This is a genomic window from Kaistella soli (assembly GCF_019038595.1).
GTDB lineage: Bacteria > Bacteroidota > Bacteroidia > Flavobacteriales > Weeksellaceae > Kaistella > Kaistella soli.
Map to the genome: position 1 here is coordinate 57,672 of NZ_JAHOPF010000003.1, position 57,671 is coordinate 115,342.

Annotated in this window: 41 protein-coding genes and 6 tRNA genes (2 of these 47 cut by a window edge); 42 read left to right on the plus strand and 5 right to left on the minus strand. The window is 39.4% G+C overall.

The window, feature by feature from the left end:
• Positions 1 to 653: the 5' portion of a hypothetical protein gene (locus KSK37_RS06140; RefSeq protein ID WP_217200164.1), read on the minus strand. 208 nt of this gene lie to the left of the window's left edge; the window shows 653 of its 861 coding nt (coding positions 1-653); its start codon is at positions 651 to 653; its stop codon lies off the left edge, out of view.
• A gap of 1,139 nt (positions 654 to 1,792) precedes the next feature.
• Here KSK37_RS06140 and ruvA point away from each other — a divergent pair.
• The 13 genes from ruvA to KSK37_RS06205 all read left to right on the plus strand — a co-directional run bounded on the left by ruvA (position 1,793) and on the right by KSK37_RS06205 (position 23,921).
• Positions 1,793 to 2,377, plus strand: a complete 585-nt coding sequence (ruvA, locus tag KSK37_RS06145; protein WP_088359904.1) for a Holliday junction branch migration protein RuvA — start codon at positions 1,793 to 1,795, stop codon at positions 2,375 to 2,377.
• A 3-nt stretch (positions 2,378 to 2,380) separates the two neighbouring features.
• Positions 2,381 to 9,448 (plus strand): T9SS outer membrane translocon Sov/SprA, encoded by a 7,068-nt coding sequence (gene sov / locus KSK37_RS06150; RefSeq protein ID WP_217200166.1) that lies wholly within the window; start codon positions 2,381 to 2,383, stop codon positions 9,446 to 9,448.
• 154 nt (positions 9,449 to 9,602) lie between these two features.
• Entirely contained in the window at positions 9,603 to 10,268 is a 666-nt protein-coding gene (folE, locus tag KSK37_RS06155; RefSeq protein WP_217200168.1) for a GTP cyclohydrolase I FolE, read from the plus strand.
• A gap of 58 nt (positions 10,269 to 10,326) precedes the next feature.
• Positions 10,327 to 11,796, plus strand: coding sequence for a cysteine--tRNA ligase (gene cysS / locus KSK37_RS06160; protein WP_217200170.1), 1,470 nt, complete (start codon positions 10,327 to 10,329; stop codon positions 11,794 to 11,796).
• Between the two features lie 151 nt (positions 11,797 to 11,947).
• On the plus strand, positions 11,948 to 13,111 hold the full coding sequence (locus KSK37_RS06165) for a T9SS type A sorting domain-containing protein (RefSeq protein WP_217200171.1): 1,164 nt from the start codon (positions 11,948 to 11,950) through the stop codon (positions 13,109 to 13,111).
• Positions 13,112 to 13,350: 239 nt separating this feature from the next.
• Positions 13,351 to 16,008 carry a 4-alpha-glucanotransferase gene (locus KSK37_RS06170; RefSeq protein WP_217200174.1) on the plus strand — a complete coding sequence of 886 codons (2,658 nt, stop codon included), beginning with the start codon at positions 13,351 to 13,353 and terminating at the stop codon, positions 16,006 to 16,008.
• 285 nt (positions 16,009 to 16,293) lie between these two features.
• On the plus strand, positions 16,294 to 17,244 hold the full coding sequence (locus KSK37_RS06175; RefSeq protein WP_217200176.1) for a hypothetical protein: 951 nt from the start codon (positions 16,294 to 16,296) through the stop codon (positions 17,242 to 17,244).
• A gap of 123 nt (positions 17,245 to 17,367) precedes the next feature.
• Complete coding sequence (locus tag KSK37_RS06180; RefSeq protein ID WP_088359544.1) at positions 17,368 to 17,880, plus strand: hypothetical protein; 513 nt, start codon at positions 17,368 to 17,370, stop codon at positions 17,878 to 17,880.
• Positions 17,881 to 17,995: 115 nt separating this feature from the next.
• A complete protein-coding gene (locus KSK37_RS06185) occupies positions 17,996 to 18,976 on the plus strand; it encodes a glycosyltransferase family protein (protein WP_217200177.1) in 981 nt (326 codons plus the stop codon).
• A gap of 93 nt (positions 18,977 to 19,069) precedes the next feature.
• Positions 19,070 to 19,489 carry a hypothetical protein gene (locus KSK37_RS06190; RefSeq protein ID WP_088359546.1) on the plus strand — a complete coding sequence of 140 codons (420 nt, stop codon included), beginning with the start codon at positions 19,070 to 19,072 and terminating at the stop codon, positions 19,487 to 19,489.
• Between the two features lie 98 nt (positions 19,490 to 19,587).
• Positions 19,588 to 20,097 carry a ferritin gene (locus tag KSK37_RS06195; protein WP_217200179.1) on the plus strand — a complete coding sequence of 170 codons (510 nt, stop codon included), beginning with the start codon at positions 19,588 to 19,590 and terminating at the stop codon, positions 20,095 to 20,097.
• Between the two features lie 12 nt (positions 20,098 to 20,109).
• Positions 20,110 to 21,996 (plus strand): DUF3857 domain-containing protein, encoded by a 1,887-nt coding sequence (locus KSK37_RS06200; RefSeq protein ID WP_217200181.1) that lies wholly within the window; start codon positions 20,110 to 20,112, stop codon positions 21,994 to 21,996.
• The gene (locus tag KSK37_RS06205) at positions 21,996 to 23,921 is read left to right on the plus strand and encodes a DUF3857 domain-containing protein (protein WP_217200183.1); all 1,926 of its coding nucleotides are present in this window, start codon (positions 21,996 to 21,998) and stop codon (positions 23,919 to 23,921) included. The genes KSK37_RS06200 and KSK37_RS06205 overlap by 1 nt, the downstream gene beginning before the upstream one ends.
• A gap of 58 nt (positions 23,922 to 23,979) precedes the next feature.
• Here the strand turns inward: KSK37_RS06205 and KSK37_RS06210 are convergent, their stop codons facing one another.
• A complete protein-coding gene (locus KSK37_RS06210; RefSeq protein ID WP_217200185.1) occupies positions 23,980 to 27,132 on the minus strand; it encodes a UvrD-helicase domain-containing protein in 3,153 nt (1,050 codons plus the stop codon).
• A gap of 89 nt (positions 27,133 to 27,221) precedes the next feature.
• Here KSK37_RS06210 and rpsU point away from each other — a divergent pair, with 89 nt between their 5' ends.
• From rpsU to KSK37_RS06315, 21 genes are all read left to right on the plus strand, one after another.
• Positions 27,222 to 27,419: a 30S ribosomal protein S21 gene (rpsU, locus tag KSK37_RS06215; protein ID WP_088359551.1), complete on the plus strand. Its 198-nt coding sequence runs from the start codon at positions 27,222 to 27,224 to the stop codon at positions 27,417 to 27,419.
• 77 nt (positions 27,420 to 27,496) lie between these two features.
• Positions 27,497 to 28,387 carry a tyrosine-type recombinase/integrase gene (locus KSK37_RS06220; protein WP_217200703.1) on the plus strand — a complete coding sequence of 297 codons (891 nt, stop codon included), beginning with the start codon at positions 27,497 to 27,499 and terminating at the stop codon, positions 28,385 to 28,387.
• Positions 28,384 to 28,674, plus strand: a complete 291-nt coding sequence (locus tag KSK37_RS06225; RefSeq protein ID WP_088359553.1) for an HPF/RaiA family ribosome-associated protein — start codon at positions 28,384 to 28,386, stop codon at positions 28,672 to 28,674. Before KSK37_RS06220 ends, KSK37_RS06225 begins: the two co-directional genes overlap by 4 nt.
• Before the next feature lie 101 nt (positions 28,675 to 28,775).
• Positions 28,776 to 28,849: transfer RNA gene (locus KSK37_RS06230), tRNA-Thr, on the plus strand.
• A gap of 19 nt (positions 28,850 to 28,868) precedes the next feature.
• Positions 28,869 to 28,951, plus strand: a tRNA-Tyr gene (locus KSK37_RS06235).
• An 84-nt stretch (positions 28,952 to 29,035) separates the two neighbouring features.
• Positions 29,036 to 29,108 (plus strand) — tRNA-Gly (locus KSK37_RS06240).
• Positions 29,109 to 29,159: 51 nt separating this feature from the next.
• Positions 29,160 to 29,231, plus strand: a tRNA-Thr gene (locus KSK37_RS06245).
• 367 nt (positions 29,232 to 29,598) lie between these two features.
• Positions 29,599 to 30,786 carry an elongation factor Tu gene (tuf, locus tag KSK37_RS06250; protein WP_217200187.1) on the plus strand — a complete coding sequence of 396 codons (1,188 nt, stop codon included), beginning with the start codon at positions 29,599 to 29,601 and terminating at the stop codon, positions 30,784 to 30,786.
• A 55-nt stretch (positions 30,787 to 30,841) separates the two neighbouring features.
• A tRNA-Trp gene (locus KSK37_RS06255) sits at positions 30,842 to 30,912 on the plus strand.
• A 13-nt stretch (positions 30,913 to 30,925) separates the two neighbouring features.
• Positions 30,926 to 31,129, plus strand: coding sequence for a preprotein translocase subunit SecE (gene secE, locus KSK37_RS06260; RefSeq protein WP_088359555.1), 204 nt, complete (start codon positions 30,926 to 30,928; stop codon positions 31,127 to 31,129).
• A gap of 14 nt (positions 31,130 to 31,143) precedes the next feature.
• Positions 31,144 to 31,686 (plus strand): transcription termination/antitermination protein NusG, encoded by a 543-nt coding sequence (gene nusG / locus KSK37_RS06265; protein WP_088359556.1) that lies wholly within the window; start codon positions 31,144 to 31,146, stop codon positions 31,684 to 31,686.
• 344 nt (positions 31,687 to 32,030) lie between these two features.
• On the plus strand, positions 32,031 to 32,474 hold the full coding sequence (gene rplK / locus KSK37_RS06270) for a 50S ribosomal protein L11 (protein WP_088359557.1): 444 nt from the start codon (positions 32,031 to 32,033) through the stop codon (positions 32,472 to 32,474).
• 11 nt (positions 32,475 to 32,485) lie between these two features.
• On the plus strand, positions 32,486 to 33,178 hold the full coding sequence (gene rplA / locus KSK37_RS06275; RefSeq protein WP_088359558.1) for a 50S ribosomal protein L1: 693 nt from the start codon (positions 32,486 to 32,488) through the stop codon (positions 33,176 to 33,178).
• A gap of 13 nt (positions 33,179 to 33,191) precedes the next feature.
• Positions 33,192 to 33,797 (plus strand): 50S ribosomal protein L10, encoded by a 606-nt coding sequence (gene rplJ, locus KSK37_RS06280; protein ID WP_217200190.1) that lies wholly within the window; start codon positions 33,192 to 33,194, stop codon positions 33,795 to 33,797.
• Positions 33,798 to 33,851: 54 nt separating this feature from the next.
• Positions 33,852 to 34,217 (plus strand): 50S ribosomal protein L7/L12, encoded by a 366-nt coding sequence (gene rplL, locus KSK37_RS06285; protein WP_088359560.1) that lies wholly within the window; start codon positions 33,852 to 33,854, stop codon positions 34,215 to 34,217.
• 231 nt (positions 34,218 to 34,448) lie between these two features.
• Positions 34,449 to 35,069 (plus strand): hypothetical protein, encoded by a 621-nt coding sequence (locus KSK37_RS06290; RefSeq protein WP_217200192.1) that lies wholly within the window; start codon positions 34,449 to 34,451, stop codon positions 35,067 to 35,069.
• A gap of 239 nt (positions 35,070 to 35,308) precedes the next feature.
• On the plus strand, positions 35,309 to 37,633 hold the full coding sequence (locus KSK37_RS06295) for a hypothetical protein (protein WP_217200194.1): 2,325 nt from the start codon (positions 35,309 to 35,311) through the stop codon (positions 37,631 to 37,633).
• An 80-nt stretch (positions 37,634 to 37,713) separates the two neighbouring features.
• On the plus strand, positions 37,714 to 38,253 hold the full coding sequence (locus tag KSK37_RS06300; protein WP_217200196.1) for a hypothetical protein: 540 nt from the start codon (positions 37,714 to 37,716) through the stop codon (positions 38,251 to 38,253).
• A 631-nt stretch (positions 38,254 to 38,884) separates the two neighbouring features.
• The gene (gene rpoB / locus KSK37_RS06305; RefSeq protein ID WP_217200198.1) at positions 38,885 to 42,712 is read left to right on the plus strand and encodes a DNA-directed RNA polymerase subunit beta; all 3,828 of its coding nucleotides are present in this window, start codon (positions 38,885 to 38,887) and stop codon (positions 42,710 to 42,712) included.
• Between the two features lie 69 nt (positions 42,713 to 42,781).
• The gene (gene rpoC, locus KSK37_RS06310; RefSeq protein WP_088359565.1) at positions 42,782 to 47,047 is read left to right on the plus strand and encodes a DNA-directed RNA polymerase subunit beta'; all 4,266 of its coding nucleotides are present in this window, start codon (positions 42,782 to 42,784) and stop codon (positions 47,045 to 47,047) included.
• A gap of 93 nt (positions 47,048 to 47,140) precedes the next feature.
• On the plus strand, positions 47,141 to 47,452 hold the full coding sequence (locus KSK37_RS06315) for a DUF3467 domain-containing protein (protein ID WP_088359566.1): 312 nt from the start codon (positions 47,141 to 47,143) through the stop codon (positions 47,450 to 47,452).
• Positions 47,453 to 47,953: 501 nt separating this feature from the next.
• Here KSK37_RS06315 and KSK37_RS06320 read toward each other — a convergent pair.
• The gene (locus KSK37_RS06320; RefSeq protein ID WP_217200200.1) at positions 47,954 to 48,454 is read right to left on the minus strand and encodes a hypothetical protein; all 501 of its coding nucleotides are present in this window, start codon (positions 48,452 to 48,454) and stop codon (positions 47,954 to 47,956) included.
• Between the two features lie 259 nt (positions 48,455 to 48,713).
• Between KSK37_RS06320 and KSK37_RS06325 the strand changes: the two genes are divergently transcribed.
• A complete protein-coding gene (locus KSK37_RS06325) occupies positions 48,714 to 49,115 on the plus strand; it encodes an EbsA family protein (protein ID WP_144264865.1) in 402 nt (133 codons plus the stop codon).
• Positions 49,116 to 49,200: 85 nt separating this feature from the next.
• On the opposite strand, the gene ribB is transcribed toward KSK37_RS06325, so the two are convergent.
• Together ribB and KSK37_RS06335 are read right to left on the minus strand one after the other, a co-directional pair.
• On the minus strand, positions 49,201 to 50,322 hold the full coding sequence (gene ribB / locus KSK37_RS06330) for a 3,4-dihydroxy-2-butanone-4-phosphate synthase (protein ID WP_088359569.1): 1,122 nt from the start codon (positions 50,320 to 50,322) through the stop codon (positions 49,201 to 49,203).
• 199 nt (positions 50,323 to 50,521) lie between these two features.
• Complete coding sequence (locus KSK37_RS06335; protein WP_217200202.1) at positions 50,522 to 51,520, minus strand: LLM class flavin-dependent oxidoreductase; 999 nt, start codon at positions 51,518 to 51,520, stop codon at positions 50,522 to 50,524.
• 149 nt (positions 51,521 to 51,669) lie between these two features.
• Here KSK37_RS06335 and KSK37_RS06340 point away from each other — a divergent pair, with 149 nt between their 5' ends.
• From KSK37_RS06340 to KSK37_RS06370, 7 genes are all read left to right on the plus strand, one after another.
• Positions 51,670 to 53,046, plus strand: a complete 1,377-nt coding sequence (locus KSK37_RS06340; protein ID WP_217200204.1) for a DUF4403 family protein — start codon at positions 51,670 to 51,672, stop codon at positions 53,044 to 53,046.
• A 62-nt stretch (positions 53,047 to 53,108) separates the two neighbouring features.
• Positions 53,109 to 53,179, plus strand: a tRNA-Cys gene (locus KSK37_RS06345).
• A gap of 139 nt (positions 53,180 to 53,318) precedes the next feature.
• Positions 53,319 to 53,921, plus strand: a complete 603-nt coding sequence (locus KSK37_RS06350; protein ID WP_217200206.1) for a YMGG-like glycine zipper-containing protein — start codon at positions 53,319 to 53,321, stop codon at positions 53,919 to 53,921.
• Positions 53,922 to 53,975: 54 nt separating this feature from the next.
• A complete protein-coding gene (locus KSK37_RS06355; RefSeq protein ID WP_217200207.1) occupies positions 53,976 to 55,610 on the plus strand; it encodes an LIC_10190 family membrane protein in 1,635 nt (544 codons plus the stop codon).
• Between the two features lie 60 nt (positions 55,611 to 55,670).
• Positions 55,671 to 56,732: a chorismate synthase gene (gene aroC, locus KSK37_RS06360; protein ID WP_217200209.1), complete on the plus strand. Its 1,062-nt coding sequence runs from the start codon at positions 55,671 to 55,673 to the stop codon at positions 56,730 to 56,732.
• A 35-nt stretch (positions 56,733 to 56,767) separates the two neighbouring features.
• Positions 56,768 to 57,328: a thioredoxin family protein gene (locus tag KSK37_RS06365; protein WP_217200211.1), complete on the plus strand. Its 561-nt coding sequence runs from the start codon at positions 56,768 to 56,770 to the stop codon at positions 57,326 to 57,328.
• 1 nt (position 57,329) lies between these two features.
• Positions 57,330 to 57,671: the 5' portion of a TlpA family protein disulfide reductase gene (locus tag KSK37_RS06370; protein ID WP_088359576.1), read on the plus strand. Its footprint extends 210 nt past the window's final position; only the first 342 of its 552 coding nucleotides appear in the window; its start codon is at positions 57,330 to 57,332; its stop codon lies beyond the right edge, outside the window.

The following is a 57,671-nucleotide window of genomic DNA, read 5'->3' on the forward strand; positions in this document are numbered from 1 at the left end:
CCGCTTCCTGAACGTGAACCGCCACGGCCTGAAGTGTACTGATTTCCGAAGAAAGGATGTCCTTCCCGTGCACCTCTTCTGTCGCCTCCGCCACCGGAACCGCCACGGCTACCGCTGCTTGATGAACCGCCTCTTGAAGATCCGCCCTGTGAACCTCCCGAAGAATTTCCCCGGCCTCCTCTTGAAGATCCGCTGCCTGAGCCTGAAGATCTTGAAGAACTGCCCTGGTTTCCTCCTCTGGAAGAACCACCTCTTGAACCTCCCTGAGAACCGCCTCTTGAGCCGCCTCTTGAAGAACCTCCTCTGGAACCTGATGAGCTGAATCTGCCCTGGCTGTCCCGTCTTTGGTTACCGTTATTTCCTCTTCCGTCTTCATCATCGTCATCGTCATCGTCATCGTCCTCTTCATCATCATAATCCTCATCATCGTCGTCGTCATAGTCTTCGTAGAATTCCTCATAACTGTCCTCGTAGTCATCGTCATAGTCTTCGTCGGCCTGTGCATCCGCATAACCGTCTTCGTAACCGTCTTCGTACGCCTGCTGGAAGATTTCTTCTAAGTCAAAATCTTCTTCCTGGTTTCTGCCTCTTGAGTTTCCTCTGCCGGAGGAAGAATTCGATCTTCCTGATCCGGAATTTTGTCTTGTAGCCATAATAATAATGTTTTTTGGTTATATATTATGTTAACTAAAATTATACCTAAAAATGTTATAAAGGGTTAATAATCCGTTAATTAACTGTTAAATTATGATAAATTTGCGGAAGGGATTTTTAACTTTTTGAAGGTCTTTATTATCAAACTTTTGCGAAGTGGTTTGCGCACACAAATCCTCTTCTACTGGCTATACCGCTGCCTATTATGGTGGTGAAAAAACAGGTAAAATTTCATCACGGGAGTGAAAATGTAACTGAATTGAAAATTTCGTTGTTGTTCTTGGCAAACAGATTTAAATTACAGCAAATCTATTTTACACTGCGGATATGGAACCGTAGTTTTTGTAGCTGTTTTGATTGAACCAACCATTCGAAAAAATGAAAACGCAGGACTTGTATTGACTCGCTGGAGGTATGATGAACTGATGTTTTAATTTACACATATAATAAGGGACAAGTGTAAAAATCATCTTCGAAACTTTTATACTGCAAAAAAGAGTAGGCAAAAAAGAGTTTATAGCTTTTTTCGGGTTAAGTTTGTCGCCTTACGCTCCGCCGCTGTGCTAAACATAATAAAGTATTGGCTGCTGAATTTCCCCGTCATTGTAAATAGCAGCATGTTTTTTCAGCAAAAATCACGGTGGTGTAACCTCCTCATCAAAAATTCCTCAGAACGGATTCTCACGATGATCTCAGGACCTGCTATTTTTTAAATAAGCTGCTGTTATTCCTGGTTTATCGTCCTTCCATTGCCAATTCTGATCACCCCCGACTTTTTATTCTTTTTATCTTTCATCTTTATAACAAGGCTGAAAAACTTGTTGCTACAGGTATTAGAATAGAAGTTGCGCCTTTATAATATAGTATGGATATAGTATGCTTATAGCATGGTTATAGTATGCGCTATAAAGAAACATTCATATTCCTGATTGCACATAAGGGAGGTATTATTATGAGAAAGTCTAAGTAGGATCCTGCTCATCTTTTAGATGCGTGCTAAAATATTTTTCGTTGCGTTTTAACCGATTTTAGGTAAAATACCCTAATAAATGCTTATTTAATTAGAAAAGAGAAAACCATAAGGATTAAAATTTTAAAAATCCTATATTTGGCTTCTTTAAAAAAAATATTAGCACAGATGATTTATTCGTTAAAAGGAACGGTTCAGGAACTTAATCCCACTTCAGTCATCATTGACGTCAACGGTGTTGGATACTATGTCGGGATCAGCCTTCAGACCTCAGAAAAACTTGTTTTGGGCAAGCCAACTTTTCTGAATATTCAGCAGATTATCCGCGAAGACGCGCATCTGCTTTTCGGCTTTAACACAATTTTAGAAAAAGAACTCTTCAATCTGTTAATAAGTGTTAACGGTGTAGGGCCGGTTTCAGCCCTCATTATGCTGTCTTCTTTAAGCCTTGAGGAGATCGCTACTGCCATTCTTTCCGACAACAGTATGCTGCTGCAAAAGGTGAAGGGAATCGGAGCCAAAACCGCCGAGCGTATCATTGTCGATTTGCGCGATAAAGTCCAAAAATTCAAGGGATCTGCCGAAAATATTTCTACATTTGTAGATAATAAAGTAAAAGAAGAAGCGTTATCTGCATTAGAGGTTTTGGGTATTGCCAAAAAGATGAGCGAGAAAATTGCAGACCGTGTTCTTAAGCAGAATCCGGAGTTTTCTGTAGAAGATTTAGTGAAACAAATTTTAAAAAATATTTAACATTTGGAGAAGAACAGTTTTTTTAAGCATCAGTTTTTATTTGTAATATTCCTTTGTTTTTCATTTGCGAGTGTCAGTGCGCAGGTGAAACCTTCCGACAGCTCCTCTGTACGACAGGATTATCCGTTACCAGACCCGATCCGTTACGACGCATTTTATGATGTGGCAAGCGGCATGTATTTTCTGTATCCGAAGATCGGAAATATGGTGGTAGGAAATCCCGTATCGATGACTTCCGCGGAATATCATCAGTACATGCTCAATAATCAGCTGAGCGAATATTACCGCGAAAAATCATCAACCAATAATCTGGGTTACCGGAAAGACCAAACCGATGCGGTGAAAAAAGGCTTGCTTCCCAGCGTAAACATTAAGAATAAATTATTCGAATCCATTTTTGGCGGCAATAAAATTGAAATTATTCCGCAGGGATTCGCCTCTTTCGATATCGGCGGCCTCTACCAGAAAATCGACAATCCTTTAATTTTACCTCAGAACAGAACCAGTTTCGCCATTGATATCCAGCAGAGAATTCAGTTGGGATTATTGGGTAAAGTGGGTGAAAATCTGCAGCTTAAAGCCAATTATGACACGCAAAGCGGTTTCGCTTTCGAGAACCGGATGAATCTTGTCTGGCAGGCGAAAGGAACCTGGAAAGATTTACAGAGCAAGGGTTTAAATGATAAAACAACCGGCGGCGAAGATAAAATCATCAAAAGAGTAGAGTTCGGTAACGTGAATATGCCGCTTTCAACAAGTTTAATAAGAGGTTCAGAATCTTTATTCGGTCTAAAAACTGAATTCCAGCTTGGAAAAACCACCGGAACTTTGGTTTTCTCGCAGCAGCAGGGTGAAGCCAGAAATATCATCGCTCAGGGCGGCGGCGTGATGAATACCTTCAAACTGAACGCTATAGATTACGAAGATAACCAACACTACTATTTAGGACATTATTTCTTAAACTCTTACGACAATGCTTTGCTGAATTATCCTCAGATTAATTCAAGAATCAGCATTACGAGAATTGAAGCCTGGGTTTTGGATCAGGGTTCAGGCAATCTTCAGGACCAGAAAGGAATCCTGGGAATCCGTGATTTGGGAGAAGGCGTTTCGGGATATCCGGATAATTCCCAGAACGGGCTTTATCAGGGAATTGTAAATCTTGGGGCCGGAATCCGCGATGTCAATACCGCCTACAATGCAATCAACGGGCAGTCCTTTCCGAACGCGAGCGGTTCGCCGGAAAACTATACCGATGGTGAACAGTTTATCTTCAACCGAAAAGCAAGAAAACTGAACCAGAACGAATTTACTTTCCATCCGCAACTCGGTTATTTGTCACTGAATCAAAGACTTAATGATAATCAGCTGCTGACCGTAGCGTATACCTATACCCTGAACGGCGACAATAAAGTATATAAAGTAGGGGAGTTTTCTGAAGAAAGCCCGGTTTTGATTACCAAACTGTTAAAATCAAATACAAAAACCACAACCACGACACCGATGTGGGATTTGATGATGAAGAATATCTATTCATTAAACTCCAATCAGATCAATCAGGATGGATTTCTATTGAATGTATATTTAAGAGATGCCCAAAACGGAAAAGTGAATTATTTACCGGGAACACCTGTTCAGGATACCAATTTACTGAAACTGTTCAACTGGGACAGGCTGAACATGAATAACGATTTACAGCAGAACGGAGGTGTTACAGGAGACGGTATATTCGATTTTGTGCCCGGAATTACGGTAGACCCGGAAAACGGAAAAATTATTTTTACCAAAGCGAAACCTTTCGGTGCTTATCTCCAGAATGTTTTGGGAAGCAGCGATCCGAAGTTTGTTTTCAATGATTTATACGACAAGTTCAAAAATGTAGCTTCGGAAAACCGTTTGGCATTGGCATATACCCTCGAAGGCCGATTTAAAGGTTCACAGGGAACCGGTATTTCCTTGGGAGCTATCAATGTTCCGCAAGGTTCAGTGAAAGTGACGGCAAACGGTGTTCAGCTTCAGGAAGGGATTGATTATACAGTGGATTATATGCTCGGTACGGTGAATATCATTAATGAAACCGTGAAACAGTCTGGTCAGGCAATTAATATTTCCCTTGAAAATCAACTTACGTTTAATACTCAGAGAAAAAGATTTTTAGGATTAAATTTAGAAAGAAAGTTCAATGAACATCTTAGGATTGGCGGAACGGTAGTGAATTATGCGGAGACTCCTTTGACCCAGAAAGTAAATTTTGGCCAGGAAGCGGTAAATAATACCATGGCCGGTTTCAATATTTTATATAATAACGAACTGCCTTTCCTTACCAGGCTTACCGATAAAATTCCTTTAGTGAATACCGAAGCGCCTTCGAATTTAAGTTTTGCTGCAGAAGGAGCTTATTTAATTCCCGGACAGAACAAAGGAATCGGCGACCAGTCTTATATTGATGATTTTGAGCAAACAACTTCAAAAATCTCTCTGAAAGAGCCTGCGATGTGGAGTCTGGCTTCGAAACCGGAACACAACCCGGAACCATTTTTCGCCAACGCCAGCCTTAACGATAACATCGCTCACGGAAACGGTAGAGGTTTGCTGACGTGGTATAATATTGACCCGAGATTTTACGGAATCGGCGGTAAGGCACCAAGCGGAATCAATGCACAGGCAGTTTCCAATCATGCTTCGAGACGGGTTCAAACTCAGGAACTGTATAACTCACGCGATTTTGTTGCCGGTGAACAGCTTTATACCAATACTTTTGACATTACCTATTTCCCGAACGAAAGAGGTCCTTATAACGTGAACCCAAGTACCGAATCCACCCAGGAAAGATGGGCAGGTCTTATGCGGCCGATTTCGGTTTCCAATTTTGTTAATTCCAATATTGAATATGTGGAGTTCTGGATGATGGATCCTTATGCGGACGGCAATACTTTAGGAGCCAATCCTAAATTATTGCTGCATTTGGGAAATGTTTCAGAAGATGTGCTGAAAGACGGAAAGCTGCAGTATGAGAACGGATTGCCAACGCCAAATGTTCCGGCCAATACTTCCACGACCAACTGGGGAAGCCAGCCGAATCAGTTTCCTATTTTATATGCTTTCTCCACAGAAAATGAAGAAAGAACAGCGCAGGATTTAGGATATGACGGTTTGGATGCTCAGGGTGAAGCCGCGAAATTCGGCACCAATTTCATCAATCCGGTAACCCAGGTTCCGGATCCGGCTTCCGATGATTTCGTGTTTTATCTGTCTGATAAATTTCAGGGAACTCAGGCTTCATCGCTTTTAGAAAGATATAAATATTTCCGCGGTCCTGAAGGCAATTCACAGAGCAATACTCTGGAAGTCGCTACCCAAACTCCGGATGCAGAAGATGTAAACCGAGATTACAACCTCGATCAGAACGAAAACTATAACCAGTACAACATCAGCCTTGATAAAGCAAGTCTTACTTTGGGACAGAATTTTATCGTTGATGAGAAAGAAGTGGAAGCCAAATTCCAGAACGGGCAAACCGGTACCAATAAATGGTATTTATTCCGTGTTCCGGTATCTCAGTTTGCGACAGATGCTGGTGCTCATGACCCGTCGGTTCTGAATAATGTGAGATTTGCAAGAATGCTTTTAACCGGTTTCGATCAAACAGCAACGATCCGTTTCGGAACGTTGGATCTGGTAAGAAGCGACTGGAGAAAATATTCCAAAGATATTGCGACCAACACTGCGGATACTGAAGGGGTAAATCCTGTAGACAATAAAAACCTGGATGTTGGAAGCGTAAATCTTGAAGAAAACGGACTTAACCAGCCGCCTTACGTTCTTCCTCCGGGAATCGACCGTCAGGTACTGAGCGGAAATGCCGGTGCACAGAGACAGAATGAAGCTTCACTGTATATAAAAACTGCGCCTATTGAGCCTAAAACATCAAGAGGGGTTTTCAAAAATGTAGCTTTGGATATGCGCCGTTACAATAACTTAGAGCTTTTTGTACATGCTGAAGATGTGAGAGCCGGAGCGCAAAGCAACGGTCTTGACCCCAATGCCAAATTCTTTATCCGTTTCGGAAGTGATGCGTCTGATAACTATTATGAATACGAAACTTCTTTAACATATACACCGAGAAACGCTACTTCTCCACTCGAGATATGGCCTTCCGCCAATACGGTGAATCTTGCTGTTCAGAGCTTTATCGATGCGAAATTAAGAAGAGACCAGAATTCATCGGTAGCTATTGATCAGAGAACTGAAGATTTCGAATACGGTGCAATAGACCCCAATAAAAAAATCTTTATCAAAGGACGCCCAAGTTTAGGAAACGTAACGACCATTATGCTTGGAGTTCGGAATAAAGATGAAGCAACTTCCAAAGACCTGGTACTTTGGGTAAACGAAATCCGTCTTTCGGGAATCGAAAACAAAGGCGGTTATGCAGGAAATGCAAGCGTTAATTTCAACCTTGGGGATTTTGCAATGGTGAATGCCAACGCTTCTTACTCCACCATCGGATTTGGCGGCATTACAGAAAAACCTTCGGAAAGAGCTCAGTCTACGCTGTCTGCCTATAATGTAAATACCACCGTGAATGTTGATAAATTCTTGCCTGAAAAAGTGGGAATGAAGATTCCGGTGAATTACTCTTATACGCAAACCATTGAAGATCCAAAGTATAATCCGCTGGATAATGATGTGACTTTCGAGGAAGCTCCTAACAGGGAAGAATTGAAAAAAGTTGCGAGAACCTACACGCAGCAGAGAAGCATCGGTGTGGTGAACATGCGCAAAGACCGAATGAATCCCAACAAAAAACCGAAATTTTATGATGTGGAAAATCTTTCGGTGACAGCGGTTTATAACGATGATTACTACCGTGACGTATATACGAAGAAAAATTACCGTCAGTATTTGAGAGGATATGTTGATTATAATTATTCGTTTAAACCATGGGTTTTAAGGCCGTTCAATAAAATTGTCAGCGATACGGCAAAATCGTATAAATATTTGCGATTCATTAAAGAGGTAAATTTCAATCCGATCCCGACAAGACTTTCTTTCAGGACAGAAATCGACAGAAATTACAACGAACTTGAGTTCAGAAATATTGAGGCTATTCTCAACGGAAACTCGGCTCAGAACTTCGATGTTATTAAAAACAGAAACTTCTATTTCGGCTGGCAGTACGGTTTAGGATTTAATTTCACTAAATCTCTGAAGCTGGAAATTAATTCAGCCATGAGAACGCTGAATGATAATCTGAATGTGTATGACATGAACAATAAGTCGATTTTCGAAAATCCTCTGCGTGCCGGACGACCGGTTTTATACAACCACAGAGTTCAGCTGAATTACAGATTCCCGTTTGAATATCTGCCTTATCTGGATTTCATTAATGCAGAGCTCGGTTACGGATTTACCTATAACTGGAATGCGAGAAGTACCGTGATGACCGGTTTCGTAAACCCTGAAACTCAAAGACAGGAAAGTTTGGGAAGTATCGGGCAGAACACGAATAATATCGTCGCCACTTCAACGGTAGATGTTCCGAAATTCTTCAGTAAGTTTAAATATTTCCAGACCATCAATACCAAAATGCAGAAGCGTAAACAGGAAATTGATTCCCTGAATAATGCGTACAATTTGGTTTGGCAGAAGAAAAATTCTAAGAAAACCTTCAAGAGTTATAAATTTAAAAACAAACTGAATCCGCTGCAAAGTGTGGCTTACGCTTTAACGTCAGTTAAACAGCTTGATATTTCTTATAACGAAAACAACGGAACGGTGCTTCCGGGCTTGCTTTCTGCACCGAACTGGTACGGTTACGGCCAGACTTTAGGCGGACCGACTTACGGTTTCCTTTTAGGTTCCCAGGCAGATATCCGAAGAACGATTATTGAAAACGGCTGGATATCGAATTCAAATTACATGAACGATCCGTACACCCAGATGAAGAACCAGAATTTCCTTGCCAATGTGCAGGTGATGCCGGTGAACGATTTCCGGATTGATTTGAATGTTTTGAAGAATTATAACAGCAATTTCATTCAGGGAGGGTATAATGTGGATGCAGATTCTGATCCGGCAAACGGCTTCCAGTTCTCTTTCGGAACAGATATGATTACCTACAGCAAAACAGCCTGGACTTTCGGAACTGCTTTCGTGGACGGTAAAAACATTTACGATACGATGTATGAAAATGCAAAACAGATCTATCTGCAGTCCGGCGGAGTTTACAACGAAGCAGATTTTGCCAGAGGAAAAGGGTTGGGCGACGCTTATGTTTTAATCCCTGCGTTTCAGGCTGCAGTAGAAGGTAAAACAGTAAACGGAAGACTTTCGGATCCTAAAAAATCCGGTTTCCCGCTCCCGAACTGGAGAGTGACTTATTCCGGGCTTAAAAATATTCCTTTGGTGAACAGTCAGTTTTCTAAATTTGATATTCTTCACGGTTACAGTTCCACTTATACCGCTTCGGGAATTCAGTCAAGTGTAGATTATTATAATATGCAGAACAATGCCACCGCGCCGCGTGTGGATGCTTTTGGAAACGAATTTAATCCTTATACTTTCTCGCAAGTCGGTTATGTGGAAACTTTTGCACCGCTTTTAGGAGCCGATGTTACCATGAGAAACAATATGCAGTTCCGGGCGCAGTACAACCGCGACAGAATGTTTATGCTCGGTTTGGTAAATCACACTTTGACGGAAGATGCCGGTAAAGAATATATTTTCGGTTTCGGTTACATCTTAAAGGATTTAAAAATGAAAATGAATTTCAAAGGAAAAGAAAGAACCATTAAAAGTGACCTTAATATCCGCGGCGATTTCTCTTTGAGAGACAGCCAAACCAGAATCACGAATATTTTACAGAACGATTCACAGGTAACAGGCGGCCAGAGAATGATGAGCATCAAACTTTCTGCTGATTATAATATGTCGCAGAATTTCAGCCTAAGATTCTTCTACGATCAGCTGCTGACGAAATATAAAATTTCCACTGCCTTCCCGCTTTCAACAGTGAGGGCAGGATTGACGGCAACGTTTACCTTCGCAGGAAGCGGCGGCGGTTTCTAAAAAATAAACTTTAAACTCAGGATTCCGATCCTGAGTTTTTTTTTGAATTATAATAAGGGTGAAATTTCATTGATCTCAATCCAAACCGAACTTTTATGCCTTTTGTAGTTTTAAAAAAATTAAATCCCTAATTTTGTCTTTTCATTATTAAAATATGAACCAAGATATCGAAAACGACGACGACCTGTTCACCGGAAAAGATCACACCCCTTTAAGAACTGATGCTTTCGAAAAATCCCCCGAGGAAAAAATAGAAATCATCCAGCACCATTTTCATCAGATTATGGAAACTTTGGGTTTGGATATGACTGATGATTCTTTAAAAGATTCTCCGAAACGGGTTGCGAAAATGTATGTAAACGAAATTTTCGGCGGATTGCTGCCTGAAAATAAACCAGGAATTTCAACATTCTCCAATAAATATAAATACCGCCAGATGTTGGTCGAAAAAGACATTACGGTATATTCTTTCTGCGAGCATCATTTTCTGCCGATCATTGGAAAAGCACATGTTGCTTATATCTCGAACGGTGAAGTGATCGGGCTGTCAAAAATCAACAGAATTGTAGATCATTACGCAAAACGTCCGCAGGTTCAGGAAAGATTAACCATGCAGATTGTTGAAGCCATAAAAACTGCTCTCGGAACAAAAGATGTGGCCTGTATCATTGATGCAAAACATTTGTGCGTCAACTGCCGCGGAATTAAAGATACGGCAAGTTCAACCATTACCGCAGAATTAAGCGGAATTTTCAGAACGAACCCGATTACCCGTCAGGAATTCCTGCATTATGTCGGAAGCCATGCAAAATTCGATTAATCCAGAAATGATTTAAAATTGTTTTCGGATCAACTTCAAAACATTCAAACTATAATTAATGGAACTTAAAATATACAACTCTCTTTCCGGTGAAAAGGAAATCTTCAGACCAATCCACGAAAACAACGTCGGAATGTACGTTTGTGGACCCACTGTTTACAGCAATGTCCATCTCGGAAATGTAAGGACTTTTATGTCTTTTGATTTTATTTACCGTTCTTTAACGCATCTTGGCTACAAAGTGCGTTACGTAAGAAATATTACCGATGCAGGACATTTAACCGATGATGGTGATGTGGATAATGACAGATTCGTAAAACAGTCGCGTCTTGAAAAACTGGAGCCCATGGAAATCGTACAGAAATATACAGTAGATTTTCACAAAGTTCTGGAAAATTTCAATTTGCTTCCTCCGACCATTGAGCCGACTGCAACTGGCCATATTCTGGAACAGATCGAGCTTACACAAAAACTTTTAGATAAAGGCTTTGCTTATGAAAGCAACGGTTCCGTGTATTTCGATGTGCTGGAATATAACAGCCGCGGTTTGAATTACGGTGAACTTTCACGACGGAATATTGAAGAACTTTTTGCCAATACCCGTGATCTGGACGGGCAGAACGAGAAGAAAAACCCTCAGGATTTTGCGCTTTGGAAAGCAGCTTCACCTGCACACATCATGCGATGGAATTCCCCTTGGGGAGAAGGTTTTCCGGGATGGCATCTGGAATGTACGGCAATGTCTACAAAATATTTAGGAGAAAAATTTGATATTCACGGTGGCGGAATGGATCTTAAATTCCCTCATCACGAATGTGAAGTCGCTCAGGGGAAAGCATGCAACGGAACCGAGCCTGTAAATTACTGGCTTCATGCCAACATGCTCACCATGAACGGGCAGCGGATGAGCAAATCTACCGGGAATTACATTCTTCCTATGGAACTCGTTTCCGGGAATAATGATTTTTTTGAAAAAGCTTTTCACCCTGCGATTGTACGTTTCAACTTTTTGCAGGCGCATTACAGAAGTGTCCTCGATATTTCGAATGAAGCGATGGTGGCCAGTGAAAAAGGTTTCCAGAGACTGATGGAAGCGATGAAAATTTTAAATCAGGTTTCTGCGGCGGACAATCAACAGGGTTCTACCCTCAATATGAAAGAATGGAAAGAGAAATGTTATAACGCTTTAACAGATGATTTCAATTCACCGATTTTAATTTCGCATCTTTTTGAAGCGGTAAATTTTATCTTCAAGTTAAAAGATGAAAAGGAAAAGTTGAGTCCGGAAGATTTGGAAGAACTGAAAAAACTGATGAACGTTTTTGTTTACGAAGTTTTAGGTTTGCAGAATATTGAAGAGAACAACAATGAAAAACTTGACCAGACTCTGCGGGTTTTAATAGAGCTGAGAAATCAGGCCAGAAAATCAAAAAACTTCGAACTGTCAGATCAGATCCGCGACCGTTTACTGGCTGAAGGTATTGAACTGAAAGATGGCCGTGACGGAACGTCCTATTCCTTAATTTAAAGACAATAATAAATAATACAAGCTTGACCCCTTCAATAAATGTTGAAGGGGTTTTTTGTGAAAAATTTCAATAAAATATACTTTGTTTTAAAATAATAAAAACAATTTCTTAACTTAGTTTACTCAAAAACACAATTTTAACACGATTATCATGAAAAAAAAACTATTCTCTTTAGTGATGTTGTCCGTGGTGGTTTTCACTTCTGCACAACAGGATTTTTACGCACTTACCGGTAAAAATGGGCCCAATATTGTTTTCAGCGATTTCAGGGTTTTGGATGTCGAGAGAGGTATTTCGGGAGAACTTATTTTCGGAACCGAATCTACGCCCAAAGTTTTTTCACAGATCTTCAACAGAACTGTAACGGAGGAAAAAACAGGTTTTAATCATTCTCAAACTGCTGCCATGGCTTCTCTGGCCTATGATGAACTCAATGGAAAACTGATTTATATTCCCATGTTTTCGTCCAATGTTTATGTTTTGGATCAAAAATCCAGAGACATTACTTTAATAGAGAGCAACGTTATCAACAGCAAATCCTGCGATATCGGATCTCAAATCACCCGAATGACTACAGGTTACGACGGAAATGTATATGCGATGAGCAACTCGGGTTCCCAGTTTTTAAAAATATCCGGACAGGGTGGAAAATATACAGTCACCGATTTGGGTTCTGTAAAAAATGATTCCTCCAACGGAGAAAATTCTTTACTTGCGATGAATAAGGGTTTTGGCGGAGATATGGTGGCTGATGCCGACAATAATTTCTACATTTTTTCGGCTTCGGGAAATGTTTTCAAAATATCACCTCAGTTTTTAAATGCTAAATTTATAGGGAAGATTTCAGGGCTGCCAGAGAATTATTCTTTAAACGGTGCGGCCGTTAATTCAAAAGGAAATGTTGTAGTTGCCAGCGCCAAGGGTGAAGGCTTATACGAACTTAATCTTGGCGATTTACAGGCAAAACCATTGGCCGGTAATCTGAATACCCATATCTACGATTTGGCGAGCAAATATTTTCTGAATGATAAACTGAACGCTGTCAGTAATGGTTTGGCAGATATTTATCCAACCAAAGTGGAAGAAGACTTTATTCATGTGAGGGTTGATGATCAAAAGATCACCGGAAATGTTGCTGTAGAAATATATGATTTTGCAGGAATTAAAGTGCTGCAGAAAACGCTTCAGTCTATCGGGAAAAACAGTATTCAGAAAATAGAGTTAAATAACTTAAAATCAGGAATTTATATTGTCTCTCTTTTAGACAGTGACAAAAAGATTATTCTTAATAAAAAAATTGCTGTAAACAGATAAATTTTGGGGATTTTTGAACGTCTAAACCTTTTCGGATTGAAATTCGGGAAGGTTTTTTTATGATTTTTCGCATGGTTGATTATTTGTTCTGTAATTGATTGTAAATCAGTATTTAATCTTGTTTTCAGTTTCTGATATTTATGCAACAAAATATAACAGATCTGCATATTTTTCATAAATTGCGTACTGAAACCGCAATCTGTGCGTTCAGTTTCACCAAAGAAAACAAACATTGATCAATGAAACTTTATTTTAATATTAATTTCAGAACCAACATGGGTGAAAAAATCCAGGTTGTAGTGATGGAAGAAGGAAGTGTAAACCGGATTCACGGACTGAATTATTCCGATAACGGAAACTGGACCGCTGAAGTGGATTATTTCTCTAAATCAATATCTTATAAATATCAGTTGGTAAATGATTACGGAGGTATTTTAGAAGAAGAATTTTCGCTTCACCACTTGAATTTTCCTCATCATTATTCGGAATTTTCGATTTATGACGTGTGGAACTCGAAAAATTTCCCTGAAAATTATCTGAATAATAAAATTCTTAAAAATAAATTAAGCGGATTCAAACCCGAAAAAGCAGCTGTGCTGAAAAGACACACGCATCTTTTCCGGTTAGAAGCACCGATTTATCAGAAAAACTGGCAGGTTGTACTTCTAGGAAACAGCGATGCGCTTGGCAATTGGGAATATTTCAAAGCGGTACCAATGCTGCAGACTGATTTTGGTATTTGGGAAATTGCTGTTGAGCTTCCCGAAAATCAGATGATCCAGTACAAATACGGTTTGCTGGATACTGAAAAGGGCGAAGTTTTCGACCTGGAATACGGAGCCAACAGATGGGCTGTCCCGAATGCAGAACCAAATATCCTGCAGATTAAAGCGGATCATTATTTCAGATTCAAAGCTTTCGAAATGTATCATGCTGCGGGAGTTGCAGTTCCGGTTTTCGCTTTAAGAACAGAAAACGGTTTTGGCGTCGGGGAATTCCCTGATCTTAAAAACTTAGCAGACTGGGCGAAGGAAACCCAGCTTTCGATTTTGCAGATTCTACCTATTAATGATACTACTGCCAACTACACTTGGACCGATTCTTATCCTTATGCTGCGATTTCGGTTTATGCACTGCATCCTCAGTATCTTTCGATAGAAAATCTTGTATTCCCTTTGCCTGACGATCTCGTAACGGAATTCGCTGAGAAAAAAGCTGAATTGAATGCTTTAAATCTGATAGATTATGAGCAGATGATTTCCGGAAAATGGAAATATGTCAAAGCTGTTTTCGCAGAACATAAAGAAGAGATCCTCAAGGACCGGAATTTTAAAAAGTTCATTAAAGAAAATGAAGAATGGCTTCTTCCTTACTCTGCGTTCTGTGTTCAGAGAGATAAATATGGTACGCCCAATTTCAACGACTGGAAAACGCACAGGAAATATATTGCAGGAAAAATTGCACCGTTTTTCAGTTCAGACAGTAAGGATTTCGAGACGGCGATGCTGCATGCATGGGTTCAGTTTCAGCTTCATCTGCAGCTGAAAGATGCAATAGATTATACCCATAGTTTGGGAATTTCGGTAAAAGGAGATTTGCCCATCGGCATTTACAGATACTCTGTAGAAGCCTGGACGGAACCAGAACTTTTCGGAATGGATTTCCAGGCAGGTGCACCGCCGGATCAGTTTACCGAACTGGGACAAAACTGGGAATTTCCGACCTACAACTGGGAAGCGATGAAGGAAGACGGTTACCGCTGGTGGAAAAACCGTTTCAAAGCATTGGAACAGTATTTTGATGCAATGCGGATTGATCATATTCTCGGGTTTTTCAGGATATGGAGAATGCCAATGACGGCTACCCAAGGTATTTTGGGATATTTTTATCCTGCCGTTCCTGTTACAAGTGAAGAATTTAGTTCCAGAAATATTCCGTTTGAGGAGAACAGATATTGCAGGCCGTTTATTAATGATCAGATCTTGTGGGATGTGTTTGGTGATGAAAGAGATACCATCCACACCCAGTTTATGAATAATCATTTCGACGGAACCTATTCTTTAAGGGAAGAGTTTGACACTCAGAGAAAACTGACGGATTATTTCAAACAGAATCCTCATCCGTGGGCCGAAGATTTATTGATTTCGTTATGTGCAAACGTGCTGTTCCTGCCGGAAGTGGCTGAAAATGGGGAAGTGGTTTATCATCCGAGATTCAATATTGATAAGACACCGTCTTTCCAAAATCTTTCGGACTGGGAGAAAAAGGCGGTTTATGATTTATACCTTGATTATTTTTTCAAACGTCAGGACGCCCTTTGGTATGAGAAAGCCATGGAAAAACTGCCGATGATTCTTAACGCCACCGATATGCTGATTTGTGGTGAAGATTTAGGGTTGGTTCCGGACTGTGTTCCCGTGGTAATGGATCAGCTGGCGATCACCGCGCTGAAAGTACAGCGGATGCCTTCGGAAAATATTTTATGGTACAATCCGAAAGATGCAGGATATATGAATGTTGTTACGGCAAGTTCACATGACAGTTCCACGCTGCGTCAGTGGTGGCACGAAGACCGGGACTTAACGCAGCAATATTATAACCAGCAGCTTGGACAGCAGGGAAATGCACCGGAAAATCTGGAGCCGCAGCTGGCAGAAATCATCATGAAACAGCATCTTTATAACGATTCGATGTTGGCGATCTTTCCGATTCAGGAATTTTTAGCGACTGACAATGAATTGTGCAACCCGAATATGGACGACGAAAGAATTAATAATCCCGCCGTTTTTCCGCATTACTGGAGATACCGGATGCATCTCAACGTAGAAAGTCTTTTAAATAAGGATGCATTTAATCAGAAAATTTCCAACTGGGTTTCGGATTCAAACCGTGCTTAATGATTTTTAGATTAAATTTTTCAAATTAATTTCAGTGGATTTGAAATTTTTTTAACTCTGAAATCACAAAACAGCTGGTTTTTTATCCATTGATCATCAGTTGTTTAAGAATATTTTGAAGGAAGTTGAAACTTAGGTTTTAACTTCCTTTTTCAATTGTAATCAAATACACAGTGAATTCATGTAATTCCTTTGCAGAAAGGAGTTTCCGATGTTTTGAGACTTAAGTTCTGGCACGCTTTTCTAATCACTATTACATGAACAGCTAAATAATTTTTAAATAAAATGAAAAAAATACTTTTTGGACTTTCGGTGTTTTTTACAACGTTGATTTCCGCCCAGAATTATCCGGATTATTATCCGACCAACAGTAATAATAACGGTTATTACGGAGATTATGATGATGAATATTATTTTCCGGACGATTATTATTATGAATATCCTTCTGATTATTACAGGAACGATCTTTATCAAAACTATTATAACGATTATCAGAGGAGTATTTATGATGTAAACTGGAACCGTTTCATCTCAGTGTATCGTCTTGCGCCTTGGCAGGTACAGCAGATTATGATGCTTAACGACCGTTTTCCGTCATACGCTGCATGGAATTCTTACTACCGGTATAACCCTGACAGATGGTATTACGACAGATTTTACGCATTGGAAAGAATCCTTGGACCAAGAGTTTTCGTAATCTTCCAGAATAATTATTACAGCGGATACAGCCCGGTTGTTTACTGGCAGAATTACCGGAGACAGCACTATGTAACCAATGTGTATATTGTTCCTAAATACAGAAACATCAATGTTAACCGGTACAAAATCAACAGGACGCAGTATCACCAGAACAATCCGAGACAGAATTTCGGTTTCACAGATACCCCAAGAACCGGTAACGGAAACTGGAATAACAGCACAAGAGAAAATGGCTTCCGCAAAGACGGCTCATTGCAGAATAGCAACGGAAACAGCGGTTTCCGAAACGGAACAGATGCTCCCTCAGCTAACACTGCACCGCGCACCCAAAACGGGGGAACAAGAAGCGGAGTAAAAACCGAGACGTCAGCCCCAAACAGCAGCGGAGGTTTTAGAGATAGCGGTTCAGGATTCAGAAACACCGAACCTCAGAAAAGAACAGAAAATAATAACGGAGGGTTTAGAAAACAGTCTCCCGCAACCACAACACCGAGTTCTTCCACAAGAAGTTCGGGACAGAGGTTTACCACTCGATAATTTATAGTTTTTAATGTTAATAGTGAGAAGAGCAGTTTCGAAAGAGGCTGCTCTTTTTAGGTGCGGTTTATTTTTGGCATAATAATGGAAAAGGTAATCCCAGAAACTTAAAATTTTATTACAATGAAAAAATTAATCACAATACTTAGTTTAGGCTTTTTTGCCTTTGGTTATTCACAGTCTGATTATTATAACGATTATCAGAGAAGTATTACAGATTTCAACTGGCAGACTGTTGCGGCAAATTTACTGCTGAGCAGTCAGCAGAAAGCGGATTTGTTTTCACTCAATAATCAGTATCCTGATTATAATTCATGGAACAGAGCCTACGCCAATAATCCCGACCGTTGGAGAACTGACCGGTACTCCTCAATAGAAAGGATTATGGGTAAAGAGAAATACGCCAAATTCAAAAATAAATACTACAAAGGACAGAACCCGGTAGCTGTATATAACAGAAATAAAAATAACCACAAGAAAAATCAGGTTACGAAATATAGAGATATGCAGTCCAAAAAAGGGTATACCAATAGAAAATCGATGGAGGAGTATGAAAAAAGAAAAAACTCAGGTGATGGAAGCCATCTTTACATGAAGGGGAAAGGTCATAACAATGGAAAAGGGAAAAATAAATAATTTACTGATTTCTGCGATATAGAGGGAGAGCATTTGCTCTCCCTTTTTATTTTACATTTATGTTAATTTTTTAAATCTAAATAAAAAGGCATATTATATATGCTAATTTAGACTGATGAAAATTTTATATGCACTGCAGGGAACCGGAAACGGTCATGTAAGCCGCGCGAGGGAAATTATTCCGCATTTGAAAAAACATGGGCAAGTGGATGTTTTGATCAGTGGAACACAGGCAGAAGTTGGTCTTGAGGAGGATATAAAATACAGGTTTAACGGTTTGGGATTTGTTTTCGGAAGCAAAGGAGGCGTTGATTTCAGGGAAACCTCGAACCGTTTTCACATGAAAGAATTTTTTAGCGATGTTAAAAATCTTCCTGTAAAAAACTATGATTTAATTATCAATGATTTCGAACCGGTTTGCGCATGGAGCTGTAAACTGCACGGAAAACCTTCCGTCGGGATGAGTCATCAGGCCGCTTATTACTCCGTTAAAACGCCGCAGCTATCTGGATTTCATTGGGGAAAATTCATTATGAATAACTATGCGCCTGCAAAGCACAACGTCGGTTTTCATTTTGAAAAATATGATGATTTTATTCACACGCCGGTCATCAGAACCGAAATCCGGAATCTTAAGACCCAAAAACTAGGTCATTATACGGTTTATCTTCCCGCTTACTCCGACGATTTTATACTCAGCAAAGTGAAAGAAATTCCCAATTCGCAGTGGCAGATTTTCTCGAAACATTCAGCGCGTCATTACCGGAAGTTTAATGCCGAAGTTTTTCCTATCAACAATGAACTCTTCCAAAGGTCATTGGCAGATTGTGAAGGATTACTTACCGGAGGAGGATTTGAAGGTCCTGCTGAAGCGCTGTTTCTTGGCAAAAAACTTTTAGCGGTTCCGATGCATCACCAGTATGAACAGCAATGTAATGCTTTAGGTTTAGAGAATATGGGGGTGCCTGTGATTTGGAAAGAAAATGAATTCGATAAAAAATTAAAAGCCTGGTCGGAATCTGATCTTAGGATCACTATAAATTTCCCTGATGAAACTGAAGAGATTGTAAAAAATACTGTGGAAAAATACCACTAATCTGTTTTTAACACAAAATTATGATTGTTTAATTTAACATGTTTTAGATTTATTTATCAAAACATCAAATAACAACATCCAAATATTTTAAACATGAAAAAAATTGTTTTAAGTGCAGCGTTCGCAATAATGGGAACCTTCGCAATGGCTCAGCAGACGCCAATGATGCAACACAAAGATCCTGCCCAAATGGAACAGAAAAGAGCGGAAAAACTGAAAATGATGAAAACTGAACTGAACCTTACCGATGCACAGGTTGCAAAGATAAAGGCTTTACAGGATAAGAAAATGGAGGAGATGAAACAGAATGCACCGCAGAGACAGGCAGAAAGAAAAGCGAAAATGGAAGCGATGAAAGCCAAAAGAGAGCAGTGGAAAGCGGAAATGAAAGAGATTTTAACCCCTGCCCAGTATGCGAAATGGGAAGCAAAACAGAAGGAAAAAATGCAGGACAAACGTCAGAACATGCAACATAGACAAATGAAGAAAATGCCTGCAAAGGCTAGTTCATAATTTTAGTTTTTTTTAAGGAGAGCGGAAAAATTTATTTTTCCGCTTTTTTTGTGCACCATAAAGGAATTAATTATATTTGGTAAAAAGACAACTCTATTATGATTAGTACAAAAATTGGCCAGTTAATTAACGAGCAAATTACGAAAGAACAATATGCAGCGCAGTATTACCTCTCCATGTCCGCATGGTTTTCTGCAAAAGATTTGGATGGAATTGCAAATTATTTTCGGGTTCAAAGCAAAGAAGAACTGATGCATGCCGATAAAATGTTTGATTATCTCAATGATGTAGGAGCAGAAATAATCATTGGCGAAATTGCAAAACCGCCGCACGAGTTCGCTGATGCGAAAGATATTTTCGAAAAAGCTCTGGCACACGAAAAAATTGTTACTCAAAGTATCTTCAATATCCTGAAAAATGCAAACGATGAAGGCGATTTTGCTACCGTTTCTTTTCTGCAATGGTTCGTTACCGAACAGGTGGAAGAGGAAGCCAATGCTTCGCAGCTCGTTACCAAAATAAAAATGGTATGTGACAATCCTTCTGCCCTGTACCTTTTTGATCAGGAACTCAGCCAGCGTGTTTTTAATCCTGTTCCGGCAAAATAATTTAAACATTGAATGATGAAAAAATTATATAAGCTGTGTTTCACTGTTTTATCGGTTTTTGCTTTTGCCCAGGATTACAGTGTGTCTTCCATTCCCGAGAATCTTTTGGCGAATGCCAATGCGGTAATCAGAGAAAGCAGTGAAGACTGCATTCTGAAATCGGTAAATGATATGCAGATAAAGGAAACCAATGTGGTGACTGTTCTGAATACTGCCGGAAACGAATTTTCAACGGTGTACATACCGTATAATCCGACCAGAAAAGTGAGCAGTATAAAAGTTGAGCTGTATGACAGTGCCGGGAAGCTTTTTAAAACATTTTCGAAAAAAGATTTCTCCGATTATACCAATAATCCAAGTGCTGCACTGTACGTTGACGACAGGATACTGGTTCTCAGACCGATCTCTACCAAGTATCCCTATACCGTAAAAACAACTTACGAAACCAATACTTCCGATACAGCTTTCCTTAATTTCAGACCCATTTGGACCTACCATTTAGCGGTGCAGAAAACATCATTTTCGATGCTGAATAATTCCGGAATTAAAATCAGAACAAAAATTACGGATAAACCCTTGGGAAAACTGAATGTATCTGAAGAGGGAAATCTCTCCAAATATTCTTACGAAAATATTCCGGCAATAACGGAAGAAATTTTGTCACCGAGTATTGATTATCTCGTTCCGAAAGTAGAATTTTCCCCGGAAAAGTTTTCACTTGCCGGCAGACAGGGTGATATGACAGACTGGAACAGCTTTGGGAAATGGTATTATACAGAACTTCTGAGTCCTGTATCCAATATCACTCCTGAAATCGCTGCCGAAGTTGCTGCACTCAAATTATCTGGAACAACTTCTGAAAAGGTAAAAACCCTGTATCAGTATATGCAGAATAAAACCCGGTATGTGCTGATTGCGATGGGAATCGGTGGGTGGCAGCCAATGCCGGCTTCCGAGGTAAGTAAGAAAGGTTATGGCGACTGCAAGGCGTTAACCAATTATATGCGAACATTGCTTGCAGCAGCGGGGATTCCGTCATATTTTTCGGTGATTTATAATGACGATTCGGTAATTAGCTATGATAAAAACTTCCCGAAAATGTCCGGAAATCATGCTATTTTAATGGTTCCGACCGAAAAAGAAACCATCTGGCTGGAAAATACTTCCCAGAAACATGCGTTCAACCATCTTTCCTATTCCTCTCATAACAGAAATGTTTTGGCGGTAAAAGAAAACGGTATCGAGATTGTGGATACGCCGGTTTATAAACCCGAGCAAAGCAAGGAAAAACTTTTTGCTAAAATTAAGCTTCAGGACGACGGAGGATTTGCTTCTGATGCCAGTTTTGAGTTTACCGGAGGGCAGTATGATCACAATCTGCAGCTTTTTGGGATGAAGAATGATGAAATCCAGGAAGCATTGAAGAGCAGGCATTATAATCTGAAAATTGATCAGATGGCGGTGCAGAATTTGAAGAATGACAGGGATGAAGGGAAAATTATTTATGATTTAAATTTGAAGGCCAACGGCTTTTCCAAAAAATTAGGCAATGATATCTTTTTTCCCGTGATGCCGTATTATCAGTCGGTTACATTTTCGGGGAATGACGAAAGAAAACTTCCTTTTGAAAATTCGTTTCCCTTTCAGGACGATTATGAAATTGAATTCAGTATTCCGGATGGGTACAAATTTTCGGAGATTCCGCAATCCTCTAATATTACGACAGAATTTGGGACTTATACCATCAGCTTTAATCTGAAAGACAATAAATTACTGGTTCACAGAATTCTGACGATTAATAAAGGTCTCTATCCTAAGGAAAAATTTAAAGATTACATCGCGTTCAGAAAAAAAACTGCCAGCAGCGATAATACTAAAGTTTTAATATCCAAATTATAATGAAGAAAATTTTATTCCCTTTTTGCCTGCTTATAGTAAGTATGGTGTATTCTCAACACAAGTTTCTTGACACTCCAAAACTTTCGGACGCAGATTTAAAAAGTGTAAAGCATGATAAATCTGAAGAAGCGCCCGCAGAAGTACTTTACCGCTCCAACCATTTCAGGATTGATTATGACGGAAATCTCTACCAAAATGTGGTAAGCCGGGTAAAAATTTACAATAAGGACAATGCGTCGTCCTTTTTAGACCACGAAATTTCAATTTATGACGACAGAAAAGGCACCCGCCAAACCTTAAGTAACCTAAAAGCATATACTTACAATTATGAAAACGGTAAAACGGTAGCCACAAAAGTCGAACGGGACGAAAAATACAAATCGAAAGAGGATAAAAACTACGATGTTACCAAATTTGCTTTCCCTAATGTGAAGAACGGATCTGTTGTAGAATATTCCTACACCATACAGACTCCCTTTTATGGTTCTACACCGAGAATTATAATTGAAGAGGAAGTTCCGGTAAGATATGTGGAGTTCGTGCTGGATTCTCCAAAACCTTTGGGATATACGATCAATTATAAAGGTGATGTTGCGCCTAAGCACAGAAACATGGAGGAAAAACAGATGTATGGTGAGTCTTATCAAACCTACCGTTTTGGTTACGAGAATCTTCCGGCGTATAAAGAAGAGAAATATGTTATGAATACGCTGAATTATAAAACAAGTATTAAAGCTGAACTTAATTCTACGATGTTTAACGGTGTATTCAAATCTTACGCTTTATCGTGGGAGGATGTACGCAAAAGACTCTACGAACATGATGATTTTGGTTTGCAGTTAAAAAAACAGAATTTAGTGAAAGATCTGCTTCCTGCAGAAATTAAAAGTCTGCCTGTAATGGAGCGGGCTTCTGCTGTTCTTAAATTCGTACAGAAAAATTATACATGGAATAAGGAAGATGAAGTTTTTACTGACAAAGGTGTAAAAAATTTAATCAGCAATAAAATCGGGAATACCGCCGAAATCAATCTGCTGCTAACGATGCTTTTAAGAAGTGTGGACATTAACGCAGAACCTGTGGTACTTGCTACGGTAAGACGGGGAAAGCTGCTGTCATACAGTCCTTCGATTAATCAGTTAAATTATGTGCTGGCTTCGTTTACTGATAAAGATAAAATTTATCTTTTGGACGGTGCATATAAGTTAAGCCAAATCAATACGATTGCTCCCAAAGCCCTGAACTATTACGGATTGATCATGGGTAAAAACGACGTAAAACAGATTAATGTCGTTTATCCCGAAGTAAGCAAAACGCTCCTTACGGTTGATGCAAAAATGAATCCCGACGGTACTTTTGAAGGGCACTTTGCAGACCGTGATACCAAACTGTATGCAATGGTGGTGAATGAGAGATATACTGACGATAAAGAAAAATTTGCCAAATCTTATAAAGACCAATACCGATTTTCTTTTTCAAACATGAAACACGGAATTCAGGATAATAATGATTTCGAGACGAGTTTCGATTTCAATGCTGATACGTTTGTGGATGCCGTGGGAAGCAAACTGGTGTTTAATCCGCTTTTGTTCTTGTATACCCAAAACCATGATTATAACCAGAAAGAACCCAGAAAAGCACCGCTTGAATTCTATTCCGCGAACGACCGGGTAAAGAAAGTCACCATTACGCTTCCGGAGAATTATGTATTTGAAAACGTGCCGAAATCTAAAAAATTCCGTACTGAAGACAACTCATTGCAATATACCTATCTGGTAACTCAAACCGGAAATACGTTAACGGTAGAAACAACTACTCAAATTGATGATTCTGTTTTCCCAAAAGAGTATTATCCAGCATTTACGCAGATCTTTGATAATATCACCAAGCAGGAAGCACAGGTTGTAACTGCCATGAAAAAATAATTTCCTTTTTAATTTTTAATGATGAATCCTGTCTTATTTATTGAAGACAGGATCTTTTTCAGACATAAACGATTTCTGTTTCCAGAACTTTTTTTCCAAGTTTTTCCAGGACAGATCGGTACTCGTCGATTTGTAACTGATGCTTTTCTTTCTCATCACCGGTTTTAAAATCGATGATGATATAGCCGTTTCCGGTATCAATCAGACGGTCGGGCCTGTAAATTCTCGAGTCGCCGTTTTCAGAAATCATAATGTCTTTTTCATTGATGACCAATTGATTTTCAACGAAGTATTTTGAATATTTTTCATTTCGGAGAATATTAAAGATCTTTTCGCTGACTTCAGATTTCTCTTCATTGGTTAAGGTTCCTTCCAGAAGATAAGCTTCCAACGTTTTTTCAACATCTTTCTCGGAATTAATCCGTGCTAAAACTTCATGCGTGAAAATTCCGATGCGCACTTTTTCGACCCGGTTTTGGTAGTTTTTTGAAGGAGTTGCGATTTTTACAGCTTCCGGGTTTTTATTTTTTTCAGTCTTAAAAAGAATCGGTTTGGTCACTAAATCTGAGCTTTTTTCCTTCTTTTTCTTTCTTAAGTTTTCTTCCGAAACTTCATAAAGATCAAAGGAAGGAACTTCCTCACCAGATTCATCCCGCGGAATTTTATTTTCTAAAAACGAGTAAATTTCAAGGTTGTTCGATGTTTTATTGGGTTTTTCAATGTAGAAAAAAAGCTGTTCCACGGCTCGCGTAGTCGCAACATATTGCAGACAGAAGCGGTCGATCTTATTCTGATACATATTTTCCTGATTGAATTTTGCCATCTCCTCATCATAAACTTCAAGTTCTTTCCCAAAAGGATTGATATTCACCGCAGAAAGTCCTTTTTCTGAATCTATTTCCAGCCAGTTGGTAAATTTTCCGTCTTTGTGGGCGTTTTCCATCGGAAGCAAAACCACCGGAAATTCCAGACCTTTTGCTTTATGAATCGTCATCAGCTTCACTGCGTCTAAATTATCTGACGCCTGAATGGTTGTTTTATGTGCTTCTTCATCCCAGTATCTCAGAAAATCTTTCAGTGTAGAACCCGCGTTTTGAGAATAAGCGTAAAGCATTTCAAGGTAGTTGAAAAGAAAATCGGTTTCTTTGTTCTGCACTGAAAATTCCTGCAGAAAATGCTCAATAAAATTATAAAGATTAAGCTGCAGCAAACCTTCGCTGCTCAGTTTCAGTCCGTATTTTTTTTCGATGAAATCCTGCATTGCTGTTTTATTTTTTAATGCGAGTATTTCGATCATTTCAGCAGTAAAATCTGTTATTTCAATTCTGCCCAAAACTTTCAGGTAGTAAAGCATTTTTACCGGAAACTGAAAGTTTTTCGGATTCTGTTCCCATCTCAAAAATTCAGTTAAAGCCAGTAAAGTAGAAGATAAATTCAACGTTAAACCCGATTCGGAAATTGTTTTAATGAAATCTTCCCCGCCTTGGTAATTAATTTTTAAATTCCCTAACAATTGAGAAAAACTGAAAATATCAAAATTTCCGCGACAGAGAATTGTGATATCGGAAAGGCTGAAACCGTTATCCAGACAGCTTTGGATATCTTTCTGCATTTTTTCGGTAACCTCCTGATAAAAAATCTGTTTCGTCGAATTTTCTATTAAATTCATCCTCACCCTGCCTTCCAGACTCGATTTTGGGATTTGGTGAGAACCGCTGCCGAAAATGTCACGGTGTGCATCATTGGTAAAATCTGAGAGAAATAAATAGAGCTGATTATTAAAATCGACAATGTTCTTCGCGCTCCGCCAGTTGTTTTCCAGATTTTCAAGCTCCGCAAGGACCAAAGATTTTTCCTTTTGGTTGATAATATCGAGCATCAGCTGCGAATCTCCGCCGCGGAAACGGTAAATACTCTGTTTCGGATCACCGACTAAAGTGAAGCTCATATCACTAGATGAAACCGCATGATCCCTCAATGGAATAAAATTTTGCCACTGAAGAAATGAAGTATCCTGAAATTCATCGAAAAAATAATGTGAGAATTTGGTTCCTACTTTTTCATAAATGAATGAGGAAGGTTCTTCGCGAAGATTTTCGTGGATCAGAATATTGAATTTTGAAAGCAAAACCAAATCGTTTTCTGATTCAATTTCCGCTAATTTATCCTGGATGTCTTTATTTACTTTTAAAGGCAAAATGGCGTTCAGTATTTTTTCTTGTTTATGCGACAGAATATAATTCTGAATGATTTTCCTGCGGCTTTCCAGAAGAAAATCTAGGATTTCGAGAATTTCAGACTGTCTGTTTTTTGATTTTGAAGATGCGCCTTTCAGAATTTTATCCACTCTGTTTTCTTCCTCGGCAAGTGTCCCGTAAATAAACGGCACTTTTTTGTCGATGAATTTCTTGAAAAACCCGCCGATTCCGTTGTTTCCGTCAGCAAAATCGGAGATTTCAAGGTTTTTCTCTTTAAGTAAATTCAATGCGGTTTCAGCAATACTGCTGGAGTCTTCCTTGAGTGTTCTGATGCTTTCGCGAAGATTTTTTTTAGAATTTTCATAGACTTTCCAGTCGAAATCTTTGTTGTCATTCAGGCGGAAATAATGTTTGTCCTGAACATATTCCTTCGCCGAATCATACAGCGTCTTGTTGAGGTTTACCCTTTCGTTGTTATCCAGACTGTAATTCACAAAATCCATAAAAGCATCGGAAACGTTGTTGCTGTCTCCGATATCTTCAAGCATTTTATCTACGGCTTCCATGAGAAAAGGCTCCGGATTGATTTCAAGATTAAAGTTTTGCGCTAAACCCAGTTCATAAGAAAAGCTTCGTACCAAACGTGAATTGAATTTATCAATCGTTCCGATATTGAGCGTGGAGTAGTTGTGCAGCACATAATCGAGGATTTTTTTTGACCGTTCATGAAGTTCTCTTAATGGAATATTTAAGCCCTGACCTTTAAGTTTTTCCTGAATATTGATTAAATCCTGATTGGTTTCGAAATCTACGGATGAAAATTTCTTCAGCCAGTCGATAATTCTCTGCTTCATCTCGTTCGCCGCTTTATTGGTGAATGTAAGAGCTAGGATGTTTCGGATTTTGTCTGCCTGAGAAGGATGTTTGAGACAAATCGCTAACAGATTCTGGACGAGCGCATACGTCTTACCAGAACCTGCGGAAGCGTTGATGACTGAATAATTTTTTTGCATCTGAAGAAATAATTGAGTTTAAAAATAGCAAAAAATTTGTCATTTCGAAAATAAATCTTACTTTTGCAGTCCAAAATGAGATGTAAATTATGTTAATAATCCCAGTAAAAGATGGCGAAGCTATCGACAGAGCGTTAAAAAAATACAAAAGAAAATTTGATAAAACAGGAGTTGTGAGAGCTTTAAGAAGCAGACAGCAATTCAATAAACCTTCTGTGGTTTTCAGACAGGCGAAGTTGAAAGCAGCTCACAAACAAAGAAATTTAAGCAGAGACGAACAGGCTTAAGTAAAATTTTTCTTTAAGAAATACTTTAATCACTTTTCAAATACATATATTTGGAAAGTGATTTTTTGTTTTATAATATGCTTGAAAGATTTCTGGAATATATTACCGTAGAAAAACGCTATTCTCCTCATACGCGGACGAGTTACCGCCGAGATTTAGAAGATTTCTCTTTATTTCTGCTGAAAACTGAAGGCCATCAGAATTACGGAACTGTTGATAAAAAGGTGATCCGGAATTTTATGGTGGATCTGAGTGAAAAAAAAATATCCAAAAGATCGATCAACCGCAAACTCTCTTCCCTCCGAAGTTTTTATCTCTTTTTATTAAAACTTGACCATATAAAATCATCTCCGTTAGAGAATATACAGTCTCTAAAATTTTACGCGGAGAAGCAGATTCCGTTTTCAGAGGAGGAAATGAATAACCATCAGTTAGCTGAATTTCAGCCGGAAAAGAAAAATTTCCTGAAAGAACTTATTATCGAAACCCTTTATCAAACCGGAATGCGTAAGGCAGAACTTATTAATCTTCTGGTGGATCATGTGGATTTCGGTAAGTTGGAAATCAAAGTAATCGGGAAGGGCAACAAGGCCAGAATTATCCCAATTTCACCTGAGCTTTCTCTGAAGTTTGAAGAATATCTGAAGGAACGTAAGCCTCTGAAAGAACACGGAATATACTTTTTCATCAACGCAAAAGGAAAAAAACTGAATGAGAAATTTGTCTATTCAGCAGTTAATTCCTACCTTAGTCTTGTAACTTCGAAGAAGAAAAAGAGTCCCCATATTTTGAGACACAGTTTTGCAACTCGCGTCTTGGAGCATGGGGCTGAAATTTCTAAAGTGAAGATGATTATGGGGCATTCCTCGCTTGCATCAACGCAGGTGTATACGAGTGCCAATATCGAACAATTAAAAAAAGTATTTAACAATGCTCATCCTCGAGCTAAAAAAAATGTAGAGTTATGAAAATTTCAGTACAGTCAATGGGATTGACACCACACGCACCGCTTGAAGAACATATTGAAAAAAAACTAAGCAAACTTGAAAACTATTATGATAAGATTGTAGAGTGTAAAGTTTACCTGAAAGTTGAAAACAAATCGGATAAAGAAAATAAGACGGCCGAGATTTTATTGGCAGTTCCGGGTGATGATATCGTGGTAAAGAAGACATCAGCAAGCTTTGAAGAAAGTTTGGACCAATGTGCTGAAGTTGCTAAAAAGCTGTTAATCAAGAAAAAAGAACTGGCCTAAAAAAAAATATGAAAATTTCTTAAAAATAATTTGTGGATTTCAGAAAAACTCTCTTTCTTTGCAATCGCAAAAAGAGATAAGCGTTCTTTTGAAATCTATTTGCCTCCATAGCTCAGTTGGCTAGAGCAGCTGATTTGTAATCAGCAGGTCGTGGGTTCGAGTCCCTCTGGAGGCTCATTATTTTTGTAAAAATCGGGGAGATTCCAGAGTGGCCAAATGGATCAGACTGTAACTCTGCTGTCTTACGACTTCGTAGGTTCGAATCCTACTCTCCCCACTTTTTTACAAAAAATAATTTGCAGGTTAAAAAAAATGTTTTTAAATTTGCAAACCGTTTACCAACACATATTGTAAACACAATGCGGAAGTAGCTCAGTTGGTAGAGCGTCAGCCTTCCAAGCTGAATGTCGCGAGTTCGACCCTCGTCTTCCGCTCTAAAAAAAATCACAACCAAAAAACGGTCTGTGATTTTTTTTTAAAATTTTGCCGACTTAGCTCAGGGGTAGAGCGCTTCCTTGGTAAGGAAGAGGTCGTGAGTTCAAATCTCATAGTTGGCTCTTGTAAAATCTCTCAACCTGGTTGGGAGATTTTTATTTTCAGCAAGACGTGGTTTTTCATGTTATAGGCAGAATGTTTTTTAATATTGCGTTTTTTGCTGAGGAACCGATCTTTAAGGATAAAATAAAGAATTAAGAAAAGATAATAATGGTTTAATGTTAAATAATTTCTAAAACTATTTTGATATTTTCATAAACAAATTATTTTCCTTAAATTTGCAGTCCGATATTCTGAAAAATTGGGCGCTGCAAACCTTTGAATTTGAATGTTGAAATTTTTTGTAAAAAAAAGATTTCCAATATTCAAAATTTCACTATATTTGCGCACCGAAAAATTAAATAAATAATTAAATAAATAATTTAAATCATGGCAAAGGAAACGTTTAATCGTAACAAACCACACTTGAACATTGGTACCATCGGTCACGTAGACCATGGTAAAACTACACTTACTGCAGCAATCAGTAAAGTATTATCTGACAAAGGATTCGGAACAGCAAGAGATTTCTCTTCTATCGATTCTGCACCAGAAGAAAAAGAAAGAGGTATTACTATCAATACTGCTCACATTGAATATGAAACAGCAAACAGACACTACGCTCACGTAGACTGTCCAGGTCACGCCGATTATGTAAAAAACATGGTTACAGGTGCTGCTCAAATGGACGGAGCTATCTTAGTAGTAGCTGCAACTGACGGACCAATGCCTCAAACAAGAGAGCACATCCTTCTTTGTCGTCAGGTAAACGTACCAAGAGTATTGGTATTCATGAACAAAGTGGATATGGTTGATGATCCAGAATTGTTAGAATTGGTAGAACTAGAAGTAAGAGATCTTCTTTCTTCTTATGACTATGACGGTGATAACTCTCCAGTTATTCAAGGTTCAGCTTTAGGAGCTCTTAACGGAGATGCTAAATGGGTTGCAACTGTAGAAGAATTAATGGATGCAGTAGATTCTTGGATCGAACTTCCCGTAAGAGATCAGGATAAGCCATTCTTGATGCCTATCGAAGACGTATTCTCTATTACTGGTAGAGGTACTGTAGCAACTGGTAGAATCGAAGCTGGTGTTATCAATACAGGTGATCCTGTAGATATCGTAGGTATGGGTGATGAAAAATTAACATCAACTGTAACTGGAGTAGAGATGTTCAGAAAAATCTTGGATAGAGGTGAAGCTGGTGATAACGTAGGTATCTTGTTAAGAGGTATTGAGAAAACTGATATCAAAAGAGGTATGGTTATCGCAAAAGCTGGTTCTGTAACTCCACACAAAAAATTCAGAGCTGAGGTTTACGTTCTTTCAAAAGAAGAAGGTGGTCGTCACACTCCATTCCACAACAAATACCGTCCACAGTTCTACGTTAGAACCACTGACGTAACAGGTGAGATCTTCTTACCAGAAGGTGTTGAAATGGTAATGCCAGGAGACAACTTAACAATTACTGTAGAATTGTTACAGCCAATCGCTCTTAACGTAGGTCTTAGATTTGCGATCAGAGAAGGTGGTAGAACAGTTGGTGCAGGTCAGGTAACTGAAATCTTAGATTAATTTCTAAATAAATATTAAAGTTCCGTAAGGAAACTTACGGAACTTTTTTTAATCTACGGGCATCGTCCAATGGTAGGATACCGGTCTCCAAAACCGTTGATCAGGGTTCGAGTCCTTGTGCCCGTGCAAAAAAAAGATAATGAGCTTAGTTGATTTTTTAAAAGGTTCTTATACCGAATTCAAAGATAGAGTAGAGTGGCCAAAGTTGCCAGATTTGCAGTCTTCCACTATCGTGGTGACCATTTCTACTGTTCTTTTAGCATTGTTTACTTTTGGGGTAGATTCATTATTCAGTAAATCTATTGCGAATATCTTAACAATATTTATCAACCTGTTCAATTAAAATTATTTTCCAACATGAGTGACTTGAAGTGGTATGTTCTGAAATCCATCAGTGGACAGGAAAATAAGGTGAAAACCTATATTGAGAACGAAATGAAGCGCCTTGGTTTCGAAGCATTCGTTACCCAAGTGGTCATTCCTATGGAAAAGGTAATTCAGATGAGAAACGGTAAGAAGGTTCCGAAAGAAAAACCTTATTACCCTGGTTACTTAATGGTTGAAGCAAATTTAGTTGGGGAAATTCCTCACATCATCAAAAATATTCCGGGAGTAATATCTTTCCTGAGTTTAACTAAAGGAGGAGATCCTGTTCCGATGCGTAAAGCAGAAGTAAACAGAATGCTCGGAAGAATGGATGAACTTTCAGAATTTGCTGTTGAAGCCAACATTCCTTTTGTAGTGGGAGAAAATGTAAAGGTGATCGATGGTCCTTTCAACGGATTCAATGGAACTATCGAAAAACTTCACGAAGACAAAAAGAAAATTGAGGTTTCAGTAATGATTTTCGGAAGAAAAACCCCGATGGAACTTAGTTACATGCAGGTAGAAAAAGTTTAAGACTTATCTAAAAATATTAAAAAGGCTGTTCGTTTGAACAGTCTTTTTTTTTATTAATTGCTGTTCTTGGTAATTTCAGTTTTGTTTTGCTCTTTCATGAAAAAAAATATTAATCTTTTTCTGTTTGAAAAGTTCGAATTTGCCGAAGAAAACGCAGCGCTTCATTAGCTGGTGAAATATTTTCCTCAAAATTCTTATTAAAAATCAACACTTTACACTTGCAGAATTAAAATTATTTCTTAATTTTGCAGTCCGAAATGTAAAGTAGTAAGATGAGCCTGCTTCTTTACAGATTTATAAATGCTTCCACATTCATAAATTTCTTAATTTTTTAAAAAATAAAAATGGCTAAAAAAGTCTTTAAAATGGTTAAGCTTCAGGTGAAGGGTGGCGCTGCTAACCCGTCTCCACCAGTAGGTCCAGCTTTGGGTTCTGCAGGTGTGAACATCATGGAGTTTTGTAAACAATTTAACGGAAGAACGCAAGATAAGCCAGGACAAGTTTTACCTGTAGTAATTACAGTATACGAAGACAAATCTTTTGAATTCGTAATTAAAACTCCTCCTGCTGCTATCCAGTTATTGGAAGCGTCTAAGGTGAAGAAAGGTTCTGGTGAACCAAACAGAGCTAAAGTAGGTGCTGTAACCTGGGCTCAGGTTCAGAAAATTGCTGAAGATAAAATGACAGACCTTAACTGCTTTACGTTAGATTCTGCATTGACAATGATCGCAGGTACTGCAAGATCTATGGGATTGAGAGTAACAGGAACTAAACCAACTAACGCTTAAAACTAATAGAAATGGCAAAATTAACGAAAAAGCAAAAAGAAGCGGTTAGTAAAATCGAAAAAAACAAAAATTATACTCTTGATGAAGCTTCTGCTTTGGTAAAAGAAGTAAACTTTGCAAAATTTGATGCTTCTGTAGATATCGCTGTTAGATTGGGTGTAGATCCAAGAAAAGCAAACCAAATGGTAAGAGGTGTAGTATCTCTTCCTCACGGTACAGGTAAAGATGTAAAAGTTTTGGCACTGGTAACACCTGATAAAGAAGCGGAAGCTAAAGAAGCAGGAGCAGATTACGTAGGTCTTGACGAATATTTACAAAAGATAAAAGAAGGTTGGACAGATGTTGACGTTATTGTTACTATGCCTGCTGTAATGGGTAAATTAGGTCCATTAGGTAGAGTATTAGGACCAAGAGGTTTGATGCCGAATCCAAAATCAGGAACTGTAACTATGGAAATTGGTAAAGCAGTAGCTGAAGTGAAAGCAGGTAAAATTGATTTCAAAGTAGACAAATACGGTATTATCCACGCAGGAATTGGTAAAGTATCTTTTGATGCTGCTAAAATTAAAGAAAACGCTCAGGAATTGGTGCAGACTTTAATTAAATTGAAGCCAACTGCTGCTAAAGGTACTTATGTGAAAAGCATCTACATGTCTTCTACAATGAGTCCGGGTATTGCAATTGATACTAAATCTGTAAACTAAAATCTGTAAGACAATGACAAAAGAAGATAAAGTATTAGTAATACAAGAGATAAAAGGAATGTTGCAGGACGCGAAAGTGGTTTATGTAGCAAACCTGGAAGGAATGACTGCTGCGTCTACTTCAGATTTCAGAAGACAGGCGTTTAAACAGAACATTACACTTAAAGTTGTAAAAAATACATTGTTGCAAAAAGCAATGGAACAGATGGAAGGAGTAGACTACTCTGAAATGTTCCAGACTTTCAAAGGAAACACTGCTTTAATGATTTCTGAAACAGCAAATGCTCCGGCAAAACTGATTCAGACATTCAGAAAAAAAGCTGAATTTCCTGCGTTGAAATCTGCTTATTTGCAGGAAACTTTCTACGTAGGTGATGAAAATTTAGGAACTCTTGTAAACATCAAGTCAAGAGAAGAAATGATCGGAGAAATCATCGGATTACTTCAGTCACCTATCCAAAGAGTTGTTTCTGCACTTCAAAACAAATCCGAATCAGGAGAAGCTAAAGCTGAAGAGGCTGTACCGGTTGCTGAGGAAGCGAAAGCAGAAGAAACTCCAGCTGAAGAAGCTGCTCCTGAAGCAAGCGCTGAAGCTACAGATGCACCTAGTGCAGAGTAATTAGACTCAAAAAAAATCAAAATAAATCGTTCAACAAATTAAAACATTACAACAATGTCAGATTTAAAAAATTTAGCGGAAACGCTAGTAAACCTAACCGTAAAAGACGTAAATGAATTAGCTGCTATCCTTAAGGATGAGTACGGAATCGAGCCTGCTGCTGCTGCAGTAGTAATGGCTGGTCCTGGTGCTGAAGCTGCTGAAGAAAAAACAGAATTCGACGTAATTCTTAAATCAGCAGGTGCATCTAAATTAGCTGTTGTTAAATTGGTAAAAGATTTAACAGGTGCTGGTCTTAAAGAAGCTAAAGATATGGTAGATGGAGCTCCAGCTGCTATTAAATCAGGAATTTCTAAAGACGAAGCTGAAGCTTTGAAAAAACAATTAGAAGAAGCTGGTGCTGAAGTAGAATTGAAATAATTCTTTTACACCCAAATAAAGAAACCTCACTTTTAAGTGAGGTTTTTTTGTTTCCTGTCCTGAATATCGGAAGTTTTGCCATATTTTTGGCCTTTGAAAAAAAGGGTGTTTTCACCTATTTTACATGATAAGGAGGATATTGTTCCTTCTCAAAGGAGTGAAAACTTATTTTAATTCTTACATTTGTGTCGGTGATTTCTTCTGGAAAAAGCCAAACACAAAACACAAAGCTTGAAAGAAAATTTATTCTCTAGAGCAACACAATCAACTGTCGAAAGAAGACTTTTTAAGTCCGTTTTTTTCAAGCTGATTTTGTTGCCCCTTTTGTGCATACCTTTGCTTTACGGTGCACACGATTTCCTCTATACTGTTCCTCCACAGGAACCGCAGGTAGTTGTTTTTGTCAGCAGCAATGCAACAGTTTATGGAGTTTCAAGTATTTCTAATGCCAAAATCGTTGCTCTTCACACAGAAGTCAGCGCTTCCAAAGCTGCTGAACCGAAAATGCAACCTGTAACTCTACAGAAACAAATTGCAGCCAGTAGGAACAAAGAAAAAAAGGCACTCAAAAAGCTTCAGCAAGAAATTGACAGAAGGGTAAAAAGCCAGTCATACTCGAATTCTTCGGATAACCAGTTAATGAGTTTGGCCAAAATAACGGGTGCAACACAGGCGACATCCACTGGTTTTTTCTTTAAATTTCAAAAGGCTGCACTTAGCGGGGATTATCGCATCCCGATTTTCAGCGTCCACGACCCTAGACAAAAAATAATTACTTCCTTTTCCGATATTCAGTCGGATAAACTCTTACTATCATTTCTCAGAGGTCCTCCTCTTAAAACCCCTGGATAATGCTCACAAGAAAAATATCTGAAACACGTTTTAGAGTTTGCAATGACCATTTTCCCACACTTCTTGGCCCTTCGTGCTTTAATTTTTCCTCTGTACCCGTAAAAATGTATTGTAGCATTTTTAGTTAACTAAGAAGATGGAAAAATGAATCACATGGGGACTGGAAGTTAGTAGGTCCTTTCAAAATTGGCACTTTAATCAGGTGCACAGTTTTAAACTTTCTATAAAACACAAATACAATGAAAAAAAATATTTTTCTGGCAGTACTTTCTGTATTGCTCAGTCTTCCGCTATATGCCCAGACAGGCTACATCTATGTCCATAAAAAGGCAGTCAGCGAAGTGTCTTCCCTGGATTTCGCCTTTAATCTTACGGGACCCAGCAGTTTTTCCAGATCATTCAGTCTTAACGATCAACCGGATGCGCTTAATGCTTTTGACTTGGGTAACAGCCACGGAGCCGGCGAGGGTCAGCTATGGGCAGTAATTAACAATGCCTCGCAAGTGGGTAGTACGCATGTTACCGACGGTACTTTATATACGAGACCTGTGAATAGTCAGGTCTGGGCTGCGAAAAACACGGGTGTTACTAATGTGAGATCTGTAGACGGGATTGATGCCAATACGGCCGTTTATTGCAATAGCACTGGCACTGTATATACATATAATGCAGTTACCAATGTGGCTACTTCTATTGGATCGCCTGCTAACATTATCGATGTGGCTTCTGGGGGTCCTGGTGGCATCATTGTCGCTGTAGGATCAAACGGTACACTTTACAAATACTCCAGCGGTACAAGTTGGAGCGCCTACACGGGATCAAATGTTTCCAACGTTTTGCGAGTGGATGTGAACCCGACGAACCAGGATATCGTGTTTATCCGCACAACTAATCAATCTGTTTATCGTCTGCCAGGTGGAAGCGCGTTTAACGCAGCACCAACTGTTATCTCCGCACCGAGCGGTACCACCAGCGCCGGCGACGACCTCCGAGATATTGCGGTGAGCAACAACGGCACTATTTATTCGAATTTTCAGAATGCGGGAAACAGTGCCAATATCTATGAGTATACGAGTGCTTGGGCAGACAATGCCACTTCCAGAAGTTTTAGTGGAATTACTGCAGGCGTGGGAACCCAAAGTTGGGCGATAAACAAAGTAAATCCCGATCAAATCAAACACAGTATTTTCACAAGTACCGTACTCAGCACGAGCAGTGCACCGGGGTTATGGTTAGATGACGAACGCGTGCGAACAGTCGTTACAAATGGAAATTCAATCATGATTCCTGTTCCAGCTGGTACTTATGCGCTCACCGAAACCAATGATCCTGCGTGGGCCAGTAGTGAGATTAAAATCTATGATCCCACGACGAACAGTAGTTCTGCAACCGCCATCAACGTTGCTGCGGGCGAAGTGGTACATGTCGTTTACACCAATTCCCTGAAAAACACAGTTACTACACCTGCGATTTGCGGCACAAACCGTATTGTAACCTTCGGAAGTGGAACTGCGGCGACGGGTCCTGCCTCCAACGGTTTTACAAGTTATCATTACGCCATTCCTAATGGTGGTGTATCCGATGGTTATTATTCCAAGGTGAAAAGCAAAGCAAACTGGTATAACAACTCACCGGCCTTGACAGATCACACAGGCGACCTGAACGGATATTTTGGAATTTTTAATGCATCGTACGCGACAGATGACTTTTTCAGACAAACCGTCGACGGTCTTGTGCCGGGAACTTTATATGAATTTGCCTTTTGGGTTGCGGATTTGTCGCCAACCAATCCGATCCGTCCCAATGTGACTATGGGAATTAACGACGCGGTAACAGGCGCGTTGATAAGTTCTACAACAACAGGTGATGTAACTTCCAGTACATGGATACAATATAAATTTAATTTTGTGGCGACTTCTACCGTAGCGGAAATATTTTTAAAGAATAATTCCATCGGAGGACTTGGAAATGACCTGGCAATCGATGACATCAGCTTCGCGCCAGCGCCGCCCGTCGTCGTCACACCTGAAGGTCCGGTGGGAATTACTTTGTTCTGTAACAATCCCGCAACTGTATACCAATTCACCAGCGTAACACCGGGAGGAGTTTGGAGTACGGATACGCCGGCTCTGATCAGCATCACTGCATCCGGAATGGTAACAACAAAAACCGGAGTTTCCGGCACCGCAAATGTTAATTATACCGTCACCAGTTCCAGTGGTTGTAGTACCACAGTCACCCTTCACATTACGATTGCCGCCTGCATCTGTTACAACAATCCCGCTACCGGAACCGGTGCAGATACCAAAACCGGCATCACCCTTCTCAAAAGAGCTGGAGCCGACAGCGATAACTGGCCGATGATCCGAAAATCCGCGCACACGGCCCTTGAATCCAATACCAAAGGTTTTGTAATCACCAGAATGACGACGGCGCAGATTCTGGCAATTGTTTCTCCGCAAGAAGGAATGATGGTATACGATACCGTTGCGAAATGTTTGAAAATAAATTCAGACGGTACTTCTTCAGGTTGGAGCTGTTTCAATAATCCTGCCTGTCCGTAACAGAAAATATAACTTTTGAAAGAAAGTTGAAAGTGTTCATCGTTTCGGCTTTCTTTTTTAACTGACTTAAATACACAAAAATGAAAAATTATATAACATTTATTTTATTGGGTTCCATCAGCGTACTTAATGCACAGGTCATCATCGGCGATGCCTTGGGAACCGCCGCTACCAAAACTTCAGTTCTGCTGGAGTTTGCCAATACCAACAATAAAGGAATTATAGTTCCTTACGTTCGGACACTCCCCGCTGCAAGCGCAAACGAAGGAGCAATTTTACTGGACGCCAGCACGCTGACTAAGGCAAGAATGCGATATTCTAACGGCACAAGTTGGATTGATCTCAGCGGTCAGGACGCAAATGTTACGACCGATTTGGCAAGTCAGCCGCCCCTAACCGTTGGGGAAACGGGCGCGAAAACCATTATCGGTGCCACGAGTTCAAGTGCAGACGGGGCCCTGATTTTAGAATCTACAACAAAAGCCATGGTTCTGCCTACCGTCACAGACGTGAATAATATCCCAAGTCCATCTCCCGGAATGATGGTATATGTAAAAAAAGCCTCTGCAAAAAGACTGGCCGTCTTCAATGGCTCCAAATGGAGTTTCTGGAGGCCTTAATCCTCGGCAAGCCGGCTCCTTATGAGAGCCGGTTTTTTTTTAATTATTAAGAACTTCACATGTATCAGAAGTCGGTTTTTTTTTATATGAGCCGCAGGCTTGTTATCGTGCTTGCATTAATTTATAAAAATACGAATTACTTTTTTGTTCAGTAAACCAAGAAAAAGGACCATAATATATAAATTATAATCTGTGGATGAATAAGTTTGGAATTTAAGAGAATCCAAACTTTAACAAATTTTATAACTGATCCTTATGTCACGGGAAGTTTTAAATTTGTGTAACAGCTTAAAAATGTGTACATTTGCACTCCTTTTGGCGCTAATAATTGTTTGTAAATCTGTAAAATATTGTAAATCAACTCTTTCTGTTTTGTGAAAGAGGATTTTTCTTGTTTATAGATATTCCGCAGCATTAGTCCCGAAGAAACCCAAAAGATATTTTGCATTACACCGTGAAAAGATATACCGGCGTTGCAGTTAGAAATTAGATTTTAGAACCACGAAAAAGCACAAAGACTAATTCTGATAGCGCCAAACATCACAGTCTCAGGCTTTTTCTCCCTTCTTTATTTCGTTTCTGATATTTTTTAAAACAAAATATTTTTTAACCCTCATTCTTTAAAATTTTTATGAGTAAATCTAAAGCAGTCGCTAAAACTCAGGGAAACGAAAGAATCAATTTTTCCGCAGCTAAAGGAAAAATTGAAACGCCTGACTTTTTGGACATTCAGATCCAATCTTTCAAAGATTTTTTCCAGTTGGATACCCTTCCGGAGCAGAGAGTAAATGAAGCTCTTTACAAAACCTTTGAAGAAAATTTCCCAATTTCAGACTCCAGAAACCAGTTTGTACTCGAATTCCTGGATTATCTGGTTGATTCACCGCGCTACTCGATCGACGAGTGTGTAGAAAGAGGACTGACTTATTCAGTTCCTTTGAAAGCCCGACTTAAACTGTACTGTACTGACCCTGAACATGAAGATTTTCAGACTGTTGTACAGGATGTGTATTTAGGTCCGGTTCCTTATATGACGCCTTCAGGATCATTCATCATCAATGGTGCAGAACGTGTTATCGTAACTCAGTTACACAGATCTCCGGGTGTGTTCTTCGGTCAGACCTACCACGCAAACGGAACTAAACTGTATTATTCCAGAATTATCCCTTTCAAAGGATCTTGGATGGAATTTACAACCGACATCAATAACGTAATGTACGCTTACATCGACCGTAAGAAAAAATTACCGTTAACAACCTTATTAAGAGCGATCGGATTCGAATCCGATAAAGATATCCTTCAGATTTTCGACCTTGCAGAAGAAGTGAAAGTTTCTAAAGCAGCATTGAAAAAAGTAGAAGGAAGAACTTTGGCAGCGAGAGTTTTGAACACCTGGTTCGAAGATTTCGTTGATGAAGACACAGGTGAAGTAGTTTCTATCGAAAGAAACGAAATCATCTTAGACAGAGAAACTATTCTTGAAAAAGAACATTTAGATCTAATTCTTGATGCAGGTGTGAAATCAATTTTGATTCACAAAGAAAATTCCAACGAATTCTCTATCATCCAGAATACATTACAGAAAGATCCAACCAACTCCGAAAAAGAAGCGGTTGAATATATCTACCGTCAGTTACGTAACGCAGATCCGCCAGATGAGGAAACTGCAAGAGGAATCATCGAAAAATTATTCTTCTCTGAGCAGCGTTATTCATTAGGAGAAGTTGGACGTTACAGACTGAACAAGAAATTAGGATTAAATATTCCTGAAAAAACTGAAGTTTTAACTAAAGAAGACATCATTTCGATCGTAAGACACTTGATCGAATTGGTAAACTCTAAAGCGGAGGTTGATGATATTGATCACTTATCAAACAGAAGAATTAAGACTGTTGGTGAGCAGTTATCAGGACAGTTCGGTGTAGGTCTTTCAAGAATTGCGAGAACAATCAGAGAAAGAATGAACGTTAGAGATAACGAAATCTTTACTCCGATCGATCTTGTTAATGCGAAGACTTTAACATCAGTTATTAACTCATTCTTTGGTACCAACCAGCTTTCTCAGTTCATGGACCAAACCAACCCACTGTCAGAAATCACGCACAAGCGTAGACTTTCTGCCTTAGGACCTGGTGGTTTATCAAGAGAAAGAGCAGGTTTCGAGGTACGTGACGTTCACCATACCCACTATGGCCGTATCTGTCCGATCGAAACTCCTGAGGGACCAAACATTGGTTTGATCTCTTCATTGGGTATTTATGCTAAAATCAACAACCTTGGTTTCATCGAAACTCCATACAGAAAAGTAAATAACGGAAAAGTTGACCTTAAAACTCCTGCAGTTTTCTTGAACGCAGAAGATGAGGAAGATAAAGTTATTGCTCAGGCGAACGTTGAAATGAACGAAGACGGAACAATCTCTACAGACCGTGTAATTGCACGTCTTGATGGTGATTATCCGGTAGTTGAGCCGCAGCAGGTTGATTTGATCGATGTTGCACCTAATCAGATTTCCGGTATTTCCGCTTCATTAATTCCGTTCCTGGAGCATGATGATGCGAACCGTGCGCTGATGGGATCCAACATGATGCGTCAGGCAGTTCCTTTGTTGAAGCCACAGGCTCCAATTGTTGGTACAGGTTTAGAGCAGCAGGTTGCTAAAGATTCAAGAATCTTGATCAATGCTGAAGGAAACGGTACTGTAGAATATGTAGATGCTGACAAAATCACCATTAAATACGAAAGAAGCGAAGATGATGATTTAGTATCATTCGAATCTGCGACTAAAACTTATAAATTAACCAAGTTCAGAAAAACCAACCAGAGTACAACCATCACTTTGAGACCAAACGTAAGAGTAGGTGACAAAGTGCAGAAAGGTCAGGTGCTTTGCGACGGTTATGCAACTGAAAACGGAGAGCTTGCATTAGGTAGAAACCTTGTAGTAGCCTTCATGCCTTGGAAAGGATATAACTTTGAGGACGCGATCGTAATTAACGAAAAAGTTGTTCGTGAAGACTGGTTTACTTCAATCCACGTTGATGAATATTCACTGGAAGTTCGTGATACCAAATTAGGTATGGAAGAACTGACAGCAGATATTCCTAACGTTTCTGAAGAAGCTACAAAAGATCTTGACGAAAACGGTATGATCCGTATCGGTGCTGATGTGAAGCCTGGAGATATTATGATCGGTAAAATCACTCCAAAAGGTGAATCTGATCCTACTCCGGAAGAGAAACTACTTAGAGCGATCTTTGGTGATAAAGCCGGTGATGTAAAAGATGCTTCATTAAAAGCAGATTCTTCGTTAAGAGGTGTTGTAATCAACAAAAAACTCTTCTCAAGAAACATCAAAGACAAAAAGAAAAGAACCGAAGAGAAACTGAAACTTGAGGAAATCGAAAATACGTACAAAGCGAAATTCGATCAGTTAAGAAACACGCTTCTTGAAAAATTAGGAACTCTTGTTAACGGTAAAACTTCCCAAGGTGTAAACAATGACCTTGATGAAGAAATCATCGGAAAAGGAGTGAAGTTTACAACCAAACTGCTTCAGAGTGTTGAAGATTACGTAAACGTAAGCGGAGCTGACTGGACTGTTGATGCTGATAAGAATGAATTGGTTAAGCAGCTGATTCACAACTACAAAATTAAATTCAACGACATTCAGGGAGTTAAAAACCGTGAGAAATTCGCAATTTCAATCGGAGACGAACTACCTGCAGGTATTATTAAGCTTGCTAAAGTTTACATCGCTAAGAAACGTAAACTGAACGTAGGAGATAAAATGGCGGGTCGTCACGGTAACAAAGGTATTGTATCAAGAATCGTTCGTGAAGAAGATATGCCGTTCTTAGAAGACGGAACACCGGTTGATATCGTATTGAATCCACTTGGGGTACCTTCCCGTATGAACATCGGGCAGATCTACGAAACCGTTCTTGGATGGGCTGGTCAGAAATTAGGATTGAAATTCGCAACACCGATCTTCGATGGTGCCAATATCGATCAGATTACTGAATATACCAATCAGGCTGGTCTTCCGGAATTCGGATCCACGTATCTTTATGATGGAGGTACCGGAGACAGATTCTCCCAACCGGCTACAGTAGGGGTAATTTATATGCTGAAACTGGGTCACATGGTTGATGACAAAATGCACGCACGTTCTATCGGACCTTATTCATTAATTACGCAGCAGCCATTAGGAGGTAAAGCGCAGTTTGGTGGACAGAGATTCGGAGAGATGGAGGTTTGGGCACTTGAAGCATTCGGTGCATCCAATATCCTTAGAGAAATCCTTACCGTGAAGTCGGATGACGTAATTGGTAGAGCGAAAACTTACGAAGCAATCGCAAAAGGGGAAGCAATGCCTGAACCGGGTATTCCTGAATCTTTCAACGTGTTGCTTCACGAGTTACAAGGTCTTGGCCTTGATATAAGACTTGAAGAATAATTTTTAAATTTTATTTAAAAATATTTAAACTAAAATTTAAAATTAGAAATTTAACATTCAAAAAGCATTATGTCAAATAAAAATAAAACAAGTAATTTCAGTAAAATTACGATCGGTCTTGCTTCTCCTGAATCTATTTTACAGGATTCAAGAGGTGAAGTTTTAAAACCGGAAACCATTAACTATAGAACCCACAAACCGGAAAGAGACGGTCTGTTCTGCGAGAAAATCTTCGGTCCTGTGAAGGATTATGAGTGTGCTTGTGGTAAATACAAAAGAATCCGCTACAAAGGAATCGTTTGTGACCGTTGTGGGGTGGAAGTTACCGAGAAAAAAGTACGTAGAGAAAGAATCGGACACATCGGTCTGGTAGTTCCTGTGGCTCACATCTGGTATTTCCGTTCTTTACCGAACAAAATCGGTTACCTTTTAGGCTTGCCATCCAAAAAACTGGATATGATTATCTATTACGAAAGATATGTCGTAATCCAGGCGGGTATTGCTAAAAAAGCTGACGGTTCTGATTTTGATGATAAAGAATTTTTAACAGAAGAAGAATATCTTGATATCCTTGATACACTTCCTGCTGAAAACCAATATCTTGATGATTCTGACCCTAATAAATTTGTTGCCAAAATGGGAGCGGAAGCGGTTGAAGAATTATTAAGAAGAATCGATTTGGATACGTTGTCTTTTGATTTACGTCACAAAGCGCACAACGAATCTTCAAAACAAAGAAGAACTGAAGCATTAAAAAGATTAAATGTTGTTGAAGCCATCCGTGGTGCAAACACCAGAATGATCAACCGTCCGGAATGGATGATTATGCGAGTTCTTCCAGTTATCCCACCAGAATTGAGACCATTGGTTCCATTGGATGGGGGACGTTTCGCAACTTCTGATTTAAATGACCTTTACCGTCGTGTAATCATCAGAAACAACCGTTTGAAGAGACTTTTAGAGATAAAAGCTCCGGAAGTAATCTTGAGAAACGAGAAGCGTATGCTTCAGGAATCAGTAGATTCATTATTCGATAACACAAGAAAATCTTCTGCAGTAAAATCTGAATCAAACAGACCGTTGAAATCACTTTCAGATTCATTGAAAGGTAAACAGGGTCGTTTCCGTCAGAACTTACTTGGGAAAAGGGTAGATTACTCGGCGCGTTCGGTAATTGTTGTAGGTCCAAACCTTCAGCTTCACGAATGTGGTATCCCGAAAGATATGGCTGCAGAACTTTACAAACCGTTCATCATCAGAAAACTGATTGAAAGAGGAATTGTAAAAACCGTGAAATCAGCTAAAAGAATCATCGACAGAAAAGAACCTGTTGTTTATGACATCCTGGAAGGCGTAATGAAAGGCCACCCGGTTCTTCTGAACAGGGCACCTACGCTTCACAGACTGGGTATTCAGGCTTTCCAGCCAAAAATGATCGAAGGAAAAGCAATTCAGCTTCACCCATTGGTTACCACGGCATTCAACGCGGATTTCGATGGTGACCAGATGGCGGTACACTTGCCGTTAGGGCCGGAAGCTATCCTTGAAGCTCAGTTATTGATGCTAGGATCTCAAAATATCCTTAACCCTGCGAACGGATCGCCAATTACGGTACCTTCACAGGATATGGTTTTGGGTCTTTATTTCATGACCAAACAGTTAGATTCTACAGATACAATGAAAGTGAAAGGGGAAGGTTTAGCCTTCTATTCACCGGAAGAAGTAGAGATTGCTTACGCTGAAGGACAGGTTTCTTTAAATGCTAAAGTAAGATGTAGATTACCGATTAAAGAAGATGGGGTAATTACCACAAAACTGACCGAAACTACAGTTGGTAGAATTTTGTTCAACCAGATTGTACCTAAAGAATCAGGATATATCAATGAACTTTTAACGAAGAAATCATTGAGAAACGTAATTGGTAGAGTTTTAGCAGATACCGATTTCCCTACGACTGTGAAGTTCCTTGATGATATGAAAGACTTAGGTTATTCAAATGCATTCAAAGGAGGACTTTCATTTAGTTTAGGAGATATCGTGATCCCGGCTGAGAAGAAAACCATGATTGCGGAAGCAGTAGAAAGTGTTGACGAAATTAAGGCCAACTATAACATGGGTCTTATTACCGATACTGAAAGATATAACCAGGTGATTGACGTTTGGACAAATACCAACGCAGGATTGACAGAGATGATTATGAGCAGAATGAAAACCGACCAGGGCGGGTTCAATTCAGTTTATATGATGCTTGATTCCGGTGCAAGGGGTTCCAAAGAGCAGATCCGTCAGCTTTCAGGAATGAGAGGTTTGATGGCAAAACCGCAGAAAGCCGGTTCTACAGGAGCGGAAATTATCGAAAACCCGATTGTAGCAAACTTTAAAGAAGGTCTTTCGATCCTTGAGTACTTTATCTCTACTCACGGTGCACGTAAAGGTCTTGCGGATACCGCTCTTAAAACTGCCGATGCTGGTTACCTGACCAGAAGATTGGTAGATGTTGCTCAGGACGTTATCATCACTGAAAACGACTGTGGAACTTTAAGAGGAACTGAAATTACTCCGTTAAAGAAAAACGATGAGATCGTAGAAAGACTTTCCGAAAGAATTTTGGGTAGAGTTTCTCTTCACAACGTTTACGATCCTGAAACGGATGAAGTAATCGCTTTTGCTGATGATTTGATTAACGAAGCTTTAGCTAAGAAAATTGAAGCAGCAGGAATTGAAGCAGTGGAAGTTCGTTCACCTTTAACCTGTGAAACCAAAAAAGGAATCTGTGCGAAATGTTACGGTAGAAACCTGGCAACAGGTAAGCCGATCCACATGGGTGAAGCCGTTGGAGTTATCGCAGCACAGTCTATTGGTGAGCCGGGAACTCAGTTAACACTGAGAACTTTCCACCAAGGGGGTACAGCAGGAAATATCTCGGAAAACCCATCGATTGTTGCAAGACGTGACGGTATCGTGGAAATGGACGAGGTAAGAACAGTAACTTCAGAAAACGAAGAAGGCAAGAAAGCAGAAATCCTGGTTTCACGTTCAACGGAATTCCGTTTGGTTGCAGACAATGCAGCGAGAACGCCGTTAATGATTGCCAACGTTCCTTACGGTTCTGAATTATTGGTTAAACCAGGTGATAAAGTGAAAAAAGGAGATACCATTGCGAAATGGGATCCATATAACGCGGTAATTATTGCGGAATCTGCAGGTAAGGTTGAATACGAGGATATTATCCAGGGTATTTCATTCCAGTTGGAGATTGATGAGCAGACCGGTTTCGAAGAGAAAGTAATCTCCGAATCAAGAAACAAGAAAGCCGTTCCTACCCTGAAAGTGGTAGATTCTAAAGGTATTGAGCAAAAAGCTTATAACCTTCCGGTCGGAGCCCACTTAATGGTAAATGACGGGGAGAAAATTAAGGCTGGTAAAGTCATGATTAAGATCCCTAGAAAATCTGCAAAAGCAGGGGATATCACCGGAGGTCTTCCGCGTGTAACCGAACTTTTCGAAGCAAGAAACCCTTCAAACCCAGCGGTGGTTACAGAAATCGACGGGGTAGTTTCTTACGGAAAAATCAAGAGAGGTAACCGTGAATTGATCGTTGAAGCCAAAACAGGAGAAATCTCCAAATATTTGGTGAAACTTTCCAACCAGATCCTCGTTCAGGAAAATGACTTCGTGACTGCCGGTTCGCCGCTTTCTGACGGGTCTATTACGCCTGACGATATCCTGAAAATCAAAGGACCAACTTCCGTTCAGGAATATTTGGTGAATGAAATTCAGGAGGTTTACCGTCTTCAGGGGGTGAAAATTGATGATAAACACTTCGAAATCATCGTAAGACAGATGATGACGAAAGTATCTATCGTTGATGGTGGAGATACCCAGTTCCTTGAAGGTGCTTTAGAACATAAATTCGATTTCTTGGAAGAAAACAACAGAGTTTTCGGACTGAAAGTAGTAACAGAAGCAGGTGATTCGAAAGAATTCAAACCAGGTCAGATGATTACTGCAAGAGAACTGAGAGACGAAAATTCTAAACTGAAACGTGAAGATTTAGCATTGGTAGAAGTACGTGAAGCGCTTCCTGCAACCGCAACGCCGGTATTACAGGGGATCACGAGAGCGGCTCTTCAAACCAAGTCATTCATGTCTGCAGCGTCGTTCCAGGAAACTACAAAAGTACTGAACGAAGCAGCGGTATCAGGAAAAGTAGATTACCTTACAGGTCTGAAAGAAAACGTAATTGTAGGTCACAGAATCCCTGCAGGTACGGGTCTTAAAGATTATCAAAGTGTAATCGTAGGTTCTAAAAAAGAATTCGAAGACATTAATTAAAAATAATTGGTTTCAGGTTTCAGGTTCCGGGTTTAATATTAACTTTGTGAACCTGAAACGGGAAACTATAAAACTTTAAACAAAAACATTAAAATGGACAACAATCAAAATCAAAATCAGGATCCAAACAACATCAACATCGAACTTAACGAAATGGTAGCAGCAGGAGTTTACGCAAACTTGGCTTTAGTAAACCATTCTCCGTCAGAATTCGTTGTAGATTTCATCCAGTTAATGCCGGGTGTTCAGCAGGCGAAAGTAAGATCAAGAATCATCTTGGCACCGCTTCACGCAAAAAGAGTACTTTCTGCATTGCAGCAAAACATCGCTAACTACGAGCAGCAGTTCGGTGAAATCAAAGAAGTGGAGCCTTTCGTATTAGGACAGAACAACGTACAGGCATAATTAATGCTAAAACCCAACCTTGTCAAGGTTCTGAACCTTAACAAGGTTTTATAAATAGCAATCCCGGTTCAGTAATGAGCCGGGATTTTTTTTGTAGCCGGGAACCTGCTCTCCGCTGTATCTTTTTTGGTGGCTTCGGGGGCCTCAGCCACCAAAAAAGGATGCCGCTGCGATCAGGGCTATGGGGTGGGGATTCCAAATAAAATGATAGTTATTTGCCCCGGACTTCCCAAATGAAGACTTAGCCTCCAAACTTGAGGCTCCGAGCCCCAAATTTGGGCCTCTGAACCCCAAAAATGAGGTTAGGAACCCCAAAAATGAGGTCCCCAACCCCAAATTTGAACCCCGAAGCCCAATTTTTCAACCAGTGAACCTCAAATTTGACCCAGTGAACCTCAATTTTGAGCCTTAGGACCGCATCTTTTCACGTTGAGACCGCAAACCTGGGCGCTTATCGGAATTTCGGGGAACAAAAATCCCCGACTCTCGCCGGGGATCAAATTATGGTGTTGGGTTTTCGGTATGGGGAGCGGGCTTTTCTTTTCCTTTACCCGAGCGGTTAAAAAACTGTTTCATTTCAGTCAGTTTGGTTTCGTAGCCCGGTGCCTGCGAGCCTGCTTTGTAGCTGGTGTAGGCATAATCATCCAGCGCGCTTTGGTAATTGTCGTAATCGTGCAGAATTTTGGCGTTTTTAATTCTTTCCTGCAGGGCATCCAGGCGGTACTGAAAATTTTCCATGGCCAGGCGGCTGTTGTAATCCTTTTCAAATTCGTCCCACTCGAGATCAGGTACCGAAAGGTTGGGGGAGTTGCGGCGGTAATCCCACACTTTGTTCACCAGCAGTTTGTTCTGTTCGTTTACGCTGCCATACGTACTGCGTTCGGCGGGAGTAAGCGTTACGTTGAGCAGCGCGAATGCATCTTCTAACTGGGTTAGGGCATCTTTTGCGGCGGTAATCTGCGCCTCGGTAAGGTGCACATTGTTCAAATTGTTAATCGGCATAATATTGTGTTTTTAGATTGCGATAAAAATAATAAAATCTTTAAATAAAAAAGATATGTTTACGGAAACCAGTAAATTAATGTAAATATCGTTATACCACTTTGTCAAAGCTCCAAGCTTTGACAAAGTTTAAGCATAATAAATCCAGGTCTCACGAACCGGGGATTTTTTTGTTTTCTAAGTTTTTGTAGATTGAGTTAATATTCGCATATTTGAGAATTACACGATATTTTGAACCAACTTTATGCAGATAAAATTTATGAAATTTTCATACGCTAATAAAAGGCTTTATTTAAATTTAGTATTAGGTATTCTTTGGACTATTATTGGTTCAAGCTATTTTTTTGAAAAAGAAAATATGAAATGGAATCATTATCTTTTCATTGTTCTTGGGCTGTTGTATTTAATGATGTTTGCTTATGAATATCTAAATAAATACTTTGAAATTACTAATGAAAAAATTAAACTGTTTTCAATTCCACAAAAGGAAATTAAAATCAGTGATATTGAAGAGGTGAAATATTATGCAGATGAATATACATTTAAAACAGAAAATAAAAGTTTAAAAATTGTAAAATCACAAGTTAACAAGACTCAACTTTCTGAACTGGAAAATTTCTTTACTAATCTGCAAACTGAATTAAAGAAAAATGCCGTATAAAATTGGATCGGCGCAATCCGGGATTAAAGTTAAAAAATCCCGATTCTCACGAACCGGGATTTCTTTATTCTTTTAACTTGGCTTTTTACAATTCTACCATCTCCGTCACCTCCACATCATAGCCGCCTACTAAGGGTTTCTGGTTTACATTCTGGGTAATTACCCGGAATTTGGTGATGCCAAGATTCTTCAGAATCTGAGTTCCGATTCCATAATCATGGAAGTTCGAAGCTAAAGTAGGCCTCTGTTCCTGACCATCCTGAAAATCGATAAACTGCTGCAGTTTTCTCAGTGTATTTTCAGCATTGGAAACATTATTGATGAAAATAATGGCTCCTTTCCCTTCATCATTGATCATTTTTGTTACTTTTTCCAGCAAAGGTTTTTCGCCGGCAGTCAGTCTGCTGAGAACGTCAAAATAAGAATTGGACGCCTGAACACGCACCAGAACCGGTTCGTTTTCTACCCAGGTTCCTTTCGTTAATGCAAAATGGATCTGGTCTGTACTGGTTTCTTTAAAAGCAAAGAAATCGTAATCGCCATAGAAGGTTTTTACCTTTCTGTCCTCGATTCTTTCAATCAGGTCACCTTTTTTCAGCTGATAATGAATGAGATCTTCAATGGAAATAATTTTCAGATCATGTTTTCTTGCCAGTTCAGCCAACTCAGGAAGCCGCGCCATCGAACCGTCATCATTCATGATTTCGCAAATCACACCGCCTTCTTTTAAGCCTGCAAGTTTGGTTAAATCTATTGCTGCTTCGGTATGTCCCGCTCTTTTCAACACGCCGCCTTTCTTTGCTCTCAGCGGGAAAATATGTCCCGGACGCATGAAATCGGTAGGTTTTGTTTTCTCGTCCATCAGCGCGAGAATCGTCTTGCTGCGGTCGCTGGCTGAAATTCCTGTAGAAACTCCGTCGCCTAACAGGTCCACAGAAACCGTAAAGGCTGTTTCTTTCGGGTCGCTGCTCCGTGTCACCATAATATCAAGGCCCAGTTCGTCACATCTCTTTTCGGGAAGTGGCGTACAGATGAGACCTCTTCCGTGGATCGTCATGAAATTGATGATTTCTGGAGTCGTTAATTCCGCTGCGGAAAGAAAATCCCCCTCATTTTCGCGGTTTTCGTCATCAACAACGATGATGATTTTACCGTTTTTCAGGTCTTCGATCGCTTCCGGAATCGTATTAAGTTTAATATCAGACATTTTACTTTTTTAGATGATGCAAAGATACTTAGATTTAAGAAAAGCGACAATGATTATTTGGGCGTCTTGATCCGTCTTCCGCTCCCGCTTTTTTGCTCCGCTTCGCTCCGCTAAAAGAGCTCTGCTAAAGCCGGGACGCAGCTTTTTGCTTCTTTCCAAGTAATTCATCAGATTTAAGAACCTACATATCCCGAAAAAATTAATTTAGAGAATCTACCGCCTTTCTGATTATTTCGTATGACCTCAGTTTTGCTTCCTGATCGTAGATATGCGCCGTAATCATCAGTTCATCCACCTGAAAAGCTTCCTGAAAACTGCTTAGCTGTGCCTTGATTGTTTCTTCACTTCCAATAAAACTGTAGCGTAACATTTTCATCACGTGCGCTTTTTCCATCGGATTCCAAACATCATCCATGTCATCCACGGGTGGCGAATAAGGTTTTCTGTCGTTTCTGATGATATTCAGGAATGCCTGATATAGCGTGGTGGTCAGTTTTTTAGCTTCCTCATCCGTTTCCGCTGCAATTCCGTTCACACAGGCGATAATATAAGGTTCCGGGAATTTCTCACTCGGTGAATAATTTTCTCTGTAAATATTGAATGCATGCGACATCATATCAGGAGCAAAATGTCCCGCAAAGGCGTATGGCAAGCCCATTTCTGCAGCCAGCCACGCGCTGTCAGTACTCGAACCCAATACATAAATCGGGATATCGCAGCCTTCGCCGGGAATGGCTCTTACCAAACTGTCAGCATTTTCCACAGAAAAATACTGCTGTAACTCCTTTATCTGCCGCGGAAACTGCTCATTGATGATCATCGGGTTTCTTCCTAAAGCTTTCGCCGTTAAACCATCCGTTCCGGGAGCTCTTCCCACACCCAGATCAATTCTTCCGGGAAACAAACTCTCTAAAGTCCCGAACTGTTCGGCGATCACCAGTGAACTGTGGTTGGGAAGCATAACACCTCCCGAACCTACCCGGATTTTTTCAGTTCCGTTGGCAATGAAACCAATCAGCACTGAAGTGGCTGAACTTGCGATGCTCGCCATATTGTGATGTTCGGCAAGCCAGAATCTTTTGTAACCAAGTCTCTCTGCAAACTTTGCCAAACCAAGGCTGTCATTAAAAGTATCGTGAATGGTTTTGTTCTGTTTTACCGGAGCCAGATCCAAAACTGATATTTCAAATTTTTTCATTTTTATTTAATCTTTTAATAGAGACCTCAAAAATACGGCCTTTAAAAACGGATTAATAATTTTGATGATACTTAAAATAAATAATCCAGATATTTTTAAACGATATATCAGATTTTTAGTGAAATTTGCGTTTGATTGAAAATATAAAAATGCAAAAATTTATAGTTGTTCTTTTTCTGTTTTTTGTTCTGAAGCTATTCTCTCAGCAAAACACAACCGCCGTTTCTCAAAGCGACTATAATTTCCCGAAAATAAAATCATCGGTCACGATGCCGGTGAAAATTCCGCTTTCCGAGATTGGCAATGTGATCAATAACTCGGTGAAAAACCTGATTTTCGAAGACAATTCCTATACGGATAACAATAATGATCAGTTTAAAGTGAAAGTATGGAAAACGCGCCCCATCAGATTGGTTGGCGGAACAAAACAGAATCTTTTAATCGAAGTTCCGTTGAAGATCTGGGCTGAAAAAGGTCTCGGAACTTTAGGCGTTTACACTTACCAGAATACGACTTTCGAAACGGTAATGTATTTTAATATGCAGGTAAATTTCAATAACAACTGGACGGTGCTGACGAAAACATCGCCGATGGGTTTTAAATGGGTAACAAAACCGGTGCTTGATTTTGGTAAAATACAGATTCCCATTACTTCCTTTGTGGAAGAAAGTTTAAGAAAACAGCAGGCTGATTTCTGCAGGACCATTGATGAAATGATGCTTTCTCAGCTGAATTTTCAGCAGTACGCCGTCATGGCCTGGAATCAGTTTTCCCAGCCTTTCAATATTTCGGAAGATTACAATACCTGGCTGAAGATCACACCGGTGAGTGTGAATGTTTCCTCACTGGTTTTTTACGGAAATCAGATTGAAGCCAACATCGGAATTGATGCTTTTTCAGAAACCTTTACAGGACAGAAACCTCCTTCAAACCCTGTGGTCAAAACAATCGCTGATTTTAATTCAGTCCAGACATTACCGCAAAAATTTTTACTGCAGACTACTGCAAATATTCCGTTTACCGAAGCAACTAAAATTGCTGAAAATATGTTTTTAGGAAAGGAATTTGATTTCCGTGAAGGCAAATCAAAAGTAAAAATTGTTTCAGTTAAGGTATACGGTCAGGAAGAAAGAATAATGATAGAAGCTACAACTGAAGGGACAGTAGAGGGTGTTTCCTATATTTCCGGAATTCCTGTATATGATGAAATTAGGCGAAAAATTGTTTTGACAGATACCAAATACAAATTAAAGACAAGAAATATTCTGCAGAAGACCGCAACCTTACTGTTTCAGGGAAAAATAGTAAAGATGATTGAAGATGAGTATGGTATTCCCACGGCAGAACTGGAAGATTCATCCCGAAAAAGTATCGAAGAAACGTTTAATAAAGAATATTACAAAGGCCTGAAAATGCAGGGAAAAGTTTATAAGCTGAAACCGTCGAAAATTTTATTAAACCCATCTGGAATTACTGCGGTAATTGATACAGAAGCACAACTGAAACTTCAAGTTCAGGGAATGTAGGCGGTTTTTTTTGATTTTGTTTCTTTAGTTTTTAAAAATTTTCTATATTTGCAAACCCAAATGGTTCTTTGGCCGAGTGGTTAGGCAGTGGTCTGCAACACCATCTACAGCGGTTCGAATCCGCTAGGAACCTCAAGAAAAAGCAAGTAACAGAAAATCAGTTACTTGCTTTTGTTTTTTAATAAAGATTATAATATTTAACATTTCTTTAACACGCATTTGGTTCTGTTTTTGGCATACTGCTATATATAATAAGTATTAAAATTTAAAATATGAAACCTACATTTGAATTATCACAGAAAGCAAAGACCCGTTTTGCAGTAAAAAATATAATAGCTACCGGATTAATTTCAATTTTGACTTTAACCGCCTGTAAAAAGGATAACACCGTTGCTGAGAAATCTCTGGAACAGCAGAAAATGGAATTTCAGGCAAGACAGCTTGATATTGAAAAACAGAAGTTAGCCATCGAAAAAGAAAAAATGGCTTACGAAACTCAGAAAAAAGCCGACAGTATTGCTAAAGACAATGCCGCAAGAGCTGCCGCAAAACCACAGGTTATCAGAGAAACCAAAACGGTTTACGTAAATAATACGCCAAGAAGAGCAAGATCATCAAGCTCATCCAGTTCTTCAGGATCCAACTCCGGAACTTATGCCGGAACTTCTCAGGGAACTACTCAGAAACAGGGAATGAGTAAGGCTGCCAAAGGTACCATCATTGGTGCTGTAGGTGGAGCAGCTGCAGGTGCCATTATCAGTAAAAAGAACCGTGGTGCGGGCGCTGTAATCGGAGGTATCATCGGTGGAGCAACAGGTTATACCATTGGTAGAGCCGGTGATAGAAAAGATGGTAGAGTACAGCCACGAAATTAATTTAGGAAATAGATATAAAGAAAAAGATTGCTTATTTTTAAGCAATCTTTTTTTATGCTGTATATTGTTTTTTCACTGATTATTCTCATTCCTGTGCTTGCAGGTTATGGAGCGATCTTCCAGAAATTTTTTGGTAAAATCTTCGGAGGATTTTCGTCAAAATTACTCAGTGGGATATTTTTGGTATCAGTGATATGGACTGGAACTGCACTTTTTTACCCTTTGAATATTAATATTGAAATAGTGACGGTAATCCTGGGGTTATCGGCTTTTTTTTATTTTAGAATATATAGAGAGTTGCGGCTTTTTAAATGGAGAAATTGCTTTACCTTTTTTTTTATTTCATTCATTACGGTTTTCGCAGGATCCGGTTTTCCCTTTATACTAGATCATTTTGGATATTATGTCCCAACGGTTAAATGGATTTCCGAATTCGGTCTTGTGCAGGGAATTTCAAATCTCGATCTGTTGCTTGGACAAATGTCTGTATGGCATATTTTACAGGCGGGATTTTCAAATTTTTCTGATCCGTTCCTGAGGTTAAATGTAATCGTCCTGATCCTTTATCTTATTTATATATTTGAGAAAAAGTCTTGGATACATCTTGTCTTTCTGCCGGTTTTATTTCTGTTTTCGCAGTCACCAAGTCCTGATCTGCCGGTGATCGTTTTTGCCCTGATCGTTTTAAATGAAATATTGTTTTTAAATAAAAATGTGGGCTCACTGTTTGCGTTTTCGGTCTTTATTTTTATGATAAAACCTACGGTGATTTGGCTTCCGATTCTGGTATTTCTCTATTCTGTGTTAATATTAAAATCAAACTTAAAATTCATGCTTCCCGGAGTTTTACTGCTGGGTTTATTCGTATTTAAAAATATCTGGACTTTCGGTTTTCCCGTTTTTCCTGTTCAGTTCTTAGATCTTGGATTATCCTGGAAGCCGGCCGCGGGACTGTTGAAAAATTCCTCGCAAATGGCAATCATGAAAACATTTGATATGAATTATCAATACGGAGACATTGTGAAGTTTTCCACATTTGATTATATTAAAAACTGGCTTTTTCTGAATGGGATCAAAGGCTGGATTCACCAGTCTTTTATTATAAGTTTAATAGTCTTATTAATTTTTGCTGTAAGAAGAAAATCAAAAATTATTTGGCTGATTTTTATTTCAGTTGGCTTTAAAAGTATTTTGATACTCTTGTTTTCCGCGCAGTACCGGTTTTTTATTGATGTTTTCTTCGTTGTTTTCTTCGTGCTGTTTTATCAGACGTTTTCAAAACGGTTTGCGATAATGACTTTCACTGTATTATCTGTAATATGCGGAGTGTTTCTTTCTTTCCCGAATCTCGTGAAAAATTGTCTGCCCAGTTTCCGGCTCGGTACTTACATGACAGGATTCAGTAAAAATCAGTTTTATAAACCTTCCTGTTTCGAACTTAAAAAATATAAAACTCATCAGATTGGGAATCTGAAGTTTAACATCGTAGCGCAATATCCCTTCAGTTTTGATACGCCACTTCCCGCTATTTCACCACAGTTTATCCGGGAAGATCTGGATGCCGGAATTTTTCCCAAGCTGAAAGGGAAAACATTGAAAGATGGTTTTATCTGGCGAAAAATCTCCAATGAAGAAAAGACTGAAATCAAAAAGATACTTCAAAAATTTCCTGCTGAAAATCATGAGTAAAAATTGCAGCCTTGCCCGTTCTATGACTTTCACTTCGCAACTTTTAATTAACTTTGTAACATGTTCAATTTAGGAAATTTTCTTACTCTTTCTACTTTTGGAGAAAGTCACGGAATCGCTTATGGTGGAATTATCAATAATTTTCCGGCAGGTTTAGAAGTCAATCTGGAAGAGGTTCAGCATCAGCTCGACCGCAGAAAACCGGGACAGTCTGCGATTGTTACCCAAAGAAAAGAAAGTGATACTGTAAAATTTCTTTCCGGAATTTTCGAGGGCAAAACCACCGGAACACCAATAGGATTTACCATTGAAAACGAAAATCAAAAATCCAAAGACTATAGCCACATTGCCGATGCTTACCGGCCAAGTCATGCTGATTTTACCTATGATCAGAAATTCGGAATCCGGGACCATCGCGGCGGCGGAAAATCTTCTGCACGCGAAACGGTAAACTGGGTAGTTGCAGGAAGTTTAGCCAAACAGCTTCTCCCGGAAAATGTAGAAATTAACGCTTATGTTTCTTCTGTCGGTGAGATTTTCTGCGAGAAACCATATCAGGATTTAGATTTTTCTCAGATTGATTCCAACGATGTCCGTTGCCCTGATGCTGAAACGGCAGAAAAAATGATTTCAAAAATTAAAGAAATCAAAAAAGAAGGAAATACAATTGGCGGAACCATTACCTGTGTCATTAAAAATCTTCCTGTGGGAATTGGCGAACCTGTCTTCGGAAAACTGCAGGCAGAACTCGCGAAAGCAATGATGAATATCAACGCTGCAAAAGGTTTCGAATACGGAAGTGGTTTTTGCGGTGCAAAAATGACCGGCAAAGATCACAACGATTTATTTAACGAAGATTTTTCCACAAGAACCAATCTTTCGGGAGGTATTCAGGGAGGTATTTCCAACGGAATGGATGTATATTTCAGAGTTGCCTTTAAGCCGGTTGCCACTATTTTACGCCCTCAGGAAAGTATTGATAAAGCCGGAAATTCTGTCACCGTAGAAGGAAAAGGAAGACACGATCCCTGCGTTTTACCCAGAGCGGTGCCCATTGTAGAAAATCTGGCGGCTTTTGTTCTCGCGGACCTTTTTTTGATCAACCGGATAAGAAGAATTTAAATCATTTATAAAAAGATAAACCTCAATTTTAAGTTATGAAAAAGTATTGGGACAATGCCATCACATTTGAAGAGTATATGGAAGTTGCAAGACAGCGCGCGGAAAATCCAGGAGAGAACGACGGTTACAAGGAGTACTATGAACTGGGTCTTCAGAGAATGGAGCGTACGCTGAAAACTTTTAAAATAAGTCCCGAAACACAGGAAGCATTTAAATCAAAAAAATTCACAGGAAAAATATTAATTATTACTGAACCCTGGTGTGGTGATGCAAGTGCAACCGTTCCTGCGGTGTCTAAATTTTTTGAAGCTGCCGGAAACGAAGTGAGAATTTTCCTCAGAGATTCTGATCTTACCTTAATTGATCAGTTTCTTACCAACGGCACACAGTCGATTCCTAAAGTTTTAATACTGAATAATGATTTAACACTGAAAAGTGACTGGGGACCAAGACCAAAATACGGTATGGATCTGCTGAAAAAATTCAAAGAAAACGAAGAAACCTATCCGCGTGAAGAGTTTTACAACGATTTACAGGTTTACTATGCCAAAAACAGAGGCGCGGATGCGATCGAAGAAATTATAAATTTAATTTAACATGACCTTTTTAAGAAAAAATCTCTTTTATATCATCGCTACAGGTATTATTGCAATACTGTATCTTTTTCCTTCTGTAAAACTGAAACTGAAAGACATGTTGTTTCCGGTAGCGGCAATAGAAAATGCAATTACGCTGAAGGATGAGGATTTGGATATTCAGCTTAAAGGCATCAACGTTCCAAGTACCAACCTGAAAAATTTTAAAGGAGATAAACTTATTTTTCTCAATTTTTGGGGAACCTGGTGTCCGCCTTGCCGCGAAGAGTGGCCAACAATTCAGAAACTCTATGATTCGAAAAAGCAGAAAATAGATTTTGTCCTTATTGCGATGCAGGATGAG

Excerpts from the sequence above, each read along its gene's own strand:
- ruvA (WP_088359904.1), top strand. The coding sequence starts at position 1,793 with ATGATTTATTCGTTAAAAGGAACGGTTCAGGAACTTAATCCCACTTCA.
- folE (WP_217200168.1), top strand. The coding sequence starts at position 9,603 with ATGAACCAAGATATCGAAAACGACGACGACCTGTTCACCGGAAAAGAT.
- cysS (WP_217200170.1), top strand. The coding sequence starts at position 10,327 with ATGGAACTTAAAATATACAACTCTCTTTCCGGTGAAAAGGAAATCTTC.
- KSK37_RS06165 (WP_217200171.1), top strand. The coding sequence starts at position 11,948 with ATGAAAAAAAAACTATTCTCTTTAGTGATGTTGTCCGTGGTGGTTTTC.
- KSK37_RS06170 (WP_217200174.1), top strand. The coding sequence starts at position 13,351 with ATGAAACTTTATTTTAATATTAATTTCAGAACCAACATGGGTGAAAAA.
- KSK37_RS06175 (WP_217200176.1), top strand. The coding sequence starts at position 16,294 with ATGAAAAAAATACTTTTTGGACTTTCGGTGTTTTTTACAACGTTGATT.
- KSK37_RS06180 (WP_088359544.1), top strand. The coding sequence starts at position 17,368 with ATGAAAAAATTAATCACAATACTTAGTTTAGGCTTTTTTGCCTTTGGT.
- KSK37_RS06185 (WP_217200177.1), top strand. The coding sequence starts at position 17,996 with ATGAAAATTTTATATGCACTGCAGGGAACCGGAAACGGTCATGTAAGC.
- KSK37_RS06190 (WP_088359546.1), top strand. The coding sequence starts at position 19,070 with ATGAAAAAAATTGTTTTAAGTGCAGCGTTCGCAATAATGGGAACCTTC.
- KSK37_RS06195 (WP_217200179.1), top strand. The coding sequence starts at position 19,588 with ATGATTAGTACAAAAATTGGCCAGTTAATTAACGAGCAAATTACGAAA.
- KSK37_RS06200 (WP_217200181.1), top strand. The coding sequence starts at position 20,110 with ATGATGAAAAAATTATATAAGCTGTGTTTCACTGTTTTATCGGTTTTT.
- KSK37_RS06205 (WP_217200183.1), top strand. The coding sequence starts at position 21,996 with ATGAAGAAAATTTTATTCCCTTTTTGCCTGCTTATAGTAAGTATGGTG.
- KSK37_RS06210 (WP_217200185.1), bottom strand. The coding sequence starts at position 27,132 with ATGCAAAAAAATTATTCAGTCATCAACGCTTCCGCAGGTTCTGGTAAG.
- rpsU (WP_088359551.1), top strand. The coding sequence starts at position 27,222 with ATGTTAATAATCCCAGTAAAAGATGGCGAAGCTATCGACAGAGCGTTA.
- KSK37_RS06220 (WP_217200703.1), top strand. The coding sequence starts at position 27,497 with ATGCTTGAAAGATTTCTGGAATATATTACCGTAGAAAAACGCTATTCT.
- KSK37_RS06225 (WP_088359553.1), top strand. The coding sequence starts at position 28,384 with ATGAAAATTTCAGTACAGTCAATGGGATTGACACCACACGCACCGCTT.
- tuf (WP_217200187.1), top strand. The coding sequence starts at position 29,599 with ATGGCAAAGGAAACGTTTAATCGTAACAAACCACACTTGAACATTGGT.
- secE (WP_088359555.1), top strand. The coding sequence starts at position 30,926 with ATGAGCTTAGTTGATTTTTTAAAAGGTTCTTATACCGAATTCAAAGAT.
- nusG (WP_088359556.1), top strand. The coding sequence starts at position 31,144 with ATGAGTGACTTGAAGTGGTATGTTCTGAAATCCATCAGTGGACAGGAA.
- rplK (WP_088359557.1), top strand. The coding sequence starts at position 32,031 with ATGGCTAAAAAAGTCTTTAAAATGGTTAAGCTTCAGGTGAAGGGTGGC.
- rplA (WP_088359558.1), top strand. The coding sequence starts at position 32,486 with ATGGCAAAATTAACGAAAAAGCAAAAAGAAGCGGTTAGTAAAATCGAA.
- rplJ (WP_217200190.1), top strand. The coding sequence starts at position 33,192 with ATGACAAAAGAAGATAAAGTATTAGTAATACAAGAGATAAAAGGAATG.
- rplL (WP_088359560.1), top strand. The coding sequence starts at position 33,852 with ATGTCAGATTTAAAAAATTTAGCGGAAACGCTAGTAAACCTAACCGTA.
- KSK37_RS06295 (WP_217200194.1), top strand. The coding sequence starts at position 35,309 with ATGAAAAAAAATATTTTTCTGGCAGTACTTTCTGTATTGCTCAGTCTT.
- KSK37_RS06300 (WP_217200196.1), top strand. The coding sequence starts at position 37,714 with ATGAAAAATTATATAACATTTATTTTATTGGGTTCCATCAGCGTACTT.
- rpoB (WP_217200198.1), top strand. The coding sequence starts at position 38,885 with ATGAGTAAATCTAAAGCAGTCGCTAAAACTCAGGGAAACGAAAGAATC.
- rpoC (WP_088359565.1), top strand. The coding sequence starts at position 42,782 with ATGTCAAATAAAAATAAAACAAGTAATTTCAGTAAAATTACGATCGGT.
- KSK37_RS06315 (WP_088359566.1), top strand. The coding sequence starts at position 47,141 with ATGGACAACAATCAAAATCAAAATCAGGATCCAAACAACATCAACATC.
- KSK37_RS06320 (WP_217200200.1), bottom strand. The coding sequence starts at position 48,454 with ATGCCGATTAACAATTTGAACAATGTGCACCTTACCGAGGCGCAGATT.
- KSK37_RS06325 (WP_144264865.1), top strand. The coding sequence starts at position 48,714 with ATGAAATTTTCATACGCTAATAAAAGGCTTTATTTAAATTTAGTATTA.
- ribB (WP_088359569.1), bottom strand. The coding sequence starts at position 50,322 with ATGTCTGATATTAAACTTAATACGATTCCGGAAGCGATCGAAGACCTG.
- KSK37_RS06335 (WP_217200202.1), bottom strand. The coding sequence starts at position 51,520 with ATGAAAAAATTTGAAATATCAGTTTTGGATCTGGCTCCGGTAAAACAG.
- KSK37_RS06340 (WP_217200204.1), top strand. The coding sequence starts at position 51,670 with ATGCAAAAATTTATAGTTGTTCTTTTTCTGTTTTTTGTTCTGAAGCTA.
- KSK37_RS06350 (WP_217200206.1), top strand. The coding sequence starts at position 53,319 with ATGAAACCTACATTTGAATTATCACAGAAAGCAAAGACCCGTTTTGCA.
- KSK37_RS06355 (WP_217200207.1), top strand. The coding sequence starts at position 53,976 with ATGCTGTATATTGTTTTTTCACTGATTATTCTCATTCCTGTGCTTGCA.
- aroC (WP_217200209.1), top strand. The coding sequence starts at position 55,671 with ATGTTCAATTTAGGAAATTTTCTTACTCTTTCTACTTTTGGAGAAAGT.
- KSK37_RS06365 (WP_217200211.1), top strand. The coding sequence starts at position 56,768 with ATGAAAAAGTATTGGGACAATGCCATCACATTTGAAGAGTATATGGAA.